This window comes from Sinorhizobium sp. RAC02 (assembly GCF_001713395.1).
Lineage (GTDB): Bacteria > Pseudomonadota > Alphaproteobacteria > Rhizobiales > Rhizobiaceae > Shinella.
This window is the reverse complement of record NZ_CP016450.1, coordinates 2,194,306-2,249,034: the sequence shown is the minus strand read 5'-3', so window position 1 is coordinate 2,249,034 and position 54,729 is coordinate 2,194,306. Positions and strand designations below refer to the sequence as shown.

Annotated in this window: 57 protein-coding genes (2 of these 57 cut by a window edge); 33 read left to right on the top strand and 24 right to left on the bottom strand. The window is 63.6% G+C overall.

The annotated features are described in order from the left end of the window. A protein-coding gene (locus BSY16_RS10830) for a putative bifunctional diguanylate cyclase/phosphodiesterase (RefSeq protein WP_069059668.1) crosses the window boundary here: on the top strand, positions 1 to 1,078 show its 3' portion. It extends 281 nt beyond the left edge of the window; the window shows 1,078 of its 1,359 coding nt (coding positions 282-1,359); its start codon lies off the left edge, out of view; the stop codon is at positions 1,076 to 1,078. 114 nt (positions 1,079 to 1,192) lie between these two features. Continuing rightward, on the top strand, positions 1,193 to 1,528 hold the full coding sequence (locus tag BSY16_RS10825) for a PilZ domain-containing protein (RefSeq protein WP_069059667.1): 336 nt from the start codon (positions 1,193 to 1,195) through the stop codon (positions 1,526 to 1,528). A 3-nt stretch (positions 1,529 to 1,531) separates the two neighbouring features. On the opposite strand, the gene BSY16_RS10820 is transcribed toward BSY16_RS10825, so the two are convergent. After that, positions 1,532 to 2,458, bottom strand: a complete 927-nt coding sequence (locus BSY16_RS10820) for a LysR substrate-binding domain-containing protein (RefSeq protein ID WP_069059666.1) — start codon at positions 2,456 to 2,458, stop codon at positions 1,532 to 1,534. 88 nt (positions 2,459 to 2,546) lie between these two features. Between BSY16_RS10820 and BSY16_RS10815 the strand changes: the two genes are divergently transcribed. After that, positions 2,547 to 4,088, top strand: a complete 1,542-nt coding sequence (locus tag BSY16_RS10815; RefSeq protein ID WP_502695979.1) for a trimethylamine methyltransferase family protein — start codon at positions 2,547 to 2,549, stop codon at positions 4,086 to 4,088. 79 nt (positions 4,089 to 4,167) lie between these two features. On the opposite strand, the gene BSY16_RS10810 is transcribed toward BSY16_RS10815, so the two are convergent. From BSY16_RS10810 to BSY16_RS10790, 5 genes are all read right to left on the bottom strand, one after another. Then, complete coding sequence (locus BSY16_RS10810; protein WP_069059664.1) at positions 4,168 to 4,845, bottom strand: PRC-barrel domain-containing protein; 678 nt, start codon at positions 4,843 to 4,845, stop codon at positions 4,168 to 4,170. A 187-nt stretch (positions 4,846 to 5,032) separates the two neighbouring features. Beyond that, positions 5,033 to 5,917 carry an SMP-30/gluconolactonase/LRE family protein gene (locus tag BSY16_RS10805; RefSeq protein WP_069059663.1) on the bottom strand — a complete coding sequence of 295 codons (885 nt, stop codon included), beginning with the start codon at positions 5,915 to 5,917 and terminating at the stop codon, positions 5,033 to 5,035. Further along, positions 5,914 to 6,552, bottom strand: coding sequence for a 2-dehydro-3-deoxy-6-phosphogalactonate aldolase (locus BSY16_RS10800; protein ID WP_069059662.1), 639 nt, complete (start codon positions 6,550 to 6,552; stop codon positions 5,914 to 5,916). Before BSY16_RS10800 ends, BSY16_RS10805 begins: the two co-directional genes overlap by 4 nt. Positions 6,553 to 6,565: 13 nt before the next feature. Next, positions 6,566 to 7,495 (bottom strand): 2-dehydro-3-deoxygalactonokinase, encoded by a 930-nt coding sequence (locus tag BSY16_RS10795; protein ID WP_069059661.1) that lies wholly within the window; start codon positions 7,493 to 7,495, stop codon positions 6,566 to 6,568. After that, the gene (locus tag BSY16_RS10790; protein WP_069059660.1) at positions 7,495 to 8,256 is read right to left on the bottom strand and encodes an SDR family NAD(P)-dependent oxidoreductase; all 762 of its coding nucleotides are present in this window, start codon (positions 8,254 to 8,256) and stop codon (positions 7,495 to 7,497) included. The genes BSY16_RS10795 and BSY16_RS10790 overlap by 1 nt, the downstream gene beginning before the upstream one ends. Before the next feature lie 104 nt (positions 8,257 to 8,360). On the opposite strand from BSY16_RS10790, the gene BSY16_RS10785 reads away from it, so the two are divergent. The 12 genes from BSY16_RS10785 (at position 8,361) to BSY16_RS10730 (ending at position 19,992) form a co-directional block, all read left to right on the top strand. Then, positions 8,361 to 9,149 carry an IclR family transcriptional regulator gene (locus tag BSY16_RS10785; RefSeq protein ID WP_069059659.1) on the top strand — a complete coding sequence of 263 codons (789 nt, stop codon included), beginning with the start codon at positions 8,361 to 8,363 and terminating at the stop codon, positions 9,147 to 9,149. A gap of 266 nt (positions 9,150 to 9,415) precedes the next feature. Beyond that, positions 9,416 to 10,153: a helix-turn-helix transcriptional regulator gene (locus BSY16_RS10780; protein ID WP_069059658.1), complete on the top strand. Its 738-nt coding sequence runs from the start codon at positions 9,416 to 9,418 to the stop codon at positions 10,151 to 10,153. 84 nt (positions 10,154 to 10,237) lie between these two features. Then, positions 10,238 to 10,981, top strand: a complete 744-nt coding sequence (locus BSY16_RS10775; protein WP_069059657.1) for a helix-turn-helix transcriptional regulator — start codon at positions 10,238 to 10,240, stop codon at positions 10,979 to 10,981. Between the two features lie 152 nt (positions 10,982 to 11,133). Beyond that, on the top strand, positions 11,134 to 12,333 hold the full coding sequence (gene apbC, locus BSY16_RS10770; RefSeq protein WP_069059656.1) for an iron-sulfur cluster carrier protein ApbC: 1,200 nt from the start codon (positions 11,134 to 11,136) through the stop codon (positions 12,331 to 12,333). 139 nt (positions 12,334 to 12,472) lie between these two features. Then, complete coding sequence (locus BSY16_RS10765; RefSeq protein ID WP_069059655.1) at positions 12,473 to 13,456, top strand: magnesium transporter CorA family protein; 984 nt, start codon at positions 12,473 to 12,475, stop codon at positions 13,454 to 13,456. A gap of 12 nt (positions 13,457 to 13,468) precedes the next feature. Further along, positions 13,469 to 15,370 carry a potassium transporter Kup gene (locus BSY16_RS10760; RefSeq protein ID WP_069059654.1) on the top strand — a complete coding sequence of 634 codons (1,902 nt, stop codon included), beginning with the start codon at positions 13,469 to 13,471 and terminating at the stop codon, positions 15,368 to 15,370. 351 nt (positions 15,371 to 15,721) lie between these two features. Next, entirely contained in the window at positions 15,722 to 16,873 is a 1,152-nt protein-coding gene (locus BSY16_RS10755; RefSeq protein WP_069059653.1) for a cell wall hydrolase, read from the top strand. A 280-nt stretch (positions 16,874 to 17,153) separates the two neighbouring features. Continuing rightward, complete coding sequence (locus BSY16_RS10750) at positions 17,154 to 17,549, top strand: AtpZ/AtpI family protein (RefSeq protein ID WP_069059652.1); 396 nt, start codon at positions 17,154 to 17,156, stop codon at positions 17,547 to 17,549. 157 nt (positions 17,550 to 17,706) lie between these two features. Further along, positions 17,707 to 18,459 (top strand): F0F1 ATP synthase subunit A, encoded by a 753-nt coding sequence (locus BSY16_RS10745; protein ID WP_069059651.1) that lies wholly within the window; start codon positions 17,707 to 17,709, stop codon positions 18,457 to 18,459. A 66-nt stretch (positions 18,460 to 18,525) separates the two neighbouring features. Further along, on the top strand, positions 18,526 to 18,753 hold the full coding sequence (locus BSY16_RS10740) for a F0F1 ATP synthase subunit C (RefSeq protein ID WP_069059650.1): 228 nt from the start codon (positions 18,526 to 18,528) through the stop codon (positions 18,751 to 18,753). A gap of 89 nt (positions 18,754 to 18,842) precedes the next feature. Next, positions 18,843 to 19,496 (top strand): F0F1 ATP synthase subunit B, encoded by a 654-nt coding sequence (locus tag BSY16_RS10735; protein WP_069059649.1) that lies wholly within the window; start codon positions 18,843 to 18,845, stop codon positions 19,494 to 19,496. 10 nt (positions 19,497 to 19,506) lie between these two features. After that, a complete protein-coding gene (locus tag BSY16_RS10730) occupies positions 19,507 to 19,992 on the top strand; it encodes a F0F1 ATP synthase subunit B (RefSeq protein WP_069059648.1) in 486 nt (161 codons plus the stop codon). Positions 19,993 to 20,060: 68 nt separating this feature from the next. Here BSY16_RS10730 and BSY16_RS10725 read toward each other — a convergent pair whose 3' ends face one another. Beyond that, positions 20,061 to 20,957: a DMT family transporter gene (locus tag BSY16_RS10725; RefSeq protein WP_069059647.1), complete on the bottom strand. Its 897-nt coding sequence runs from the start codon at positions 20,955 to 20,957 to the stop codon at positions 20,061 to 20,063. Positions 20,958 to 21,038: 81 nt separating this feature from the next. On the opposite strand from BSY16_RS10725, the gene BSY16_RS10720 reads away from it, so the two are divergent. Further along, a complete protein-coding gene (locus BSY16_RS10720; protein ID WP_069059646.1) occupies positions 21,039 to 21,734 on the top strand; it encodes a helix-turn-helix transcriptional regulator in 696 nt (231 codons plus the stop codon). Between the two features lie 19 nt (positions 21,735 to 21,753). Here the strand turns inward: BSY16_RS10720 and rnhB are convergent, their stop codons facing one another. Together rnhB and BSY16_RS10710 are read right to left on the bottom strand one after the other, a co-directional pair. Further along, entirely contained in the window at positions 21,754 to 22,404 is a 651-nt protein-coding gene (rnhB, locus tag BSY16_RS10715; RefSeq protein WP_502695978.1) for a ribonuclease HII, read from the bottom strand. A gap of 271 nt (positions 22,405 to 22,675) precedes the next feature. Then, positions 22,676 to 23,833 (bottom strand): PA0069 family radical SAM protein, encoded by a 1,158-nt coding sequence (locus BSY16_RS10710; RefSeq protein ID WP_069059644.1) that lies wholly within the window; start codon positions 23,831 to 23,833, stop codon positions 22,676 to 22,678. Positions 23,834 to 24,007: 174 nt separating this feature from the next. On the opposite strand from BSY16_RS10710, the gene BSY16_RS10705 reads away from it, so the two are divergent. After that, positions 24,008 to 24,541, top strand: coding sequence for a glycosyltransferase family protein (locus BSY16_RS10705; protein WP_069059643.1), 534 nt, complete (start codon positions 24,008 to 24,010; stop codon positions 24,539 to 24,541). A gap of 30 nt (positions 24,542 to 24,571) precedes the next feature. Here the strand turns inward: BSY16_RS10705 and BSY16_RS10700 are convergent, their stop codons facing one another. The 5 genes from BSY16_RS10700 to BSY16_RS10680 form a co-directional block, all read right to left on the bottom strand. Then, a complete protein-coding gene (locus BSY16_RS10700; protein WP_069059642.1) occupies positions 24,572 to 25,564 on the bottom strand; it encodes a calcium-binding protein in 993 nt (330 codons plus the stop codon). A gap of 78 nt (positions 25,565 to 25,642) precedes the next feature. After that, positions 25,643 to 26,191, bottom strand: a complete 549-nt coding sequence (gene moaB, locus BSY16_RS10695) for a molybdenum cofactor biosynthesis protein B (RefSeq protein WP_069059641.1) — start codon at positions 26,189 to 26,191, stop codon at positions 25,643 to 25,645. Next, entirely contained in the window at positions 26,178 to 27,077 is a 900-nt protein-coding gene (locus tag BSY16_RS10690; RefSeq protein WP_069059640.1) for a 4-(cytidine 5'-diphospho)-2-C-methyl-D-erythritol kinase, read from the bottom strand. The genes moaB and BSY16_RS10690 overlap by 14 nt, the downstream gene beginning before the upstream one ends. Then, on the bottom strand, positions 27,078 to 28,919 hold the full coding sequence (locus tag BSY16_RS10685; protein WP_069059639.1) for a tetratricopeptide repeat protein: 1,842 nt from the start codon (positions 28,917 to 28,919) through the stop codon (positions 27,078 to 27,080). A 163-nt stretch (positions 28,920 to 29,082) separates the two neighbouring features. Continuing rightward, positions 29,083 to 30,099 (bottom strand): polyprenyl synthetase family protein, encoded by a 1,017-nt coding sequence (locus BSY16_RS10680; RefSeq protein WP_069059638.1) that lies wholly within the window; start codon positions 30,097 to 30,099, stop codon positions 29,083 to 29,085. 108 nt (positions 30,100 to 30,207) lie between these two features. On the opposite strand from BSY16_RS10680, the gene BSY16_RS10675 reads away from it, so the two are divergent. From BSY16_RS10675 to BSY16_RS10650, 6 genes are all read left to right on the top strand, one after another. After that, positions 30,208 to 30,429: a putative signal transducing protein gene (locus BSY16_RS10675; protein WP_069059637.1), complete on the top strand. Its 222-nt coding sequence runs from the start codon at positions 30,208 to 30,210 to the stop codon at positions 30,427 to 30,429. Continuing rightward, positions 30,426 to 31,241 carry a tRNA1(Val) (adenine(37)-N6)-methyltransferase gene (locus tag BSY16_RS10670; protein ID WP_069059636.1) on the top strand — a complete coding sequence of 272 codons (816 nt, stop codon included), beginning with the start codon at positions 30,426 to 30,428 and terminating at the stop codon, positions 31,239 to 31,241. The genes BSY16_RS10675 and BSY16_RS10670 overlap by 4 nt, the downstream gene beginning before the upstream one ends. A gap of 72 nt (positions 31,242 to 31,313) precedes the next feature. Continuing rightward, a complete protein-coding gene (locus BSY16_RS10665; protein ID WP_069059635.1) occupies positions 31,314 to 32,189 on the top strand; it encodes a S49 family peptidase in 876 nt (291 codons plus the stop codon). Positions 32,190 to 32,216: 27 nt separating this feature from the next. Further along, positions 32,217 to 32,408, top strand: a complete 192-nt coding sequence (locus BSY16_RS10660; protein ID WP_069059634.1) for a hypothetical protein — start codon at positions 32,217 to 32,219, stop codon at positions 32,406 to 32,408. 212 nt (positions 32,409 to 32,620) lie between these two features. Next, positions 32,621 to 33,691, top strand: a complete 1,071-nt coding sequence (locus BSY16_RS10655; RefSeq protein ID WP_069059633.1) for a dTDP-glucose 4,6-dehydratase — start codon at positions 32,621 to 32,623, stop codon at positions 33,689 to 33,691. 120 nt (positions 33,692 to 33,811) lie between these two features. Continuing rightward, positions 33,812 to 34,747, top strand: coding sequence for a glycine--tRNA ligase subunit alpha (locus BSY16_RS10650; protein WP_069061493.1), 936 nt, complete (start codon positions 33,812 to 33,814; stop codon positions 34,745 to 34,747). Between the two features lie 7 nt (positions 34,748 to 34,754). Here BSY16_RS10650 and BSY16_RS10645 read toward each other — a convergent pair whose 3' ends face one another. Further along, positions 34,755 to 35,645 (bottom strand): alpha/beta fold hydrolase, encoded by an 891-nt coding sequence (locus BSY16_RS10645; RefSeq protein ID WP_069059632.1) that lies wholly within the window; start codon positions 35,643 to 35,645, stop codon positions 34,755 to 34,757. Positions 35,646 to 35,752: 107 nt separating this feature from the next. Further along, positions 35,753 to 35,950 carry a hypothetical protein gene (locus BSY16_RS10640; RefSeq protein WP_069059631.1) on the bottom strand — a complete coding sequence of 66 codons (198 nt, stop codon included), beginning with the start codon at positions 35,948 to 35,950 and terminating at the stop codon, positions 35,753 to 35,755. Between the two features lie 223 nt (positions 35,951 to 36,173). Between BSY16_RS10640 and BSY16_RS10635 the strand changes: the two genes are divergently transcribed. The 6 genes from BSY16_RS10635 (at position 36,174) to BSY16_RS10610 (ending at position 42,244) form a co-directional block, all read left to right on the top strand. Next, positions 36,174 to 36,722, top strand: coding sequence for a LemA family protein (locus tag BSY16_RS10635; protein WP_069059630.1), 549 nt, complete (start codon positions 36,174 to 36,176; stop codon positions 36,720 to 36,722). Positions 36,723 to 36,736: 14 nt separating this feature from the next. Beyond that, a complete protein-coding gene (locus BSY16_RS10630) occupies positions 36,737 to 38,674 on the top strand; it encodes a DUF2207 domain-containing protein (RefSeq protein WP_069059629.1) in 1,938 nt (645 codons plus the stop codon). A gap of 64 nt (positions 38,675 to 38,738) precedes the next feature. Then, positions 38,739 to 39,020, top strand: coding sequence for a type II toxin-antitoxin system RelE/ParE family toxin (locus BSY16_RS10625; RefSeq protein WP_069059628.1), 282 nt, complete (start codon positions 38,739 to 38,741; stop codon positions 39,018 to 39,020). Between the two features lie 15 nt (positions 39,021 to 39,035). Next, complete coding sequence (locus tag BSY16_RS10620) at positions 39,036 to 39,335, top strand: HigA family addiction module antitoxin (protein ID WP_069059627.1); 300 nt, start codon at positions 39,036 to 39,038, stop codon at positions 39,333 to 39,335. 91 nt (positions 39,336 to 39,426) lie between these two features. Then, the gene (gene glyS / locus BSY16_RS10615) at positions 39,427 to 41,736 is read left to right on the top strand and encodes a glycine--tRNA ligase subunit beta (RefSeq protein ID WP_069059626.1); all 2,310 of its coding nucleotides are present in this window, start codon (positions 39,427 to 39,429) and stop codon (positions 41,734 to 41,736) included. A 13-nt stretch (positions 41,737 to 41,749) separates the two neighbouring features. Then, positions 41,750 to 42,244, top strand: a complete 495-nt coding sequence (locus BSY16_RS10610; RefSeq protein WP_069059625.1) for a 2-thiouracil desulfurase family protein — start codon at positions 41,750 to 41,752, stop codon at positions 42,242 to 42,244. A gap of 100 nt (positions 42,245 to 42,344) precedes the next feature. Here BSY16_RS10610 and BSY16_RS10605 read toward each other — a convergent pair whose 3' ends face one another. The 3 genes from BSY16_RS10605 to BSY16_RS10595 all read right to left on the bottom strand — a co-directional run bounded on the left by BSY16_RS10605 (position 42,345) and on the right by BSY16_RS10595 (position 44,513). Next, the gene (locus BSY16_RS10605) at positions 42,345 to 42,821 is read right to left on the bottom strand and encodes a plant virulence effector HPE1-like domain-containing protein (RefSeq protein WP_069059624.1); all 477 of its coding nucleotides are present in this window, start codon (positions 42,819 to 42,821) and stop codon (positions 42,345 to 42,347) included. A gap of 104 nt (positions 42,822 to 42,925) precedes the next feature. Beyond that, positions 42,926 to 44,197 (bottom strand): phosphoribosylamine--glycine ligase, encoded by a 1,272-nt coding sequence (gene purD, locus BSY16_RS10600; protein WP_069059623.1) that lies wholly within the window; start codon positions 44,195 to 44,197, stop codon positions 42,926 to 42,928. A gap of 76 nt (positions 44,198 to 44,273) precedes the next feature. Beyond that, the gene (locus tag BSY16_RS10595) at positions 44,274 to 44,513 is read right to left on the bottom strand and encodes a hypothetical protein (RefSeq protein WP_069059622.1); all 240 of its coding nucleotides are present in this window, start codon (positions 44,511 to 44,513) and stop codon (positions 44,274 to 44,276) included. Positions 44,514 to 44,683: 170 nt separating this feature from the next. Between BSY16_RS10595 and BSY16_RS10590 the strand changes: the two genes are divergently transcribed. Continuing rightward, positions 44,684 to 45,487 (top strand): MipA/OmpV family protein, encoded by an 804-nt coding sequence (locus tag BSY16_RS10590; protein WP_083242884.1) that lies wholly within the window; start codon positions 44,684 to 44,686, stop codon positions 45,485 to 45,487. Positions 45,488 to 45,543: 56 nt separating this feature from the next. Continuing rightward, entirely contained in the window at positions 45,544 to 46,497 is a 954-nt protein-coding gene (gene ubiA, locus BSY16_RS10585) for a 4-hydroxybenzoate octaprenyltransferase (RefSeq protein WP_150129929.1), read from the top strand. A gap of 59 nt (positions 46,498 to 46,556) precedes the next feature. Here ubiA and BSY16_RS10580 read toward each other — a convergent pair whose 3' ends face one another. The 3 genes from BSY16_RS10580 to BSY16_RS10575 form a co-directional block, all read right to left on the bottom strand. Continuing rightward, on the bottom strand, positions 46,557 to 47,930 hold the full coding sequence (locus tag BSY16_RS10580; protein ID WP_069059620.1) for an SAM-dependent methyltransferase: 1,374 nt from the start codon (positions 47,928 to 47,930) through the stop codon (positions 46,557 to 46,559). 113 nt (positions 47,931 to 48,043) lie between these two features. Beyond that, on the bottom strand, positions 48,044 to 48,214 hold the full coding sequence (locus BSY16_RS32400) for a hypothetical protein (RefSeq protein ID WP_160861619.1): 171 nt from the start codon (positions 48,212 to 48,214) through the stop codon (positions 48,044 to 48,046). Positions 48,215 to 48,370: 156 nt separating this feature from the next. Then, the gene (locus tag BSY16_RS10575) at positions 48,371 to 48,934 is read right to left on the bottom strand and encodes a DUF6101 family protein (protein WP_069059619.1); all 564 of its coding nucleotides are present in this window, start codon (positions 48,932 to 48,934) and stop codon (positions 48,371 to 48,373) included. A 283-nt stretch (positions 48,935 to 49,217) separates the two neighbouring features. Here BSY16_RS10575 and BSY16_RS10570 point away from each other — a divergent pair, with 283 nt between their 5' ends. Continuing rightward, positions 49,218 to 51,542: a DUF1217 domain-containing protein gene (locus BSY16_RS10570; RefSeq protein ID WP_069059618.1), complete on the top strand. Its 2,325-nt coding sequence runs from the start codon at positions 49,218 to 49,220 to the stop codon at positions 51,540 to 51,542. A gap of 4 nt (positions 51,543 to 51,546) precedes the next feature. Here BSY16_RS10570 and BSY16_RS10565 read toward each other — a convergent pair whose 3' ends face one another. Both BSY16_RS10565 and BSY16_RS10560 read right to left on the bottom strand, forming a co-directional pair. Further along, positions 51,547 to 52,977 (bottom strand): FAD-binding oxidoreductase, encoded by a 1,431-nt coding sequence (locus tag BSY16_RS10565; RefSeq protein ID WP_069059617.1) that lies wholly within the window; start codon positions 52,975 to 52,977, stop codon positions 51,547 to 51,549. A gap of 13 nt (positions 52,978 to 52,990) precedes the next feature. Next, positions 52,991 to 53,965: an L-threonylcarbamoyladenylate synthase gene (locus BSY16_RS10560; RefSeq protein WP_069059616.1), complete on the bottom strand. Its 975-nt coding sequence runs from the start codon at positions 53,963 to 53,965 to the stop codon at positions 52,991 to 52,993. 161 nt (positions 53,966 to 54,126) lie between these two features. On the opposite strand from BSY16_RS10560, the gene BSY16_RS10555 reads away from it, so the two are divergent. Beyond that, positions 54,127 to 54,729: the 5' portion of a diguanylate cyclase domain-containing protein gene (locus BSY16_RS10555; protein ID WP_069059615.1), read on the top strand. Its footprint extends 456 nt past the window's final position; 603 of the gene's 1,059 nt are visible here — the first part of the coding sequence; the start codon lies at positions 54,127 to 54,129; its stop codon lies off the right edge, out of view.

Here is a 54,729-nt window from a genome sequence, read left to right as displayed (position 1 = left end):
CGTCACCCGCCATGGCGGCGACGAGTTCGCCTTCGTGCTGCCGCTGGTCTTCGAGCGCAAGGGCGCTGAAAAGATCGGCCAGATGCTGCGCGAGGTGCTGTCGGCGCCGTTCGATCTCGGTGATCGCAACGTGCGGCTTTCCGCCTCCTTCGGGTTCGCCATCTACCCTTTCGCCGGTGAAGACTTTACCGAGCTTCTGAAGAGCGCCGATACCGCGCTCTACCGGTCGAAGCGCCGTGGCCGCGGCCAGATCACCGTCTATTCGCAGGAAATCGCCCAGGAGATGAAGCGCGCCACGCAGCTCGAGCAGGCGCTGCGCAATGCCATCATCGCCAACGAGGTGGACGTGCATTTCCAGCCGATCGTCAGCCTGCGCGACGATACGGTCCTCGGCTTCGAGGCGCTCGCGCGCTGGTGCGATGCGGACCTTGGCTATGTCTCGCCCGCCGTCTTCGTGCCGCTTGCAGAAGAGCGCGGGTTTATCGACGCGCTGTCGGACACCTTGCTGCGCAAGGCCGCAGAAACCGCCTTGTCCTGGCCGAAGGAACTTTTCCTCTCGTTCAATCTCTCCTCCGCCCAGCTGATGGACCCGAAGACGGCGTTCAACACGCTGGCCATTCTCAACCGCGTTGGTCTCGATCCGCGCCGGCTGGAGCTTGAAATCACCGAAACGGCGATGATGACGGACGCGGACACCGCGCAGAAGATCGTCGGCGAGTTGCGTGGCGCCGGCGTGCGCATCTCGCTCGATGATTTCGGCACTGGCCAGTCGAGCCTCGGGCGCCTGCGCGATTTCACCTTCGACAAGGTGAAGATCGACCGGGCCTTCGTCTCGCGTATTTCCAACGACAAGGCGTCGGAACATATCATCAAGGCCATCGTCGCCATGTGCGAGGGCCTGGACCTTGCGGTGGTTGCGGAAGGCATCGAGGATTTCTCCGAGGCGCTGAAGCTCAAGGCGCTCGGCTGCGGCATGGGCCAGGGCTATTTCTACGGCAAGCCGGCGGATGCCGTCGCCACCATGCGTTTCCTCGCTGACCGCTATGTCAGCATCGATGGCCGCACCGCGTCCGCCTGACGAATCGTCCCGGAATAAGCCGGTTCGTTAAAATTGTCTGTTTCGGTTTAGCCGGGCGGCAAACACTCTCCACTATGGTCGGTTCCATAGAATAATTCGTGAGTGGAGCCACGGATGACCACCATCAAGGACATGCCCGTCAGGGCGACCGACCGTTCGAACGTGCGTATTTTCGCGACGGTCCACATCATGCATCAATCGACGCGCGGCCGCGTCGTCGACCTGTCGCCAAGCGGCATGGCGCTCGATCTGGAAAAGCCTGTGCAGGCGATGCCCGGCCAGATGGTAACCATCGAGAGTGAGGAACTGGGCCGTCTCAGCGGCACGATCCGCTGGCTCAGCAATGGTCGCCTCGGCATTCAATACAAGTTGTCGACCAATGCGCTGGCGCAGATTACATCCTACTTCCGCTTCTTCCACGAGGAAGTGCGGCCGGTCCTTCGCCGCTAGAAGTCAGGGTTCCTCGGCCCGGCCCACCCGGCCTTCCTCGACGAGCCAGTCGCGCACGCGTCGTGCCGGGCCGTTGAGTTCGCGCGATCGCGGCCAGACGACGTAGAAGGCATCGTCCATGCGCAGCACATGGCCGCCGACGGTGACGAGTGCGCCGGAGCGCACCTGCCGCTCGATCAGGTGCTGCCAGCCGAGTGCCACGCCTTCCCCCGCCAGCACCGCCTGGATCACCAGCACATAGTCATTGATGGAGAGCCGCCGCGCCTGCGCCGGATAGCGAAGGCCGGCGCTGGCAAACCATTCCGGCCAGTCGCAGGCCGAGCGCACCGGTTCCTCCAGATGGATAAGCGGCAGTTTCAACAATTCCGCCGGCGTTGCTGGATGCCCTCGGCTTTCCACGAAGGCGGGGCTGGCAACGGCGGTGATCACCTCCGGCGCCAGGAGAGCGGCATGATAGCGCGGCCATTTCGCCGGATCGCCGCCGCGAATGCCGAGCGGGATCGGTTCCTCGTCGAGATCGAGGTCGCGCACGCTGGTCTGGATGCGAAGGTCGACGTCCGGCAAGTCCGCCCGGAGCTTGGCAAGCCGCGGCAGCATCCACATCGAGGCGAAGGCAGTGGAGGCGGCGAGCGTCACATTCGCCTCGCGCCCCTTGGCGCGAATGTCCTCCGCCGATTTCTGGATGCGCGAGAGGCCGAGCGTCACGTCGACGTGGAAGCGCTCGCCCGCATCGGTCAGTTCCACCGCGCGGTGGACACGGTGGAACAGCGCCACGCCCAGCTGTTCCTCCAGATTGCGCACCGCATAGGAGACGGCGGCCTGCGTCATGCCGAGCTCACTGGCGGCACGGGTAAAATTCTGGTGCCGTCCGGCGGCCTCGAAGATGATGAGGCTGGAGGCGGAGGGAAGCAGGCGGCGGAGCGTTTCCATAAACTCAGCTTATAGTGTCGAATAAATTTTTCCAGCGTTACAACTGGCCTTTTCACGCCTAGCCTCGCTCCAAATTATGGAGGAATGCATGGCCGAGGCAGCGACGATCGAGGCGCCGGTACGGCGCAGCAGAGGCACACGGCGGGACAACGCGGCAAAGCCGCTCGGCGTGCCCTATATCGTGCGCGGCATCCCGACCTATGACGTGCTCTCGGAAGAGAATCTGCAGAAGATCGAGCGGGTGGCGGACCGCATCCTTGCCGAAGTCGGCATCGAGTTTCGCGACGACCCGGCCACGCTCGACCACTGGAAGCGCGCGGGTGCCAAGGTCGATGGCGTGCTGGTCCGCTTCGAGCCGGGCATGCTGCGCGAAATCGTCTCCTCCGCGCCTGCCGAGTTTACCCAGTATGCCCGCAATCCTGCCAACAACGTGCAGATCGGCGGCAACAAGGTTGTCTTCTCGCCCGCCTATGGTTCGCCCTTCGTCATGGACCTCGACAGGGGCCGGCGCTACGGCACGCTGGAGGATTTTCGCAACTTCATCAAGCTCGCCCAGTCGAGCCCCTGGCTGCACCATTCCGGCGGCACGATCTGCGAGCCGGTCGATATCCCGGTGAACAAGCGCCATCTCGACATGGTCTACAGCCATATGAAATATTCCGATCGCCCCTTCATGGGTTCGATCACGGCGGAGGAACGCGCCGAGGATTCCATCGACATGGCGCGCATCCTGTTCGGTGCCGACTTCGTCGACCAAAACTGTGTCATCCTGGGCAATGTCAACGTCAACTCGCCGCTCGTCTGGGACGGCACCATGACAAAGTCGCTGCGCGCCTATGCCCGCGCCAATCAGGCCGCCGTCATCGTGCCCTTCATCCTCGGCGGCGCCATGGGTCCCGTCACCAATGCCGGCGCCATCGCGCAGTCCTTTGCCGAAACGCTCGCCGGCTGCGCGCTGACCCAGCTGGAGCGCAAGGGTGCGCCGGTCATCTTCGGCAACTTCCTGTCTTCCATGTCGCTGCGCTCCGGCTCGCCGACCTTCGGCACGCCGGAGCCGGCCATCGGCTCCATGGTCGTCGGCCAGCTCGCCCGCCGCCTCAAGCTGCCGCTACGCTGCGCCGGCAATTTTTCCAACTCCAAGCTGCCGGATGGGCAGGCGATGCAGGAAGGGATGATGTCGATGCTGTCGGCCGTGCATTGCGGCGCGAATTTCATCCTGCATTCCGCCGGCTTCCTCGATGGCCTGCTCGCCATGTCCTACGAGAAGTTCGTGATGGATGCGGATCTCTGCGGCGCGCTGCATTCCTACCTTGCCGGCGTCGTCGTCGACGACAACACGCTCGCCATGGACGCCTTCCTGCAGGTCGGCCCCGGCAGTCATTTCCTTGGTTGCGACCACACGATGCGCAACTACCAGACGGCTTTCTGGGACTCGACGCTTTCCGACAACGAACCCTTCGAGAAATGGAGCGAAGAAGGCGGCTCGACCGACATGGCGACACGCGCCAATCGGCAGTGGAAGAAGACGCTCGCCGAATACGAGGCACCGCCGCTCGATGCCGCCATCGACGAGGCGCTTTGCGCCTACATGGATCGCAAGAAGGCCGCGATGGCCGACGCCTGGTACTGACGCTTTTCGGATTCCGAACAAAGAAAAACCCGATGGCGCAGGGACGCCATCGGGCTGGAGGTCAGAAGTACCCGCCGGTTTATTCGACCGGCTGGGTCGTGGCCGGAGCCGTGCCCGTATCGGTCGTTGACGAGGTGGTCGAAGTATCGACCGGCGTCGTGGCCTGGCGTTCGGCGACCTGCTGCGACTTGGTCTTGAATTCCGGCGCAGCCTGCAGGCTTTCGGCGGTTTCGGTCGTCGTCAGCTTGACGTCGTCCGAATCCGGGGTCTGCGTGATCGAGACCTTCTCGAACGGAACGGCGACCCACTTTTCACCGATGCCCAGGAAGCCACCGACACCGACGACAGCAGCGGTGATACCGCCGTCCTTTTCCATGATCAGGTCGGAGATCTTGCCGATGCTTTCATCGGCGCTGTTGTAGACCGCCTGACCGATATAGGTGTTGGCGCTGATCTGCTCGTCCGACTGGGCGGTCAGATAGTCACCACCGGCGGCCGGAGCCTGGGCGGTGTCTTCGCTCGGCGTGGTGGCCGGGGTCTGAGCCGTATCTTCGGTCGGCGTCGTGCTCGGGTTTGCGGCGGTGTCGCCGGGCGTCGTGCCCGTTGCGTCATCGCCCGGCATCACTGCCGGCTTGTCCATGGTCTGGGTTTCGCCGGCGGCCGGCTGGGTGGTGTCCTGCGCATAGGCTGCCGGAGCAAGGGCCGCGCCAAGGAAAATTGCACCAGCGGCAACGGAGGTAAGAAGTTTGTTGGTCATTGGAAACCTGCCTTTCGTCTCGTTGGTATCAAGGCGCGGCGGAGGTTTTGAAGTGCCCGTCCACACCGGTTGATGGACAAGGAACGGCGACACCCGGCTTTGGTTCCGATGAAAATTGCCTTCTTTTTCGTTGCCGCCATGCTTTTTTGACGTGGCTCTGCTGGTAAAATGCCCGCTGGACAGGCGTCTAAAGCTGGAATTTCGGCTCGAAACGTCCCTTGACCGTTATGCCCAACTCGAAGGTCTGGCCGGCATGCGGATCGGCAAGGTGCCCTTCCGCCTCCAGGTCCTGCCAGGCGGAGGTCACCAGCAGCCGGTCGGCCTTTTCGCCGATGAAGGCCGGGCAGCTCGCCTGCGAAGCCGGCACCAGGTAGCGCGCGATCTTCGTACCGTCCGGTCTGTAGACGTCGACGGCGTTCGAGCCCCAGCGGGCATTCCAGATGAGGCCATCGGCATCGCAGACCGCACCATCGACGCCACCCGGCGTGACGCTCTCGTCGCTGAGCACCTCCGGCGCGCCGGTGGGGAGGCCTGTCTTCGGGTCGAGTGCGACCCGCATCAGATGGTTGACGTCGGTATCGGTGAAGTAGCCGATGCTGCCATCCGGCGAAAAGCAGATGCCGTTCGGAATGGTGATGTTGGAATAGAGCACCGTCACCCGGTCGCCCGCGACGTGGTAGATCGCGCCGGAATGCTTTTCCGCCTTGCGACCCATCGTGCTCGCCCAGAGCGCGCCGGACGGGTGGACGCGGCCGTCGTTGGAGCGGTTCTGCGTTTTGTCTTCCAGTTTTACGAAGGGCGTCAGCCGGCCGTCGGCGACCTGACGGATGAAGAGCCCCTGGTCGGAGACGATCAACTGGCGCTCCGCATCGATGACGGCGAGCACGCTGCCGAGGAAATGCAGGTCGTGTTGGGTTTTCGTCATGCTCGAAAGGTGCAGCTCATGCAGCTTCTTGCCGCGGATATCGAACCAGAAGGCGTTGCCGGTCGCAGGATCATAGGTCGGACCCTCGCCGAGCTGGCAGGCGATGTCGCTCAGAACGCGACCGGTGAAGGAATGCGTCTGGGTCATCGGCCCGCTCCATAGACGGCATCGTAGGCTTCGAGGGTGGTTTTGGCGCGCGCACGCACTTCATCGGCAGCCATGCCCATCTTGTAGAGGCTGGAGCCCAGGCCGAAGCTGCGCAGGCCGATCGCGGCATAGTCGGCGAAGTTCTTCTCCGACACGCCGCCGACGGCTGCGATCTCCAGTTCCGCCGGCAGCACGGCACGGATCGCCTGGATGCCGGCTGGGCCGAGCACGCTGGCCGGGAAGAATTTGAGGCCCGTCGCGCCGGCGCGGGCGGCGGCCAGCGCCTCGGTCGGGGTGAAGACGCCGGGCATCGTCACCATGCCCTTGGCGGCAGCGGTGGAGATGACGTCCGGCTCGACATTCGGGCTCACCATCAGCCGTCCGCCAACGTCGGCAAGGCGATTGACGTCCTCCACGGTCAGAACGGTGCCGGCACCGATCAGGCAGCCATCCGGCGCCATCTTCACGGCGGTCTCGATGGATTTGAACGGCTCCGGCGAATTCAGCGGGATTTCGATTGCCGTAAAGCCGCTTTCGATCAGCGCGCCGACGACACCTTCGGTTTCGCTCGGCTTCAGGCCGCGCAGGATGGCGATCAGCGGATATTTCATCGGGGGAAAGGGAATGCGGTTCATGGTGTTTGCTTTCTCAGAGGGACCAGAGCGCCTTGGCGCCTGCGGCTAGGCCGTTTCGCACGGCGGTATCGGCGTCGATGAAAGAGGGGGAGAGGTCGGCGGCGGCCAGCGCCTGGCTGTAAAGGTCGCCGAGCCCGCCCGAGACGACCAGCGTCACGGGCGTGCCTTCCGCAACCAGCGACAGCGCTCCGGCGATTTCGAGCCCGATCAGCGTACCCGAGAGCCGCGCCTTGGCATCTTCGGGCGAAAGCCCGGCAATCAGCGATCCGGCCCGTACGGAAAACAGCTGGCTCGTCGCGAGCGCCGGATTGGCGACCATGCGCGCCACGGCCGCGCGGAAGGCGGCGGTCCCGCCGGAAATCGCACCAGCGTCGGCGATGGCATGGCTGAGGATCGTGTTCTTCGCGATGGCCTCGAACAGTTCGCCGGTCATGAAGGTGGAGAAACCCAGAACCTTGCCGCCGGACAGGCGAACCCATTTGCTGTGCGTGCCGGGCATGCAGACGAGGTGGTCGCCATCGCCGAGCGCGCCGGCGGCACCGAGAAGCTGGGTTTCCTCGCCGCGCATGACATCGGGCGCCGCCGCATCGCGCTGGGCAAGGCCGGGCAGGATGCGGATATCCGCCGCGACACCGGGAATGCGCACGGCCGCGGCCGGGATGTCGGCAAGGGCTGCGGGCGTGTCGATATAGCCGGCCTCGATCCAGCCCTGCTTGGCGCCGGCCATGCCGCAGACCAGCACGGGCAGGCCGTCGGGCGCGGAAACTGCAGTAAGGTGACTTGCCAGCACCTCGGCAAAGCCGGTGCGCGCGGCGGTGGTCATGCCTTCGCCGCTGCGGCGTTCGGCGATGACGTTGCCATCCTTGCCGATGAGCCAGAGGCGGAAGCTGGAGGTTCCCCAGTCGACCGCGACATAGGCGGGTTCGGGGGTGGGGTTGGTCATCAGAGCATGCCTCCATCGACGATGAGTGATTGGGCGGTGATGGCGGCGGACGCATCCGACGCCAGGAAGAGGGTAGGGCCGACCATGTCCTCAGCCAGCAGCGAGCGCTTCAGGCATTGGCGGTCGATGCCGCCGGCCTTGGCGTCTTCGTCGATCCACAGGCGCTTCTGTCGCTCCGTCAGCACCATGCCGGGCAGGATGGCGTTGACGCGGATCCTGTCTGGGCCGAGCTTGCCGGCGAGCGACTTGGTGAGGCCGATGATGCCGGCCTTGGCCGTCGCATAGCCGGGCAACTCGCCCATGTTGAGCAGGAAGGCGATGGAGGAGAAATTGACGATCGCGCCACCGCCGCCCTTGCGCATATGCGGCGCGACCGCCTGGGCGGCGAAAAAGTGGTGGCGCAGGTTCACCGCCTGGTTCTCGTCCCAATAGTCGGGTTCGACTGTTTCGAGATCGTGGCGGTCGTCGCGCGCCGCATTGTTGACGAGCACGCGAATGCCGCCGAGTGCGGCCGCGGCTGTCTCGATCGCTATCCGCAACGCCGCGATGTCGCGCAGGTCCGTGCCTATGAAGAGGGGAAGATGTTCGACCTTGCCGTCCAGTTCGGAAACCAGCGTGCGGCTCTCCGCCTCGGCAATGTCGAGGAAGGCGACGCGGGCGCCCTCAGCCGCAAAACCCGCCACCAGCGCCGCACCAATGCCCGAGCCTCCGCCGGTGATGATCACGCCCTGTCCTGCGAGGTCCGGATAGCGACCCGTCATCGCTGTTCTCCCGATATGAATTCCATTATTTGGAACTGAGTTTGATTATTCGGAATTATTCCGCTACTGTGCCGGAGTGTCAAGGGATCAGCGGGGCTGCGACAATGACGACGGCAAACGAAACCGGTGCAGGCACCGGCACGCTCGGCAAGGCGATGGATGTGCTGGAGACGGTTGCGCTCGCCGACAGGCCGATGCGCTTCACTGACGTGCTTGCTGTCAGCGACCAGCCGCGCGGCACGCTGCATCGCCAGCTGTCTCATCTGGTGCAGGAAGGGCTTCTGGAGCTGCGCCCCGACCACGCCTATATGCCGGGCCTGCGCCTTCTCAAGCTCGCCTCAGCCAGCTGGGCGCGCAATGAATTCCGCGCCGTCGCGGCCCCGTTCCTCGATGCGCTGCATCGGGAAACCGGCGAGACCGTGCATCTCGGCGTGCTGCGCGGGCGGGAAATCATCTATCTCGACAAGGTGGAAAGCCGCCAGGCGGTGCGCATGAATTCGCAGGTCGGCAATGCCTCGCCCGCCTATTGCACGGGCGTCGGCAAGGCGGCGCTCTCCGTGCTCGATTCCGAGGCCTTGGAGGCGGTCCTGTCGGTGACCGAATTCCGCCGCTTCACGCCCCAGACGATCACCGGGCGAGCCCAACTTCTCGCCGAACTGGCGGAGATTCGCCAAAGCGGCATCGCATTCGACCGGGAAGAACACGAACCCGGCATACGCTGTGTCGCCGCCCCGGTTTTCGATGCCGGACGGTCGCTTGTCGCGGGCGTTTCCGTGACGGGACCGGCCTATCGTGTTGGACAAACAGAGCTTGTCGACTGGGCGCCGCGTGTCCGCCACGCGGCCGGCGCCATCATGGCGGAGCTTGCCGCACGGCTCGGTCCGCAACGATAAGTCGATAATGAGGTACGTAAGTGATCACGTGGTTGTCTTCTGGCACCATTTTACGGTAAATTAGAAAATCGCGCTGGACGTGGGAAAGGGGCATCAGTAGCTTCCGTCACGACCAGCTCTTGAGTTGCGTCGCTTTCCGCGGTCTTGAGACGTGGTTCATCGAACATACTTGCATTGGGATACGGGGGTTCCTGAGGCAAGCAGTGCATTGTGTCGGCAGGTTATTTTGCCGCACGGTTGCGTGCGTGCTGAAGGAAGATAGGGATATGGCGGATCGATTCCATACGACGTCTGCACAATTCCAGCATCGGTGGGGAACAACCCCGTCGGCCCTGGGGTCGGAGGAAGATGTTGCCGAGATGCTGAGCGGCATCGTCAAGCGTTTCGGCCTCCGCGGTTATCTGCTGATCAACATTCCGTCCGAAACCTCGACCGATTTCTCGTCCAACGTCCTTCTGACGTCCTGGCCGGATGAAATGCTTGAAACCTATGACGATGCTGGCCTGATCTTCGGCAGTCCCGTCATCGGGCGCCTGCGCCAGAGCACAAATCCCTTCACCTATGATGCGGACGGCACGAACCGCCGCCGGGCCGATGGCAAGGCGACGATCGCGGCGAGCCTGTTTGACCGGCACGGCCTGTCGCGCGGGGCCTATTTCCCGGCGCACAATTCAGCGGGCCTGCGCGGTGCGCTCGCCTTCGGCGGTACGCGCGAAGCGCTCAATCCGCGCGAGATGGCCGAACTCAACGCGCTTGCCAACCACATCTTCACCGAGGTGGTGGATCTGCGTGCCGGCCGCCGGCAGAACGTTTCGCTCTCGCGCCGCGAGACCGAATGCCTGTCCTGGGCATCCGCCGGCAAGACGAGCGTTGAAATGTCTGAAATTCTCGGTCTGTCGGAATATACGGTCAATCATTACCTCAATCGGGCGACGCGCAAGCTCGATGCCGTCAACCGGGTCCAGGCGGTCGTCAAGGCGATTCGTGCCGGACTTTTGAACTGATGTATAAAAAAACCTTGCGACTTTCTGGAAAGCGTCCGTTGCCGCTCCAATTGCCCAGGGCGAAAAACAAAATTGCGGGGAAACATGACGGCTGACGAAACGAGCAGCACCGAAAACCAGCTACAGGACGAGGGCGTCGAGATCGCCGCCCTCGAAACGCAGTTCGATATCGTGCGCTATATGCGGCGCAAGTGCGAAGAATACGGGCTCAAATATTTCATCGTTTTCAACCTGCCGGGTTTCGAGGCCGAAAAGCTTTCGGCCTATTCCATCGTCAGCAACTGGCCGCAGGAAGTCCTTGCCAAATACGATGCCTTGCGCATGGTGCGGCAAAGTGCCGGGATCCGTAAGCTGCGGCTGACCACGGTGCCGTTTTCCTACGACATGCGGGAATGGATCGGCGAGTCGTCCGAACAGTCGGATTTCACCGAACTGCTCGACCTGATGAACAACCATGGCATGCTCGTCGGTCATTTCTTCCCGGTACACGATGCGCTCGGCAATCGCGGCGCCGTCGTCTGGGGTGGCGAAAACCCGTCGATCAGTCGCGACGACCGGTTGATGCTGCAGATGATTTCCGTGCACCTCTTCAACCGGCTCGCCGAGATCGGCGCCGCGTGGAAATCGGGGCAGGTGGTCCTTACGGAACGCGAGATCCAGTGCCTGAGCTGGACGGCGGCGGGCAAGACCAGCCTGGAGATCGCCGAAATCCTCGGTCTTTCCGAGCACACGGTGAACCACTACCTCAACCAGGTCACCCGCAAGCTGGAGGCGGTCAACCGCACCCAGGCGGTGGTCAAGGCGATCCGTCGCGGGCTGATCGCCTGAAGCGGTTTGCCGCCAGCCATGCTTGGGCTGAGGCAACCTGCCGCAAAGCCGAGGCCTTCCGTCGCCGGTAAATTCGTTTGGCGACGGCCTTTCCGTGCACTATCTACGGGAGAAGGCGGCGGCTAGACGCCGCGAAGGCTATCGAGGGTTTCATGACGGATGTAAGCAAGGAACAGGTGCTGGAACGGCTGCGCACGGTGCGCGGCCCGGACATGGATGGCAACATCGTCGATCTCGGTCTCGTCTCCGACGTCTTCATTTCCGACGGCAAGGCCTATTTCTCGATCACCGTGCCGGCCGAACGCGCCCGTGAGCTCGATCCGTTGCGGGCGGCCGCCGAGCGCGTCGTCAAGGAAATCCCCGGCATCAAGGCCGCCATGGTGGCGTTGACGGCGGACAAGCGCGCCGCCTCCGGCCCCGCTGCCGCGCGTTCGCCGGCACCACCGGCGCCCGGTCGCGGCGAGCCTGCGCATTCCCACGCCGGCCATTCGCATGCAGGCCACGCCCATGCCGCCCCCGCGCAGCCGCAGCAGCGCACGAAATCCGGCATTCCGGGCGTCGATGCCATCATCGCGGTCGCTTCCGGCAAGGGCGGTGTCGGCAAGTCGACGACATCGGTCAATCTGGCGCTGGCGCTGAAGGCGAATGGCCTGCGCGTAGGCATTCTCGACGCCGATATCTACGGCCCCTCCATGCCGCGGCTGCTGAAAATCACCGGCCGGCCGCAGCAGCTCGAAGGCCGCATGATCAAGCCGATGGAGAACTACGGCATCAAGGTCATGTCCATGGGCTTCCTCGTCGACGAGGAAGTAGCGATGATCTGGCGCGGCCCGATGATCCAGTCGGCGCTGATGCAGATGCTGCGCGAGGTCGCCTGGGGCGATCTCGACGTGCTCGTCGTCGACATGCCGCCGGGCACGGGCGACGCCCAGCTCACCATGGCCCAGCAGGTGCCGCTCGCCGGCGCCGTCATCGTCTCGACCCCGCAGGACCTGGCGCTCATCGACGCGCGCAAGGGCCTCAACATGTTCAGCAAGGTCGAGGTGCCAGTGCTCGGCATCGTCGAGAACATGAGCTACTTCATCGCGCCCGATACCGGCAACCGTTACGACATTTTCGGCCATGGCGGTGCGCGCAAGGAGGCCGAGCGCATCGGTGTGCCGTTCCTCGGCGAAGTGCCGCTCACCATGGATATTCGCGAGACCTCGGATGCCGGCACGCCCGTCGTCGTCTCCAATCCGGAGGGCGCGTCAGCCAAGAGCTACCGTGCGATTGCCACGCGGGTCTGGCAGGAGCTGGAAACCGTGCGGGGCAAGGGCACGCGGGGAGCACCGGCCATCGTCTTCGAATAGACGAACCTTTCGCGTCCCTGGGGCGTTTCGGGCGGGCGCTTGATTTTTATGTTGCACCGCGCAATATGCGCGGCCATCCGCTGAAGGATGGCGTTCAACCAGGAGTGTGAGCGATGGTCCGTTTCGGAGCCATTCGCCGGTGATCACGGTTTTCCGTCCCCATGGCGAGGCATGCGCCCTGCCCACAGCGACCGATTCTGCCGCCGCCGACGCACTCGACGGCGCCGTGTGGGTCGATCTGCTCGAGCCCACGCGAGACGAGGAGGCGCTCATCGAGCGTGTTCTTTCGATCGAAGTGCCGACACGCGACGAACTGAAGGACATCGAGCCGTCGAGCCGTCTCTATACGGAGGGCAATGCGGCCTATCTGACCGCTTCCCTGATGGTGAAGGCGGAAAGCGATCTGCCCCACCTGACGGACGTCGCCTTCATCCTGACGCCGAACAAGCTTCTGACGGTACGCTACGCCGAGCCGCGCTCGTTTTCGCTTTTCAAGAGCGCGATGCACCGTATTCCGGGCGGCTGTTCCTCGCCGACCGTGATGATCACGCGCCTTTTGGAAACCATCGCGGACCGCACGGCCGAAATCCTCGAAACCGCCGTATCGCGTGCCGACAAACTGTCCCTGGAAGTGTTCGGCGACAAGCGGCACCTCTCGCGCCGCCCGCCGCGTTACCTTGAAGATCGCATTGTCCAGATCTCGGCGCTGCACCGCCTGCTTGCCAAGACGCGCGACAGCCTGATGTCGCTGTCCCGTGTGCTGACCTTCCTGCACGGGCTTCCCGCCCTGCAATCCGACCGCGAGAGCCTGGAACGGTGTCGCACGGTGACGCGCGACGTGCAGTCGCTGTCCGAACACGCCAATTTCGTCGCCGGCAACATCACCTTCCTGCTCGATGCCTCGCTCGGCCTCATCAATCTCGAGCAGAACGCCATCATCAAGATCTTCTCGATCGCCTCCGTCGTGCTGCTTCCGCCGACGCTGATCGCCTCGACCTACGGCATGAACTTCGAGTTCATGCCGGAACTGCGCGTGGCCTCCGCCTATCCGCTGACGCTTGTCGCGATGGGGTTGTCGGCAATTCTCCCGTTCTTTTTCTTTCGCTGGAAAGGCTGGCTCTAGAGCCTGATCGCCATGCACTCACACGCCGGTCATGCACCGCAATCCCGCAGCAGGGCGCGCACGCTGTTCGTACTTGCCCTCGGCTCCGTCGGCGTCGTCTATGGCGACATCGGCACGAGCCCGCTCTATGCCTTCCGTGAGGCGCTGCGTCCCGTCGCAGATGACGGCGTTTCCCGCATGGAGGTCGTCGGCCTGATCTCACTGATGATCTGGACCCTGACGATCATCGTCACGCTCAAATACGTGCTCTTCCTGCTGCGCGCCGACAACCACGGCGAAGGCGGCACGCTTTCGCTGCTGGCCTTGTTGGCGAAAACCGCCGGCCGGCGCGCCACCGTGCTGTTCTTCATGGGCGCGGTCGGGGCCGCCCTCTTCATCGGCGATGCGATGATCACGCCGGCGCTTTCCGTTCTGTCCGCTGTCGAAGGCCTCAAGCTGGTGACGCCGACGCTTGCCGATTATGTCGTGCCGATTTCGGTGGTCATCCTTGTCATGCTGTTTGCCGTGCAGTCCTGGGGCACGGCCGCGGTGTCGAAGTTCTTCGGCCCGATCACGGCGGTCTGGTTCATCGTCATGGGCGTTGCCGGTCTCAACCATATCAGCGACGATCTCGGCATCCTTGCCGCCTTCAATCCCTATTACGCCGTGCTCTTCATGATCCATGAAGGCTATGTCGGCCTTGTCGTGCTCGGCGCGGTGTTCCTCACGGTCACCGGTGCGGAAGCACTCTATGCCGATCTCGGCCATTTCGGCCGCCGGCCCATCCAATGGGCCTGGTTCTGTCTGGTCTTTCCGGCGCTGACGCTGAACTATCTGGGGCAGGGCGCGCTGGTGCTGGCGCATCCCGAGACGATCGAAAACCCGTTCTTCCTGATGTTCCCGAAATGGGCGCTGTTGCCCGTCGTCATCCTTGCGACCGCCGCCACCATCATCGCCAGCCAGGCGGTCATTACCGGCGCCTTCTCGCTGACGCGCCAGGCCATCCATCTCGGTTTCCTGCCGCGCATGGAAATCTTCCACACGTCGGAAACCCAGACCGGGCAGATCTACCTGCCGGGCGTCAATTCGGTTCTGCTCTTCGGCGTGATGGCGCTCGTCTTCATCTTCGGCTCGTCCGAGGCGCTTGCCACGGCCTACGGCATCTCGGTCACCGGCGCTATGGTCGTGACGACCGTGCTTGCCTTCGAATTCCTGCGCAAGCGCTGGCGCTGGACGAAGCTCGCCGCCACCGCCGTACTGCTGCCGCTCTTCCTGCTGGAACTCACCTTCCTCGGCGCGAACCTGCTCAAGGTGCATGATGGCGGCTACGTGCCGGTGATGATCGCCGCGGGCGTCGTCATCGTTATGTGGACCTGGACGCGCGGCACGCGCATCCTGCGCGACAAGGCGCGCCGCATCGAGGTGCCGCTGCCGGCCTTCGTGAAGTCGGTGGAGAGGCAGAGCGCCCATGCGCCGGTGCAGGTTCCCGGCACGGCGATCTTCCTGACCAGCGATCCGGATTTTGCGCCCGCCGCCCTGTTGCACAATCTCAAGCACAATCATGTGCTGCACGAGAAGAATTTCATCCTGACGGTCAAGACGAACAACACGCCACGCGTCGCGCGTGCCGAGCGCTTCAAGGTCGAGAAGATTTCCGAACGCTTCTCGCGCATCGAAATGCATTTCGGCTTCATGGAAACGCAGAACGTCTCGCAGGTGCTCGGCCTGATGCGCAAGGCGGGGCACAAGTTCGACATCATGTCGACCTCGTTCTATCTCGGCCGCCGCAAGCTGGTGCCGGATTCTGACTCCGGCATGCCGATGTGGCAGGATCGGTTGTTCATCGGCCTTGCCAATCTTGCGACCGACCCGTCCGACTATTTCCGCCTGCCGACCAACCGCGTGGTCGAACTCGGCTCGCATGTCGTGATCTGAGCAACTCCGGCAAAAGTGTACAGCGGTTTTGCGTTCGAAATTGCGCCGGTCATTGACGAAATCGTGAAGGGGTGGTGATGGCCTCCCCCAAAGCGGTTTATCAGCATTAACCAAGCATCAAGGTTAATGCTTCATTTTACCCTGACAACGAGCCGCTTCGGGCCCGTGCTTCGGCGCGGCGGGGCTCCCATACGAACATTTCCGGGCAGGAAGAGACGTCGATCGTCTATCGGCGGCAGGGCCTGCGCATGCGTGCGGAGTAGACAGTTGCGTAAGCGTAGCATTCGTCATGCAGGGACAGGCGGCTTCCTTGAGTCTTTGAAGCAATTCCAGCGGAAATGTGCAGCGGAATTGCGCAGAAAAACCCGGCGGGAATGGACAATCCCGCTCGCCCTCGGCCTTGGCCTCGTCGCCAGCTTCCCCACCCAGGCGGCTCATACGGACCTCGCCACCTACCTCGCCGGGCTCAACCGCAAGGGTGGCAACCAGACCATGGTGCTGACCCGTTCGCCGGCCGGCTCCGTGCACGAGGTCGAGATCGAGTTTGCCGACGCGATGACCACCGGCGGCGTCGAAAGCGGGGCAGGGGTCGAGCTGCCGGGCGGCGTCTCGGCGGCTTTGCGCAGCGAACACAAGGGCCAGGGCGGCATTCCCGACGAAGACCGCGTCAACCGTCGCGACAAGAAGAACCGAATCGTCACCGTCATGCCGGTGCTGCCGCCGAAGGATTTTACCGCAGGCTCGATTCTGGAGCGCACCAGTTCGCTTCTCTCGCCCGCCTTCGACACCGGTGAGCGTATGGCCTTCGCCAAGTCGCAGATCGCCGGCAAGGAAATCGAGATCGCCACGGCGTTCTACAAGAAGACGCCGGTACGCAAGGACCCCGGCGTCTCGCCGATGATCGCGGACCTCGTTACCAACGACAAGGCCGATGTTCTGGCGACCGCCTATGCCCGCGTCGAGCCGGATTACGCCCGGGAATCACCCTTCGATTCGATCCTGAAGCCGAACAAGGAGCTCGGCCGCTTCATTCCCGATATTTCGGCGGAAGATCATGCCTGGGCCGCGACCCCGCTGCCGGCCGAGGTCTTCACCGCCAAGGAACAGAAATGCCTTGCCGAAGGTATCTATTTCGAGGCGCGCGGCGAGGAGCTGAAGGGCCAGGCCGCCGTCGCCCAGGTCATCCTGAACCGCGTGCGCAACCCCGCCTATCCGAACACGATCTGCGGCGTCGTCTACCAGAACGAAAACTGGCGCAACCGCTGTCAGTTCTCCTTTGCCTGCGACCGCATTCCGGACCTCATTCTCTCGCCCTGGCACTGGAAGACCGCCAAGGAGATCGCCATGGCCGTCACGGCCGGCAAGATCTGGTTCGAGGAGGTCGGATCTTCCACCCACTATCACGCGACCTATGTGAACCCGCCGTGGGGCCGCACGATGAAGCGCGTGGCCAAGATCGGCAAGCACATCTTCTACCGTACCTATGGCGGCGGCTGGAGCTGATGGCTTTCGTCTGACGCCGGCCGGGGCTTGCTGAGTCTGTGCCACGGCGTGCCCGATTCCCGGGGCGATCTGTCGCGGCCACGGTGGGAATCCTCATAATCTATTGATATATCTCAATATATTTGGTGCGGCACAAAGCTCCGCCATGCCTTGACTATGCTGGCACCTAAAACTATGTTGCGGCCGACTTCGAAAGGGGTCGGATATGGCTTGAATCCTAGCCTTCAATATGTCCGCAATGGGGCGAAAGCTTCGCGGGAAAGCGAGCGAGGAGCGTGCCATGACCGATCAGCAAAAGGAAAGTCTGGAAGACCGGCTGAAACGCCTGGACGCGGAACTCGCGGAACGGCGCAAGGACGACGGGGCGGAAGCAGCCGCCGAGGCACGGGCATCCGAAAGCCGCAAGGGCTACGCGGTTGCCATGAAGCTCTCGAGCGAGTTCGTCGCGGCCGTCATTGTCGGGGCGCTTCTGGGCTATCTTTTGGACCATTTTGCGGGTACACGGCCGTGGGGGATGATCATTCTTCTGCTCCTTGGCTTCTGTGCCGGCGTTCTGAACGTCATGCGCGCGGCTGGCATGGTGGCATCGCCCCATCCCGTCGACAGGCTGGCCGGCCGTGAGCCCGGCAAGGCCGCAGGCGGACGGGACGAAACCAAGACGAAGGACGGTGCCTGAGGGGACTGTTCGGCAAGCAAGACCGGGAAAAGCGCGTAGCGGTTATCATCGGAATTGTGCGGAATAATGAGATAGAGCCTTTTCGTTTTTCGAAGAAAAATGGATAGGCTCCAGGGGTGACTTCCGCCGCAAGGCGGGCAAGCGAGAGAGATACGCGGTGTCAAACGATCCGACCCATCAGTTCCTGGTCAACAAGATTGTTCCGATCGAAATCGGTGGCATCGATTTCTCGTTCACCAACGCTTCGCTGTTCATGGTCGCCACCGTGGCCGCCGGCATCGGCTTCCTCTACTTCACGACCGGCCAGCGCGGCCTCGTTCCGAGCCGCATGCAGTCGGTTTCTGAAATGTCCTATGAGTTCATCGCCTCGATGCTCCGGGAAGGGGCGGGCAGCCACGGGATGAAGTTCTTCCCGTTCGTCTTCTCGCTCTTCATGTTCGTGCTGACCGCCAACATGCTCGGCATGGTGCCGTACTTCTTCACCGTCACCAGCCAGATCATCGTCACCTTCGCACTCGCCATGCTCGTCATCGGCACGGTCGTGGTCTACGGTTTCTACAAGCACGGTTTCGGCTTCCTCAAGCTCTTCGTGCCGTCCGGCGTTCCCGGCATGCTTCTTCCGCTGGTCGTCACGATCGAGGTCATCTCGTTTCTCTCGCGTCCGATCAGCCTCTCGATCCGTCTTTTCGCCAATATGCTGGCGGGTCACATCACGCTCAAGGTCTTCGCCGGCTTCGTCACCTCGCTCAGCGCCCTCGGCGCCGTCGGTGTGGTCGGTTCGATCCTGCCCCTCCTCATGACCGTCGCCCTGACCGGTCTCGAATTCCTCGTGTCGTTCCTGCAGGCCTATGTCTTCGCAGTTCTGACATGCATGTACCTCAACGATGCCGTGCATCCGGGTGGTCACTAAGGAAACAGTCGTTGGCGCCCTCGGGCGCCGCTCATAAGCCGCAACATCCCATTCAAGGAGTTCAACATGGAAGCGGAAGCAGCAAAGTTCATCGGCGCAGGTCTTGCCACGTTCGGTCTCGCCGGCACGGCTCTCGGCCTCGGCAACATCTTCGGCAGCTACCTTGCCGGCGCTCTGCGCAATCCGTCTGCTGCTGACAGCCAGTTCGGCCGTCTCGTATTCGGCTTCGCCGTTACGGAAGCTCTGGGCATCTTCTCGCTGCTCATCGCTCTCCTCCTCCTCTTCGCCGTCTAATACCGGCTGAGGACTGGACCATGGCCCGCAAGGGCCGTGGTCCATCGTACGTTTCGTACAAGATTTGAGAATGCCCCCTGGAGGTCAGCATGTCTGTGACCTTGGCGTCGGCCGAGTCCACCCCTTTCGAAATCGCCCAGGCGGAAACTCCTGCGACAACGCATGAGACCCCTGCGGATACGCATGCGGCTCAGCCGGCAGGCGAAGTGCACACCGAAACGGGTGTTGCCCATGGCGAAGAAGCCGGTTCCGGCGTCTTCCCGCCGTTCGACCAGACCACGTTCGCATCGCAGCTCCTGTGGCTCGCGATCACCTTCGGTCTTTTCTATCTTCTCATGTCGAAGGTTGTCATTCCGCGCATCGGCGGCATCCTTGAGACCCGTCATGACCGCATCGCTCAGGATCTCGACGAAGCGTCGCGCCTGAAGGCCGAAGCGGATGCCGCGATTGCGTCCTACGAGCAGGAGCTTGCGAGCGCCCGCACCAAGGGCAACGCGATCGCTTCGACCGCCCGCGACGAAGCCAAGGCCCGCGCCGACGCCGAACGCGCCAAGATCGAAGCCTCCTTGCAGGACAAGATCGCCGGTGCCGAAACCCGCATCGCCGAGATCAAGGCCAAGGCGCTTGCCGATGTCGGCACGATTGCCGAGGAAACCACGGCAGCCGTCGTCGAGCAGCTGATCGGCGCCAAGGCCACCAAGGCCGAAGTCGCTTCGGCCGTCAAATCGGCCGCAGGCAAGTAAGGAGCGCACCATGGCATTCGACGCAACATTCTATGCCTTTGTCGGCCTCATCCTGTTCCTGGCCCTCATCGCCTACCTCAAGGTTCCGGGCATGATGGCCAAGGGCCTCGACGCCCGCGCTGAAAAGATCCAGAACGAGCTGGCGGAAGCCAAGCGTCTTCGTGAGGAAGCCCAGCACCTGCTCGCCGAGTACCAGCGCAAGCGCAAGGATGCCGAGGCGGAAGCCGCCAGCATCGTCGCCGCCGCTGAGCGCGAGGCGAGCCTGCTGACCGCGGAAGCCAAGCAGAAGACCGAGGAATACGTCACCCGCCGCACGGCGCTCTCCGAGCAGAAGATCAAGCAGGCGGAAGCCGACGCGATCAACGCCGTTCGCGCCGCTGCCGTCGACCTCGCAGTCGCAGCCGCCGAGAAGGTCATCGCCGCCAAGGCCGATGCCGCCACCGGCAAGTCGCTGTTCGACAACGCCATCAGCGAAGTAAAGACCCGCCTCAACTGAGGGTCTTGCAGAGCGTGATTTAAAAAGGCCGGCAGCAATGCCGGCCTTTTTGCTGTTTGCGCCTGCCACTACGCCTCCGTCATGCTGGTTGATGCAATGGCGCGCCGCCTATGCCTTGATTTCAAGAGAACGTCGAAGATCACCGCCGCCATCACCAGGCCGCCGCCGATCCAGGTGGCGGTTAGCGGTTGCTCCCCAAAGGCGAGCCACACCCATAGCGGTGCGAGCGGATTTTCCATGCTGCCAATGAGGGCCGAACGGGTGGCCGAGATCAACCGCGTGCCGACCGTCATCAGCAAGAGACCAAGGCCGAACTGCACGGTCCCGAACAGCATCAGGTCGATCATCACCGTCGTCGAGACAGCCATAGGCCGCCCGAACGGCAAAGCCACGAGCGCGCAAAGCAAGGCCGAGAGACAGGCTGCGGGCAGCATCGAGACGTGCCGGTTCTTGCGGATGATCACCATCATGGCCGCATAGGACAGTGCCATCGTCGCGGCGAAGGCGTAGCCCGCCAGGTGCCCGCCCGACGCCTGTGGGTTGACGATGATCATCACGCCGATCAGGGCGGCGACACTCGCTCCCCATGTGCTCCAGCCTTCCCGCTCGCCCGTGAAGACGAGCGCCAGGACGGCCGTCATGAAGGGGATGGCCGCATGGATCGCCATCACATCGGCGACCGGAGCGAGGCGAAGCGCGCTGATGAAGCAGATCGTCGCGACGGTGGACAGGACCGTCACCCAGAGACCTGGCATGCCCACGGCCCGGACCACGCCCCACAGGCCGTGCCGATGGTGCCAGGCAATAAAGACCGCGATGGTGAGGCCGCCGAACAGTCCGCGCCAGAACAGGATCGTCCATACGTCCAACGGGATGAGCCTGGTGAAATAACCCGACAAGCTGTAGGCAACCGCCGAGCCGATGATCAACACGGTGCCCAGTCCTCTGTTTTGGTCGTCCTGCATCCTGTCCCTCCCTTGCTTTGGATGCTCTATAGACCGATGCTACTGACACCGTTTTGTCAGTGGTGTTGAGGAGCTCTGACCATGCGCCGCGCCGACCGCCTGTTCGACATCATCCAGGCACTGCGCGGAACGTCGCAGCCGACGACGGCTGCCGCGCTGGCCGAGCGGCTGGAGGTGACGACGCGCACCATCTATCGCGACATCGCCACCTTGCAGGCGCGGCGTATCCCGATCGAAGGTGCACCCGGTCTCGGCTATCTGCTGCGCAGAGGCTTCGACCTGCCGCCCTTGATGTTCACGGTAGAGGAAGTGGAGGCCATTACGCTCGGCGCTCATCTGGTCCACCGCATTCGCGACCGCAAACTGCAGGACGCCGCCGAAAGCGTGCTGAGCAAACTCCAGCACACGATCCCGGGAGATCTTCGCAGCTATTTGCTCTCGCCCCGGTTTTTCGTGTCTGAAGGTGATACGGTTCGGCCAGAAGGGATTGAGTTGCTCGACGTCCGCAACGCAATCCGTGACTGCCGGAAAATCCGAATCACCTATCGAGATGAGCAAAATCGCCGTACGCAGCGCACGATCTGGCCGGTCGCCACGGTTTACTATGTCGATGTCACGCTGATTGCGGCGTGGTGTGAACTGCGCGGGGACTATCGGCATTTCCGGGCCGATCGCATCGTGAAATCGGCGGTCCTCGATACGCACTTTTCCGCCGGCAGCGGCCAGCTTATGGCGAAATGGATGACGAAGCGGACAACACCCGAAGGTCGATCCTAAAGCTGACGGTTTCTCAACGTCACTCCTGCCGGAGCGGGCGGAAACTCATGCGGTGCAGGCGGCAGGGGCCGATGGATTCGATGGCATCGCGGTGGACCTGGGTAGCGTAGCCGGCGTGGAGGGCGAAGCCGTAGCCGGGGAAGGTGGCTTCGGCGCGGGCCATCATGCGGTCGCGCATCACCTTGGCGACGATGGAAGCGGCGGCGATGGAGAGCGAGCGGGCGTCGCCCTTGACGACGGCGCGGCCCTCGCAAGCGAGGCCGGGCGGCACGTCGCGACCATCGGCGAGCACGAGTTGCGCCTTGACCTCAAGACCCGCGACGGCGCGGCGCATGGCGTCGAGGCTTGCCTTGCGGATATCGATGACGTCGATGCGGCGTGAACAGCTGGAGGCGACCGAAACGAAGGCCGATTGCATGATGAGCGTGAAGAGGAATTCGCGTTTTGCCGCGCTCAACTGTTTCGAATCATTAAGCCCGTCTGGAATGTTCTCCGGATCCAGCACCACCGCTGCGGCCACCACAGGCCCGGCGAGCGGCCCGCGGCCGGCCTCGTCCGTGCCGGCGACCGGCCAGAGGCCGCGCTTGCGGGCAGCAAGCTCCATCGAGAAGTCCGGCCCTTCGGGCAGGTCGAAAAGAAGGCGGGAATCGGAGGATGCGACACGGGACATGCGGCGAGCCTCGCACATCCGTCCGATTCCCTGCAAGCCCTCCGGCAGGAGGCAAGTGCCGGAGGAGCAACCGGTGCGCCCGGGGAAGACGGACCGGAAGAGGATGGCGCCTTTTCCCGAGCCGTCCGGCCCAAGGAAGCTGCGCAGAATTTTCAAACCATGGCCGCGGCTTTGGCGGTATGCAGGCCTTGGCTTTACTTGCCGTGGGACAGGCCGTCTTGTCAGGGTGCCGAACGGGGAAGCTGGTCGAACCCCGCCCTGCGCTCAAGCATCAGAGCAAGGACAGTTGCACCCCGCTGCCTGACGGCGGTACGAACTGGTCGCTGGCGAGGCTGCGGCGGGTGCGGGTCAATCCCAGCCGCTTGCCTGCCATCTCGAAACGCCGGGCGATCTGCCAGGCATAGGGGCCGGCGCCCTTCATGCGCTTGCCGAACTCGGCGTCGTAATCCTTGCCACCGCGCATGGAGCGCACCAGCGACATGACGTGGCGATAGCGATCCGGATAGTTGCGTAGCAGCCAGTCGCGGAAGAGCGGGCTGACCTCCAGCGGCAGGCGCAGCAGCACGTAGCTCGCCTCCACCGCGCCGGCCGCCTTGCCCGAATCCAGCACGCGTTCGATTTCGTGGTCGTTGAGGCCGGGAATGATCGGCGCCATCATGATGGCGGTCGGGATGCCGGCTTCGGAAAGTGCGCGGATCGTCTCCAGCCGGCGCGGCGGGGTCGCAGCACGCGGTTCCATGGTGCGGGCGAGCTTGCGGTCGAGCGTGGTGACAGACATGCCGACCCAGGCGAGGCCGCGCGCCGCCATGCGGGAGAGAATGTCGATGTCGCGCATGACCATGGCCGACTTGGTGACGATCGAAACCGGGTGATTGGCCTTGTCCAGCACCTCGAGGATCTGGCGCATGATGCGCCATTCCTTCTCGATCGGCTGGTAGGGATCGGTGTTGGTGCCGATGGCTATGACGCGCGGCTTGTAACCCGGCTTGGAGAGCTCCCGTTCCAACAGCTTCGGCGCATCCGGCTTGGCGAACAGCTTTGCCTCGAAATCGAGCCCGGCGGAAAGACCCATGAAAGCATGCGACGGCCGGGCAAAGCAGTAGATGCAGCCGTGTTCGCAGCCGCGATAGGGATTGATCGAACGGTCGAAGGGGATGTCGGGTGAATCGTTGCGGGTGATGATGGTGCGCGGTTTCTCGATCTGGACTTCCGTGCGGAAGGGCGGCAATTCCTCCAGCGTCTGCCAGCCGTCGTCGAACCCTTCGCGTGTCACAGGCTCGAACCGGCCGGTGAAATTCAGCCCGGCGCCGCGGCCGCGCCGGCGATCCACTTCGATGCGCATGCCGGTCTGTGTCAACAGCGCTTCGGCAACGTCTTTCGTGTGGCCGGGCGCTAGTGCACCCTGCCTGAGGTCAGCAAGATCGTTCATGGCTGTCTCCGCGAGGCGATCCCGCCCCTGCTTCAGTGACTATATTCCTATCGCGGGAATGAGAACAATGCAAGAACAAATTTCCGCCCGGCGCTAACCATGCCGCCTAACCATGCGGCGAGATGCCGGGCGAGGTGCGGTGGAAATCGATGTTGCATTGCGGTATTGAAGGGGATGCTGACAATCATCATGGAATGCCGGGACAACGAGGCGGAACTGGCGCAGACATTGTCCGCGCTGGTCGCGGGCGCCGTCGAGGGCGTGGTGCGCGACGTGATCGTGCTCGACCACGGCTCGCGCGACGGCTCCGCCATGGTGGCGGATGCGGCGGGCTGCCGCTTCCTGACGAGCTGGGATATCAAGGATGTGATGCGCTCCGCCCGCGGCGACTGGCTGCTGCTGCTGGAGCCTGGTGCCCGGCCAATGACGGGTTGGGTCGATGCGATCGTCGACCATGTCTCGGTCAATGCCGGCCCGGCGCGGTTCCTCGGCTCGCGCAGCCATCGCCGGCCGTTCTTCCAACGTGTTGGCCGAAAAATCCCGCCGCTGGAGCAGGGTTATCTCGTCACCAAGCAACAGGTTTTGGCGTCCATACGCACCGGCATGGCGCTTGCCGATATCGCGGCGGGCAAACGCTCGCGCACGCTCGTTGCGGAAATCGTGCCCGCATGGGCGGTGAAGGCCATGCGGGCGCAAGTCGTGGTTTGACGGGCGTAGGGCGGCCGGACGACCGACGTCTTAGAGCAGGAAATCGCTCGCAACCATAGCGCTGATGCCCTGCACCCCGATCTGGAAATCGGCGCGTCCGTCGCCGGTGATGTCGCCGGAAACGATGCCGTCCTTGAAACGAAGCTGGCCGGCGCTGCTCGAAAAATTGCTGTCCCCGATGAAGGTGAAGGCCTGGTTGCCGGCTTGGGTGGTGTTTGCGTCGATGTCGCGCACGTCGATCCGGTCACCCTGGCTGCGATTGAAGTCGAGCACGACGTCGCGGTTGGCGCCGACGGCCGATTCGGCGCGGAAGTTGAAGTCGAAGCGGTCGGCGCCGCCATCGCCCTGCAGGAGATCGTGGCCGAGGCCGCCGACCAGCACGTCGTTGCCGCCGCGGCCGGCAATCGAATCGTCGCCGGCAAGGCCGCTGAGCACGTTATTGACGTTGGAGCCGAACAGCGCGTCGCCGGCATTGGTGCCTTCCGCATTCTCGATGCTGATCAGAGTCTCGAAGCGGTTGGCGGCTGTCTGGGCGAGCCCTTGCTGTAGGTCGATACCGACGCCGGAGCCACCCAAGACCGTATCGTCGTCGCGGGGCAGGAAGCTGATCGAATCGACGCCGCTGCCGCCATTGAAGATGTTCTGCTGGCCGACGGAGAAGAAGCTGTCATTGCCGGCCTCGCCGAGATAGGTACTCTTGAAAGTGCTGACGACGATCTTGTCGTTGCCGTCGCCAGCCCGCACGAGGTCGGCGCGTTCGCTGGAGAAGGAGCCGAAGCCCGTGCCGACATAGGTGTCGTTGCCGGCGCCGAGAAGGATGACATTGCCATCCTCCTTCATGTTGACAACACTGTCGTTGCCCGCGCCCGCATCGACGCTGTTGCGGCCGCCGAAGTCGTCGGTGCGGTTGAGGATGATGGTGTCGTCGCCGACCAGCGCCCGGATGGTCAGTTCGATATTGTCGCTGCTGCCGCCCTGGACGATGCGGTCTGCGCCATTGGTTCCGGTGATCGTGCGTGCCATGTTCGCTCTCCTCGTCTCTCTGTTGCCGGGAGAGTCATAGGCGCGGCGAAAGCGGCGCGCAGTGCCCTATGGAACAGGTCAGCCCGCGGTGCGCTTCAGGTGCTCGTCGAGGCGCGGCATGATTTCCACGAAGTTGCAGGGCATGTGGCGATAGTCGAGCTGCGCTTTCAATATGCCGTCCCAGGCATCCTTGCAGGCGCCGGGTGAGCCGGGCAGAACGAAGATGAAGGTGGCGTTCAGCACGCCGCCGGTCGCGCGTGACTGGATCGTCGATGTGCCGATCTTGTCGTAGGAAATGCGGTGAAAAACCGCGGAAAACCCGTCCATGCGCTTTTCGAAGATCGGTTCCAGCGCTTCAGGCGTCACGTCGCGGCCGGTAAAGCCCGTGCCGCCGGTGGTGATGACGACGTCCACGGCGGTATCGCGTGTCCAGGCCTCCACCTGCGCGCGGATCGCAGCGATATCGTCCGGCACGATGGCGCGTGCGATAAGGCGGTGGCCGGCTTCCTCGATGCGGGCGACGAGCGTGTCGCCGGAGCGATCCGTTTCGGGCGTGCGGGTGTCCGAGACCGTGAGCACGGCGATGCCGACCGGGAGAAAAGGCCTCGTCTCGTCAATGTGTGCCATCATCGGCTCCAAGCGTGCGGGTGGCGGTGAAGAACCAGGACGGGTGCAGGCGCAAGAGCGCCGTCGCCGCGGCTTCTGCCGCCTGATCGGAAGGGTATAGCGCGAAACAGGTCGCGCCGGAACCGGACATGCGCACCAGGGTCGCGCCGGTGGCGGCGAGGCTTTCGGAGATCGCGGCGATGTCGGGGCAAAGCGCGCGGGCAGGGGGCTCCAGGTCGTTGCGTAACAGGCTGATCGCCGCCGGCCAGTCGACGGGCGCCACGTCGAGAACGAGCGGCGGATTGTTTTTCGAGGCCAGTGCCTTGAAGACAGCGGGCGTCGAGACCCCGACGAGCGGGTTGGCGAGCACCATGGGCAGGGATGGCATCGGCACCGGCGTGATGTCCTCGCCAATGCCGCGGGCGACGAGCGGCCGGCTGGCAAGGCACATCGGCACATCGGCGCCGAGGCCGAGTGCGATGTCATCAAGCTCGGTCTTCGGCACGTCAGCCTGCCACAGCGTGAGAAGACCGCGCAACGTGGCGGCGGCATCCGCCGAACCGCCACCGATACCGGAGGCGATGGGAAGGTTCTTTTCGAGGTGGATGTGGACCGGGGGAGCCACCCGGCCGGCTTCGGCCAGGGCAGCACGCAACCGGTCGCGAGCGCGGGCGACGAGGTTGTCGGCGTCAGCCGCAAGCGCATCGCCAAAACGGCCGGAGAGCGTGAGACGATCTTCCGCCGCCGGCGACAGGCCGATACGGTCGCCGAAGGCGGTGAAGGTCACCAGGCTGTCGAGGAGATGGTAGCCATCCTCGCGCTGGCCGACAACGGCGAGCGCGAGGTTGATCTTGGCCGGGGCCTGCTCGATGACGGCAAAGCCCGGCAGGCTGTCGGCGCGTTGCATTTACGACTTGCGGTCTGTGGCAGCGCCTTCCGGAGAGACATTCTGCACCGGCTTTTCATCCTTCGCTTCGGCGGAGGCGGGCTCGGTCTTCTTCAGTTCCGGCAGGCCGTTCTCGACCTTCAGCTTAATCTTCGGGATTTCCGCTTCTTCCGGCTTCAGGCCAAGCGCGCGGTTCCACTGGAAGGTCGCCTCCAGCTTGCGGCCGACGCGCCAGTAGGCGTCACCCAGGTGGTCGTTGATCGTCGGGTCGCCGGCCTTCAGCTCCGCCGCACGCTCCAGTTCCGCCACAGCATCCGAGAAGCGGTTCAGGCGGAAGTAGGCCCAGCCGAGCGAATCGACGATGTAGCCGTCATCGGGCTTGAGGGTGACGGCACGACGGATCATGTCCAGGCCCTCGTCGAGGTTCTTGTTCATGTCCACCCAGGAGTAACCCAGATAGTTCAGCACCTGCGGCTGCTCGGGGTTCAGCTCCAGCGCTTTGCGGAAGTTCGGCTCGGCCTTCTCCCACTCCTTCAGCCGCTCATAGGCGATGCCGCGCTGGAAGAAGACACTCCAGTGGTTGCGTGTCGGAACCGAACCGATCGCCTCGACAGCGCGGTCGTAAAGCACCGCCATGTCCTTGTAGTCCTTGGCGTCCGAAAGCACGCTGCCAAGTGCCAGATAGCTGCGCAGATCCGCGGGATCGGCATCGATCAGTTCCTGAAGATGCTTCTTGGCCTCCGGGACCTTGCCGGTATCGGCGAGGTTGAGGCCGAGTTGCAGCTCGGAAATACGCCGCATCGGCGACTTTTCCGGCACGGCACGATAATAGTCGATCGCCTTTTGCGGCTTCTTCTGGTTTTCGGCGAGGCCGCCGAGCAGCACCAGCATGTCGTCGCTGTCCGGGTCCAGCGCGCGCGCGACCTGGAGATAGAGCGAGACGATGTCTTCCGCGCCATCGCGGTTGAGCGCCCCACCGATCGAGAACAGCACGGCGGCGGCACCTTGCGCGGCCGTGCGCACCTGCTGTTCCTGCTTTTCGCCGGCGTCGATGCTCTGGCGCAGCGCCTTCAGCGGTGCGTAGCTGGTGATGAAGTTGTCACCGACCGAAATCGCATCGAGCGCCTTCTGCTTGTTGCCTTCGCGCGCTTCGAGGCGGGCGAGCGCCATGACGGCACGAATGAACGTGTCGGGTGCCGCACCGGCACCGTTGCGGTCGAGGATCGCCTCGTTGAGGCGTGCGCGCGCGGTCGCCTTGTCACCGGCCGCGGCAGCGAGCGCGCCGGCATGGTAGTTCTTGAAGATGGCAAGCCATTCAGGCCCTTCCATCCCGTTGATCAGCTTGAGCGCCTCCTTCGACTTGCCGTCGCCGAACTTGGCCCAGGCGAGCAGCAGGTCGTTCATCATCTTGTCGAGGTCGTTCGGCCCCTTGTAGACGAGGATCTTTTCCGCGCTCTTGTATTCCCGTTTGCGGATCGCCTCCATGCCGCGCACGACGGAGGTGATGCGCTCGACGGACGAATCGTTCTTCAGCGTGTCGGCGAGCTTCACGCCTTCCTCGAAATCGCCGTTCATCAGCTGGGTGATCATCAGCCGCTGCTTGACATCCGGGTTGGTCGGGTCGAACTGCAGCGCGATCTTGTACAGCGTGACGGCGGTCTCGTAGTCCTTGTCGAAATCCGCCGTGCGGGCGGCGAGGAACGCGCCGGAGAAGGTGTTGACACCCAAGGGGTCGAACGGCGTTTCCTCGGCGGCAACCGCTGCGGGCTTTTCCTCCGCGAAGGCCGCGAGCGGGCCGGTCAGCACGAGGCTGGCCGCAATCGCCACGCCGGAAAGAAGCCGAAGGAGAAGGGAATGCCGCATCAAAATGCCTTTCCAGCAGGAATGAAATAAGCCCCGGAAGCCGTGCATGACAAATCCTGCCACGATGGCGCCCAAATCAGTCACGGACTCATGACGGTAGAGAATGGCTTTTTTGGCGCGGTGCGGCAAGAAAATCCTGCCGGACCGTTTTGGGCTGTCCCGATCAGCTGACGCGGGCGATGGAGAAGTCGATGACTTCGAGCAGCGCGTTCTTCCAGGGGCTGGCCGGCAGGGGGGCGAGCGCATCGCGGGCGATCATGCCGTAGTGCTGGGCGCGAGCGATCGTGTCCGTCAGGCCACCATAGCGGGTGATCAGGCCGAACGCACGTTCCAGATTGGCGTCGTCGCTCTGGCCGCCTTCGATGGCGTCCCGCCAGAAGGCGCGGTCTTCCGCCGTGCCGCGGCGCCAGGCGAGAATGACCGGCAGCGTGATCTTGCCTTCGCGGAAATCGTCGCCAGTGTTCTTGCCGAGGTCGGCGGCCTTGCCGCCGTAATCCAGCGCGTCGTCGACGAGCTGGAAGGCGAGGCCGAGATTCATGCCGTAGGATTTCAGCGCATTGCGCTCCGCCTTGGTCGTGCTGGCGATGATCGGGCCGACTTCGGCGGCCGCGGCAAAGAGTGCGGCTGTCTTGGCGCGAATGACCTGCAGATAGTCGTCCTCGGTCGTCTCCATGTTCTTGGCGACGGAGAGCTGCAGCACCTCGCCTTCGGCGATCACGGTCGCAGCCGTCGACAGCACGTCGAGCGCCTCCAGCGAGCCGACCTCGACCATCATCTTGAAGGCCTGGCCGAGCAGGAAGTCGCCGACGAGCACGCTCGCCTGGTTGCCCCAGATCATGCGCGCGGTCGATTTGCCGCGGCGCAGGTCGCTTTCGTCCACCACGTCGTCATGCAAAAGCGTTGCCGTGTGCATGAACTCGACGCTGGTCGCGAGCTTGATGTGATGGTCGCCGTCGTAGCCGAACATCGCGGCCGAGGCGAGCGTCAGCATGGGGCGCAAGCGCTTGCCACCGGACGAGATCAGGTGGTTGGCAACCTCCGGAATCATCTGCACGTCGGAACCGGCCTTCGACAGGATGAGCTGGTTCACCCGCTCCATGTCGGCCTTCGTGAGGTCGACGAGCGGCTTGACCGACGCCTGTTTGTTTTTGCCTTCTTCAAGCGGTATCACGACGCCCAAATGCCCGGACTCCTGTTCATTTTTGTTGAAAGACAATAGAAAGCGAGGCTTGCTGCGGCAAGAGGCGAATTGTCCCGCCTCGGCAATAATGGCTGGAAAAAGACCGGAATGATCGAACTGATCCGTACCAACGACGCCGTGCTGCTTTCCTTTGCGGAAAGCCTGATGAAGGAAGCCGGCATCCATTGCCTGATCGCCGACGAGGCGATGAGTATCCTCGAAGGCTCTCTCGGCATGCTGCCGCGCCGCTTCCTGGTCGAGATCGACCGGGAGGATGAGGCACGGCAGATTTTCCAGGATGCGGGGTTGGCGGCGGAGCTGCGCCCGTGAGCGATGCCGGCCCGACGTTCGCGCAGACGGCTGTCACCGAAACCGTCGATGCCTTCCACTACGGCCGGTTCCACGTCGTCCAGCCGAAGGGCATAGGGCACCGCTCCGGCATGGATGCGATGCTGCTTGCTGCCCTCGTCGCCGGCGACGGGCCGATGCGGGTGGCGGATCTTGGCGCGGGCGCCGGGGCCGCCGGCCTTGCCGTTGCCGCGCGCATCGAAAAAGCCGAGGTGCTGCTCGTTGAGCGTTCGCCCCTGATGGCCGAGTTCGCCCGCAAGTCGGTCGCCTTGGCTTCGAATGCGGCCTTCGCCGGGCGTGTTTCCGTTCTGGAGGCGGATGTGTCGCTGTCCGGCAGGGCACGCGTGGCCGCCGGCTTGTCCGACGACGTGCACGACCACGTCATCATGAACCCGCCCTTCAACGATGGCGCCGACCGGCGGACGCCGGACGCGTTGAGGGCGGAGGCGCATGCGATGGACGATGACCTCTTCGAGCGCTGGATCAGGACGGCAAGCGCCATCCTCAAGCCCGGAGGCCAACTCTCGCTGATCGCCCGGCCGGAATCGATCGCCGACATCATTGCCGCCTGCGGCCACCGCGTCGGCGGCATCGAGATCACGCCCATCCACCCCCGCACGGGCGAAAGCGCCCATCGTATCCTCGTGACCGCCATAAAGGGTTCGCGCGCGCGCCTTGCCTTGCGCATGCCGCTCGTGATGCATGACGGCCCGCAGCATGCCTTCGCGCCCTTCGTGAACGATCTCAACAATGGCCGTGCCAGCTATCCACGCCTGTCAAAAACCCGAATTTGAGGGCGCGCCATTGTGTTTTCGCCCGTCGTGCATACATCAGCCGGGCAGATAAACAGGAGACAGGATCGCGTGATGGCCGGATTTTTGAAGACGCTGGTGCCGAAGAGATTTCGCAAGGAAGGTGTCGCAATCCCGGTCGTCAGGCTGAGCGGAGCGATCATGGCGACGGGCAGCCAGTTTCGGCCGCCGCTCAATCTCGCCACGGCGGCACCCGCACTGGAAAAGGCTTTTGCCTACAAGCAGGCACCGGCGGTGGCGATCTCCATCAACTCGCCCGGTGGCTCGCCGGTCCAGTCGCGCCTGATCTTCCAGCGTATTCGTGAGCTCGCAGCCGAGAACAACAAGCGCGTGCTCGTCTTCGTCGAGGATGTCGCGGCGTCCGGCGGTTACATGATCGCGCTTGCCGGCGACGAGATCTTTGCCGACCCCACCTCGATCGTCGGCTCCATCGGCGTCGTCTCCGGCGGCTTCGGCTTTCCGGAAATGCTGAAGAAGATCGGTGTCGAGCGCCGCGTCTATACGGCCGGCAGCAACAAGGCGATCCTCGATCCATTCCAGCCAGAGCGCGAGAGCGATATCGAGTATCTGAAGTCGCTCCAGCTCGAAATCCACCAGGTCTTCATCGACATGGTGAAGGAGCGTCGCGGCGCAAAACTCGCCGACGACCCGGACCTGTTTTCCGGCCTGTTCTGGACCGGCGGCCGGGGGAAGACGCTCGGCCTCGTCGACGGGCTCTCGGACATGCGTTCGGAGTTGAAGCGGCGCTACGGGCCGAAGACGCGGCTTGAGCTGGTTTCGGCGCCCAAGGGTCTGTTCGGCCGCAAGGCGCCGGGCATCGGGGGGCTTTCCGAGGACATGGCGGGCCGTATAGGTTCGGCTGGCGTCGCGGCGGTCGCCGGGCTCGCGGAAGAAAAGGCGCTGTGGGGCCGCTTCGGGCTTTCCGGATAAGGCGCAATAGTTTTTGGGGGAGGGGCTATGGCCCAGTTCATCTTTCTGCTTCTGGTCGTCGGCGTTGCCTGGTTCGGCTACCGCAAGTTCATTGCGGATGCCGAGCGGCTGAGCAAGATCAACAAGCGCGCCCAGGAAGAGCGCCGCACCGGCGCAACCGGCACGCTCGTCAAGGATCCGGAAACGGGAGAGTACCGCGTGCGCCGGGACGACGAGTAGCGTTGCGGCACAGCCGCGTGTCGTCGTGGGACCGGCAAAACGAGCCGTTCGTGCCGGCCTGGTACATTAACCATTCTACGTAAGGTTAATATCGGATTTACGCACATGCAGCCTGGGGTTTTACTTGCCCTCGCGCGCAGGAAGACCGATCTAGCGGTCAGGGTCGCCATGAGGGCGCCCCTCTGATGCGCCTGCAATGAACGGAGTACACCATGGCCTCGCTCGACCTCGACCGGATTCGCACCATCGTCGTGACGGGTGGTGCTGGCTTCGTCGGTTCGCACATCGTCGATGACCTCCTCGCCCATTGCCCGAATGCGCGCATTCGCGTGCTCGATTCCGTCACCTATGCTGCCGACATGTCGCATCTCGATGCGGCCTTCCGCACGGGCCGCGTGACGTTGCAGGAAGGCGACGTCGGCAATCTCGACCTTGTGACCGAGGTTTTGAAGGATGCCGATCTCGTGGTCCATACGGCGGGCGAAAGCCATGTCGAGCGGGCCTTTTCCGTGCCGGAACGCTTCACGCTCGCCAATGCGCTCGGCACCCAGGTTCTGGTGGAGGCGATGGGCCGCCGCCGCGTGCCGCTGATGATCCATATCAGTTCCGCCGAAGTCTACGGCGCCGGCAACGGCCAGCCGATCGGTGAGCTCGCGCCGCTGCTGCCCGACAATCCGCACGGCGCCTCCAAGGCCGCCGCGGAGATGCTGATCGCCGGCCTGCGCCGGTCCTTCGATCTCGATATCCGCGTACTGCGCCCGGTCAACATCGTCGGCACGCGCCAGAACGCGGAAAAGCTGCTGCCGCGCTTCATGGAGTTCGCGACCGTCGGCCGGCCGCTTCCGGTGCATGGCGACGGCGCGCAGAAGCGGGCCTTCGTCACCGTCGCGGATGTCTGCTCGGCCTTGCGCGCCGTCGTTTCCAGCGGCGCGGAAAACGCCACCTACAACGTCGCCGGCGACGAGCTGTACGATGTCCTTTCCATCGCCCGCATGGTGCTCGATACGGTTCAGGGCTCCGTCGCAGGCGTCAGCTTCACCGGCGGCCGGCCCGGCAATGTCACCCGCTCGCCGCTCGATACGCAGGCGCTGCGCGCACTTGGCTGGCGGGCGTCAGGTTCGTTGCGCCGTGAACTGCCGGTGCTTGCGGCCTGGTACGGTTCACGCGTGCCGGGCGGCCTTCGTCGGCAGATGAGCCAGGTGCCGGATTTGGCACCCCAGCGGGTCCAGGCCGTCACGCAGGTTGCCGGCTCGGGCCTCTTCCGTTCGCTCGAACGGCATTGAGCGCATTGCAGGCAGCCGCCCGAAACCCTTGACCCCTTGGGCGCATCGTGGCACCAGTCCGCCAGCTTTTCCAAAGAATGCTGGACGAAACCGATGACCTCTGCCGCCCTGCCTGACCACATGAACCCGACCCGCTCCTTCCAGGGGCTGATCCTGACGTTGCACGCCTATTGGGCGGACAAGGGCTGTGCGGTGCTTCAGCCCTATGACATGGAAGTGGGTGCGGGCACGTTCCACCCGGCAACGACGCTGCGGGCGTTGGGTCCGCGCCCATGGCGCGCCGCCTATGTGCAGCCGTCGCGCCGCCCGTCCGACGGCCGCTACGGCGAAAACCCCAACCGTCTCCAGCACTACTACCAGTACCAGGTCATCCTGAAGCCGAACCCGTCGAACCTTCAGGAACTCTATCTCGGCTCGCTCGCTGCCATCGGCCTCGATCCGCTGCTGCACGACGTGCGCTTCGTCGAGGACGACTGGGAAAGCCCGACGCTCGGCGCCTGGGGTCTCGGCTGGGAATGCTGGTGCGACGGCATGGAAGTCTCGCAGTTCACCTATTTCCAGCAGGTCTGCGGCATCGAATGCTCGCCGGTCGCAGGCGAACTGACCTATGGCCTCGAGCGCCTCGCCATGTATGTGCAGGGCGTCGACAATGTCTACGACCTCAACTTCAACGGCCGCGAGGGCGATGAAAAGATCACCTATGGTGACGTCTTCCTGCAGGCCGAGCAGGAATATTCCCGCCACAACTTCGAATTCGCCGACACGGCCATGCTGCACCGCCATTTCATCGATGCGGAGAAGGAGTGCCAGGCGCTGCTCGCCGCCGGTGCGCCGGGCGATGCGGATAACCAGCGCCTGCACAAATGCGTGCTGCCGGCCTATGACCAATGCATCAAGGCCAGCCACGTCTTCAACTTGCTGGATGCGCGTGGCGTGATCTCCGTCACCGAGCGCCAGAGCTACATTCTGCGCGTGCGCGCGCTTGCAAAGGCCTGCGGCGAAGCCTTCCTGCTGACGGATGCCGGCGGCGTGAACTGGACCAAGAGCGCGGCTTGATCTGTGCCTAGCGTCGTCGGCTAAGGTCGAGGACGGCTTGAGCGAAGGCGTCCGGCTTTTCCTGCGGCAGGTTGTGCCCGGCACCGGGAACGATGCGACGCTCATAAGATGCCGTGAAGTGCCGCCTGTCGTGATCGACGGGCGAGGGGGGGTCGACGCCATCGTCGGCCCCCATCAACACGATCGTCGGAACGGTGATATCCGGCTGCCGTGCCAGCCGGGCCTCTATGCCCGCCAGCGCCGGATCACCCGGAATGCCGCCGAAGCGATGCCGGTAGGAATGGATGACGATCTCGACGAAATCCGGATTGTCGAAGGCGGCCGCCGAGCGGTCGAACGTCGCCGCGTCGAAACCCCATGTCGGTGACCAGAGTTTCCAGATGAAAGTGCAGAGACCCTGGCGGTTTTCCTGCAAGGCTCTGCGACCGCGCTCCGAATGAAAATAATACTGGTACCAGTATCGCGCCTCTTCCTCCGGCGCGGCCGGCGTGCCCGCCTGCGCGATGTTCTGGATGTTATACCCCTGGCCGCAGCTAACGAGTCCCAGCACTCGCTCCGGCCAGAGCGCCGAGACGATGCAGGCGGCGCGCCCGCCCCAGTCGTATCCGCCAAGATAGGCCTTTTCGATGGACAGCGCGTCGAGCAGGGCGAGGAGGTCCGCGCCGAGCGCCGATTGCTCGCCGGAGCGGGGCGTTTCTGCGGAAAGAAAGCGCGTGGCGCCGAAGCCGCGTAGGAACGGCACGATGCAGCAATGGTCGGCTGAGGCAAGCGTTTCGCAGACCGCGTCATAGGCGTGTCCATCATAGGGAAAGCCGTGCAGCAACACGGTGGCAGGCCCATCGGCAGGCCCGGCCTCGATATAGGCGATCTCGAGAGACCCGGCGGCGACAGTTTTCATCCCATGGTCCTCCGTCACGGACAGGCAGGCCGCAACGGCGGCACCGCCGTTTCAATATGACCGGCGGGATCGTTTCGGCAAGGGTGGCGGGCGGAGGCAGCGGCGCCTCAAGCGATCGTGGTGACCTTCACGCCGAGTTCCCAGACGGGCTTCAGCGTGGGGAAGGTACCGGTGGGGAGTTGGCCGGCATAGGTCTGGAGCGCCCGGCGTACACCCTTCGGACGGTCGACCGTAGCGCCCATCGTGTAGGCGAGGAACAGGGCGGTGAAACCGAGAACGTTGATGGTGAGGACGAGGGCTTTCATGACGGTCGCTTCGGGGTTCGTGTTGTTGATGAGCGACTATCGGGCAAAGCACGCCGCCGCGCGGTTCCCGCGGTGACAGGGGCGTAGTGGCCCCTCATCCGGCCCTTTCGGGCCACCTTCTCCCCAGCGGGGAGAAGGTGCCGGCAGGCGGGTGAGGGGGGCTTTCCTGCGCCAGCGCGAATGCTAAGTTCACACGCAACACACAGAAGGAGCGGAGAACGTCATGATCGGTCTGGCAATCGCGGCGGTGGTCGTCATCTACGCCATCATCATCTACAACGGCCTGGTGCGTGCCCGGCAGGTGAAGGAAGAGTCCTGGTCCGGCATCGACGTGCAGCTGAAGCGCCGCGCCGATCTCATTCCCAACCTCATCGAGACCGTGAAGGGCTACGCGAGCCACGAGAAGGAGACGCTGGAAAAGGTCGTCGAGCTGCGCAACCAGGCGCAGGCCGTGCCAGCAGGCGATGTCGCCGGCCGCGCCCAGGCGGAAGGCCTGCTCAGCCAGGCGCTCGGCCGCATCTTCGCCCTTGCCGAGGCCTATCCGGACCTAAAGGCCAACGAGAACTTCGCCGAGTTGCAGCAGTCGCTGGAAACGCTGGAGGACGAGATCCAGATGTCGCGCCGCTACTACAACGGTGCCGCCCGCGATCTCAACGTCAAGGTCGAAAGCTTCCCGTCGAACCTTGTTGCCAGCCTCTTCAAATTCATCAAGGCGCCCTATTTCGAGATCGAAAACCCGGCCGACCGGGCCGTGCCGACCGTAAAGTTCTAGATTTGGGGTCCCCTATGATGCGGATTGCCGCTCTCCTGACGCTGTGGCTTTGCCTTCTGGTCGGGGGTGCCGCCCGGGCGGAAGAGTATTTCGACCGCTACCATTCCGATATCGCGCTTGCCAAGAACGGCACGCTGACGGTGACGGAAACGATCCGCGTCTATGCCGAGGGCAACCAGATCCGCCGCGGCATCTACCGCGATTTCCCACTGACCTTCGTCGATGCCGAAGGGCGGGAGCGCGAGGTCGGCTTCAAGATCCTCAGCGTCGAGCGCGACGGCCGACCGGAACCCTACCGCACGGAAAGCATCCGCCGCGGCATCCGCATCTATTTCGGCTCGGCGGACGTGCTGCTCGATCCCGGTTTCCACCAGTACCGGCTGACCTACGAGACGACCCGGCAGATCCGCTTCTTCGACACGCATGATGAACTGTTCTGGAATGTCACCGGCACCGAATGGGCCTTTCCCATCCATCGCGCGAGTGCAACGGTGACCCTGCCGGAGGGTGTGCGCGCCGAGGAACTGACCGTCTTTACCGGCCCGCTTGGTGCAACGGGCAAGGATGCGCGCGCGGAAAACCGCGGCAATCAGGCAAGCTTCGTAACGACGCGCGAACTGGCGGCCCAGGAGGGCCTGACGATCGGCGTGAAAATGCCGGCCGGCAGCATCAGCCGCCCGACGCCGGAGGAGGAGCGGGCACTCTTTTTCCAGGACAACCGCAATCTTTTCCTCGCCTTCGGCGGCCTCGTCCTCGTCGTCGGCTATTATCTGTGGGCCTGGCTTTCCGTTGGGCGCGATCCGCCGCGCGGCGTCGTCGTGCCGCGCTGGGATGCGCCGGAGGGCATGTCGCCCGCACTCGTCAACTATATCGACGAGAAGGGGTTTGGCGGGCAGGGCTGGACGGCGATTTCGGCCTCCTTCCTCAACCTTGCGGTCAAGGGGTTGGTCGAGCTTCAGGACCTGAAAAAATCGATTGTCGTCACCCGCGCGGACAAGACAGCCGGTGACCTGCCGACGGGTGAAAAGGTGCTGCTCGGCGCGCTGGGTGCTGCCGGCACGAGCCTTGCCATTGACAAGTCGAACGGCAAGCGGGTGCAGACACTCGGCGGCGATTTCCGCGATGCCATGGAAAAGGAGCACCGGCGCAAATATTACCTCGCCAACTGGCCGCAGGCGATCGGCGGCATCCTGCTGTCGCTTGCCTGCCTGGCCGGCCTGCTGGTCTTCGGCTCGCTGCCGGAGGAGGGCATCGTGCTCGTCATCCTGCCGGTCTTTGCCTCGGTGTTCGTGTCGATCTTCGCGGTCGCGCTCGGCCAGAATTTCAGGCGCTCGAAGTCGCTCGGCGCGCGCATTTTTGCGGTCGCCATCATCGCCTTCATCAGCTTCGTCTTCCTCACGGTCTTCGGCGGCATCGTGCTCGCACTGTTTGCCACTGGTGCTGCAACCGGCCAGTTGCCGCTGTTTGCCGCCATCGGCGGCATCGTCGTCACCAATCTCGTCTTTTTCTTCCTGATGGGCGCGCCCACACCGCTCGGCCGCAAGATGATGGACGGCATTGCGGGCCTGCGCCAATACCTGACGCTCGCCGAAAAAGACCGCATGAACATGGCCGGCGCGCCAGAAATGTCGCCCCGCCATTTCGAGACGCTGCTGCCCTATGCCGTGGCGCTCGGCGTGGAAAAACCCTGGTCGGAGACATTCGACCATTGGCTCCTCGCCGCGGCCGCCGCCGGTGCCGCCGCCACCTACCAGCCCGTCTGGTACCACGGCGACAGCCTCTCCTCCGGCAATTTCACCGACCGCATGGGCGGCTTCGCCGGCTCCATGGCCGGCACCATGACCTCCTCATTGCCCGACCCGCCGAAAAGCTCGTCCTCCGGCTTCTCGTCGGGCGGCGGTGGCGGCTCCTCCGGTGGTGGAGGCGGTGGAGGCGGTGGCGGCGGATGGTAGGTCTGCCGTAATCCATGCAGTGGACGGATGTATCATTCAGTGATACAAGTGTGGAGGCGCTGAAATGATCAGGGCATTCCGGGGCAAGCTTGTCGAAATGGTCGCCGATAGTTCGGTGAAGAAGGGATTTCCTCCTGAACTCGTTCGACGCGCCCAGCAATTGCTCACTGTGCTGCACGCCGCGGTACCGATTGAAGATCTTCGGTCACCACCCGGTAACCGGCTGGAAAAACTGGCGGGCGATCGGGAAGGGCAACATTCGATCCGCATCAACAGGCAATGGCATATCTGTTTTCGCTGGACGGCGGCCGGGCCTGAGGATGTTGAGATTGTCGATTATCATTGAAGATAGGAATGTGTGATGGTCTCGCCAAAGCTGCCGCCGATCCACCCGGGGGAAATCCTGAACGATCTCTATCTTGCCCCGCTGGAGATGAGCGCGGGCGCGCTTGCAGGTAAATTGAACGTGCCGCGGACGCGAGTCGAGCGCATCGTTTCCGGCCGTGTCGGCATCACCTCCGATACGGCGCTTCGCCTCGCCAAGTTTTTCGGCACGACGCCCGAATTCTGGATGAATTTACAGACGGCTTATGAGTTGAAGATCGAAGCGGAGCGCAAGAAGGCCGATATTGCACGCATTCCCGTTCATGACGCGGCCTGAAAGAGGCGTTTTCAGGCAATCACCGGATGACAATTCGCATGGGGCTTGCTAAGTCCCGGCCAGTTGAAAAATCAAGTGTTTGTTGAACCCCATGCCCGATCTCCTGCTTGAACTCCGCTCCGAGGAAATTCCCGCCCGCATGCAGCGCAAGGCGGCGGGTGACCTGAAGAAGCTTGTCACCGACGCGCTGGTGGAAGCGGGCCTGACCTATGAGGGTGTCCGCGAATACTGGACGCCGCGGCGTCTGACGCTCGATATCCGTGGCCTCAATGCCCGCTCCAGCGACGTGCGCGAGGATATCAAGGGGCCGGCAACGTCAGCACCCGAGCAGGCGATCCAGGGCTTTCTGCGCAAGGCGGGGCTCGCCTCGGTCTCCGAAGCCCATGTGCACAGCGATCCGAAGAAGGGCGATTTCTATGTTGCCCATCTCGTGAAGCCCGGCCGTCCGGCCGACGAGATCATCGCGGACGTCATGCCCGGCATCATCCGCAATTTCCCCTGGCCGAAGTCGATGCGCTCCGGTGTCGCCTCGGCGAAACCCGGTGCGCTGCGCTGGGTGCGCCCGCTGCAATCGATCGTCTGCACCTTCGGCTCGGAAACGGAAGAAACTCGCGTCGTGCCCTTCGAGGTCGATGGGCTCGTTGCCGGCAATGTTACCTACGGCCACCGCTTCCATGCGCCCGAGCCGATCACCGTGCGCCGCTTCGAGGATTACGCCGCCAATCTGGAGAAGGCGAAGGTCGTGCTCGATGCCGAGCGCCGCAAGCAGATCATCGCCACCGACGCCAACAATATCGCCTTCGCCAACGGCCTCGAACTGGTCGAGGACGAGGGCCTGCTGGAAGAAGTTTCGGGCCTCGTCGAATGGCCGCAGGTGCTGATGGGCACCTTCGAGGAAGAGTTTTTGGCGATCCCGTCGGAAATTATCCGCCTGACGATCAAGACGAACCAGAAGTGTTTCGTCACCCGCAAGCCGGGCGCCGACACGCTCTCCAACCACTTCATCCTCATCGCCAATATCGAGGCGAAGGACGGCGGCAAGGAGATCGTGCACGGCAACGGCAAGGTCGTGCGCGCGCGTCTTTCGGACGCCAAGCATTTCTGGCTGCGCGACCAAGGCGACCTGCCGGACCTCGACACCCTCAAGGCCTCGGCGGAAAAGTTCGACCTCGACCTGAAAAAGCCGCTCGACCAGCGCATGGCCAAGCTCGATGCGCTGAACGTGACGTTCCACGCCAAGCTCGGCACGCAGGGCGAGCGCGTCGCGCGCATCCGCAGGCTTGCCGCTGAACTCGCGAAGGTCACCGGTGCCGATGCTGCGCTCGTCGACCGCGCCGTGGTGCTCGCAAAGGCGGACCTGCGCACGGAAGCCGTCGGCGAATTCCCGGAACTCCAGGGCATCATGGGCCGCAAATACGCGGCGCTGCAGGGCGAGGACGCGGCTGTCGCCGAAGCGATTGAAGATCATTACAAACCGCAGGGCCCGTCCGACCGCGTACCCGCTGGCAAGATCGGCCTCACCGTGGCGCTTGCCGACAAGCTCGACACGCTGATCGGCTTCTGGGCGATCGATGAGAAGCCCACCGGCTCCAAGGACCCCTATGCCCTTCGCCGTGCCGCGCTGGGTACAGTTCGGATTTTCTTGGAACGAGGATTGCGCCTCAATCTCCTTGATCAATCTTTCGCAAGGTTCATTTTTGAGAACTTTGAACAGCAGCTGAGAGTTTTGGCCGGCGCTGATGCCGCGTTGGCGTTCCGTCGCCGTCAGGAAGAAAAAATCGAGACTGACGGGCTCGACCCGCCGGCAGACGCTTGGGATGACGCTTCCAGCACGATCGATGATATCGAGCACGGATTGTTCGGTACCGCACTGGATGTGCAGCACGATCTCCTGGCCTTCTTCCAGGATCGCCTCAAGGTGTACCTCCGCGACATGGGCGCGCGCCATGACCTGATCGACGCCGTGCTGACGCCGGAGGCCGATGATCTGTTGATGGTCGCCCGCCGTGTCGAGGCGCTGACGGCGTTCATCACCTCGGAAGAGGGGCAGAACCTGCTCGCCGGCACCAAGCGCGCCACGCAGCTTCTGGCAGCGGAAGAGAAGAAGGGCACTGTCGTCGAAGGCGCGGTCTCGGCCGATCTGCTGAAGCTCGATGCGGAAAAGGCGCTCTACGCTGCTGTCGAAATTGCCTCGCGTGACGCGGCTGCCGCCGTTGCACAGGAGGATTTCCGCTCCGCGATGGAAGCACTGTCCACGCTGCGTGCGCCGGTCGATCAGTTCTTCAACGACGTGCTCGTCAATGACGAGGACCCGGCTATCCGCGCCAACCGCCTCGCTCTCCTCGCCGCCATCCGCGCGGCGACCGGCACGGTTGCGGATTTCTCGAAGATCGCGGGGTGAGGGACGGGCGCTGATGGCCGGAAAGATCCTCATCAGTGCCTGCCTTGCCGGCCTGCCGGTGCGCTACAACGGCTCGGCGAAACCGCTGGTGCATGACGCTGTCGATCGCTGGAAGGCGGAGGGGCGGCTGGTCACGCTCTGTCCGGAGCTGGCGGGCGGCTTCCAGGTGCCGCGGCCGCCGGCGGAAATCGAAAACGGTTTGGACGGCGACGACGTGCTCGACGGACGGGCGCGGGTGCTGGAATTATCCGGCGGCGACGTCTCCGCGGCCTATATCGCCGGTGCGCAGACCGCGCTCGATGTGGCGCGGGAGAACGGCTGCCGGCATGCGCTGCTCATCGATGGCAGCCCGTCCTGCGGGTCCGGCTTCGTCTATGATGGCAGCTTTTCCGGTGTGCGGCATGCGGGGCAGGGCGTGACGGCGGCGCTGCTGCGCCGGAACGGCATTGCCGTCTATTCCGACCGGGAGGTCGAGCAACTCGCGTGTAATCTCGGAGAGGGCGGCTAACACGCCTGCGCCCCCGCTTGAGGTCAGGGGCGCAAAACGTCCGTTTTCACGGATCCAACAGCCTGGAGGGACTGAAGGGCAGGGTCCCTCCAATATGGGGTCAATTGAGCCGAAGTGCAAACTTCGATGGATCAAACTCGCGTGAGGAGGCCATCGTCGCCGTCGCTGCCTTGTGCGCAGCGGTCTCGTCCACGGCGCTCGTCTTGGCGCTGGCATCGACGGTTTCCGTCGCCGTGGCGTTCTCCTCCACCGGCTTTTCAACCTCTGCCGCCTGCACTGTCTCGGCCGGCGCCTTGCTGACGAAGAGCACGGGCGAACCGCCCATCCAGGCCTCGGTGCGGAAGATCTTGCGCTCGCCGTCCGCTTCGCGGATCTCGACCTTCTGCGTGCCGGGCTCGATTGAGTCGACATGGTAGGTGTCGAGCGAGCGTTTCGGCTTCAAGGGCGGGCAGTCGTTGCAGGTGATCGTCTCGATGCTGGTGCCTGCGGATGCGGCCTTGGCAACAGGTTCGAAGGACCCGGCAAAAGCGGGGGCGGCAAGAAGCACGAAGGCAAGGGTCGGCAGCAGGGTACGCATCAACGGTTCTCCCTAATCATGGGAGGAGAATAGCGCCCGCCGGTTACGGTCCCGTCAGGGGATATGGTAAAATTTGAACGACCGGGCGATTTTTACCGCCCGCTTCAGGCCTGTTCGCGGGCGACGGCGCGCCAGCCGATATCGCGGCGGCAGAAGCCGTTGTCCCATTTTACCCGGTCGAGCGCCTGATAGGCGGCCTTTTGAGCGTCTGCAACGGTACCTGCAACCGCCGTGACATTGAGCACGCGCCCGCCGGTCGCGACCAATGTGCCGTCCTTCAGGGCTGTGCCGGCATGAAACACCTTGGTGCCTTCGTCGTCCGCCGGGAGCGACAGAATCGGCGTGTTCTTCTCATAGCTGCCCGGATAGCCCTTCGAAGCCATGACGACGGTCAGCGCCGGCGCATCGCGCCATTCGGCGGAAACCTTGTCGAGCCGGCCGATCGCCGCCGCATGCAGGATCGGCAGCAGATCGCTTTCAAGCCGCATCATCAGCACCTGGCATTCCGGATCGCCGAACCGTGCATTGTATTCGATGAGTTCAGGACCTTTGGCGGTGATCATCAGCCCGGCGAAGAGCACGCCCTGGAATGGATGGCCATCCGCCGCCATGCCGCGGATCGTCGGTTCGATGATCTCCTTCATCGTGCGCTCGACCATGTCTGATGTCATCACCGGGGCCGGCGAATAGGCGCCCATGCCGCCGGTGTTCGGGCCGCTATCGCCGTCGCCGACGCGCTTGTGATCCTGGGCGGAGGCAAGCGGCAGAGTATTCACGCCGTCGCAGAGGCAGAAGAAGCTTGCCTCTTCGCCATCGAGAAAGGCTTCCACGACGACTTCAGCGCCTGCAGCGCCGAACGCGCCGTCAAAACAGTCGTCGACGGCGGCAAGCGCCTCGTCGAGCGTCATGGCGACGGTTACGCCCTTGCCGGCGGCAAGCCCGTCGGCCTTGATGACGATCGGCGCACCTTGTGCGTTGACATAGTCTTTAGCCGAAGCGGCATCGGTAAAGCGCTGGTAGGCGCCGGTCGGGATGTCGTATTTGGCGCAGAGGTCCTTGGTGAAACCCTTGGAGCCCTCAAGCTGGGCCGCGGCCGCGGAGGGGCCGAAAACATCGATGCCATCGGCGCGCAACACATCGGCAATGCCGGCGACCAGCGGGGCTTCAGGCCCGACCACGACAAAACTCACGCCATTGTCCTTGCAGAAGGCCGAGACGGCGGCATGGTCGTCGATATCAAGGGAAACGAGCGTCGCGCATTCGGCGATACCAGGATTGCCAGGCGCCGCATAGAGCGTCTCAAGAAGGGGCGATTGCGCCAGCTTCCAGGCAAGGGCGTGCTCGCGTCCGCCCGATCCGATCAACAGAACCTTCATGCCCGCACCCTCGATCCGTCCTTGGTTGTGAGGCGGGTTAAGCGGGCGAGGCCGAAAGGTCAAGGGCTGCGGGGCGTCAGAGCGTCGCCGCGCCCTTTTCCTCCACGCTACGGCCGAGGTTTTCCAGCTCGGTGTCGATCAGGTGCACGTCCTCGTACCAGCCGTCGTCCTCGACCATGGCGCTTTCGGTGGCGGCGCGCTGGAGGGCGCGGGCTTCGGTACGCAGCTTTTCCAGTTTTTCGATCTTTTCCTTGCGGGAGAGGCCGGTATCTGTGCGGATCGCGTTCAGCTTCAGCTCCATCGTGCTGATGGTCATGGGAAAACTCCTTGTTTCGTCTCTTAAAAAACGCAGACTGGAGCGAATCGTTCCGGCTTCGTGGTCTGAACGATGGTTAGCGAAACGGTAATGAAACGCGGCTAATGTTCACCAAATCAAAGGTTTCGGCAGCCCGCGGCGGGTCTGCCGGTGAAGCGAGGATTTTAGTTTTGCGTATCCGTGTTTCGACCGCAATGACTGCGGCCGCCCTGTTGTTTGCGCCTGCAAGCGCCTTTGCCGGCGATTATTTCTGGTCCGGTGACTGGTATCTGAAGGTCGGCGCTGCCGGCTTTGCCGCCCCGGACTACGAAGGCGCCAAGAAGTACCTGTTCCAGGTCACTCCGATGATCTCGCTCGGCAAGGCCGGCAGCACCGTGCGTTTCTCCTCGCGCAACGACAACCCGTCCTTCGCGCTCATCGACAATGGCGGTTTTCGCGCCGGCGCGACCGGCAAGCTGGTCATGTCGCGTGACGACGGCGATTCCGACGACCTCAAGGGCCTGACCCCGGTAAAGTTCGGCGGCGAACTCGGCGCGTTCGCTGAAGCCTACCCGACCGACTGGCTGCGCGTGCGCGGCGAAGTGCGTCACGGCATCCGCAGCCATGACGGCATTGTCGCGGACATTTCGGCCGACGCCTTCGTCGACGTGCGGCCGGACGTGCGCCTCTCGGCGGGCCCGCGTGTCACGATCGCCTCGAACGACTATATGGACACCTACTACGGCGTGAAGCCAAGCCAGGTCGCAGAATCCGGCCTTGACGCTTTCGATCCGGATGGCGGTATCCATTCGGTTGGTGCCGGTGCCGCCATCACCTGGCAGGTCAACGAGAAGATCGAGACCAGCGCCTTTGCCGAATACAAGCGCCTCGTCGGTGATGCCGCGAAGTCGAGCCTCGTCAAGGAGCGCGGCGACAAGAACCAGTTCCTGATCGGCCTCTCCGCCACCTACCGCTTCGATTTCACGTTGCCGTAACCGGCTGCGGCTTCGTGCCGGCTTGACCGTGGCGAGGCCGCTTGCGATCTAGGGGGATGATCACCTCTCCGTCCGATTCCGGCCGCGTCGCCGATGCGCCGTCCAACAACTGGGTCTACCGCGCGCTGCCGCGCGCCGCCTGGCCCTATGCACAGCTTGCGCGCTGGGACCGGCCGATCGGCTGGCAACTCCTGCTCTTGCCCTGCCTCTGGTCGACGGCGCTGGCGGCCAACCTTTCGGCGGCGGTCGGCACGTTCGATCTGACGCGTTTCGTCACGCATCTCCTGCTGTTCTTCATCGGCGCCGTCGCCATGCGCGGCGCCGGCTGCACCTATAACGATCTCGTCGACCACGATATCGATCAGGCGGTCGCCCGCACCCGCTCGCGCCCGCTGCCGTCGGGCCGCGTCACGCGCCGGCAGGCGAAGATCTTCATGGCGCTGCAGGCGCTTGTCGGCCTTGTCGTGTTGCTGCAGTTCAATCTTTTCGCCATCGTGCTCGGCGTCGCGTCGCTGGCGATCGTCGCGATCTATCCCTTTGCCAAGCGCTTCACCGACTGGCCGCAATTCTTCCTCGGCATGGCCTTTTCCTGGGGCGCGCTGATGGGTTGGGCGGCGGAGTTTTCGGAGATTTCGAGCGCCTCTATCGCGCTCTACATAGCCGCCATCGCCTGGACGATCGGCTATGACACGATCTATGCCCATCAGGACAAGGAAGACGACGCGCTGATCGGCGTGCGCTCCACCGCGCGGCTGTTCGGCGAGAATACGGCGCAGTGGCTGATGGGGCTCTATGGCCTGACGGTGGCGCTGATCGCGCTGTCGTTCTGGCTCACCGGTGTCGGTCTTGTCGCCTGGCTCGGCCTTGTCGCCGCCGGCATCATGCTCGCCTGGCAGATTGCCACGCTCGACATCGATGATCCCGAACAGTGCCTGGCACTGTTCAAGTTCAACGGTGTCGTCGGGCTGATTCTGTTCCTGGGCCTCGTTGCCGCGCTGCCCTTCGCTTAGAGCAATTCCGGCAAAACTGCGCAGCGGTTTTACGTTCCCAACTGCGCAAGACCATTAATTCAGGCGGTCTTCAGCGCACTTTCGGACGTGGCTTCGGTCCCGACGCGGCGGGCGCCGCCATATTCCGTCGTACGGTCGAAGCCGACACCGGATGCACCGGAATGGCGGCTGGTGGCAACGACCTGGAACGCGTTCAACGCGCCACGGTGGAAGGACAGCGCGCAAAGCGACAGATACAGCAGCCAGATACGCGTCTGCGGCATGCCGACCAGAGCCGCACCCTCTTCCTTGCGGTCATAGAGACGACGGACCCAATGTTCCGTCGTGTAGCCGAAATGCTCGCGCACGGCCTCGACCTCGTGGACCTCGAAGCCTGCCCGTTCCAGGGCGCCGGTGGTCATGCCGACATGGTCAAGCTCGCCGCCGGGGAAAATGTATTTGACGATGAACTGCATGTAGGGCGTGAGTTTTGGAAAGTCCTCCGGCCGCTCGGTGTTCCGCCGGAAGCTTGCCTGGCCGAAATAAACGCCACGCGGGCGCATGTGCTTGCGCAGGTATCGATAGAAATCGTGGTGGTTGGCGATGCCGACATGCTCGATCATCTCCACCTGCGCGATCTTGTCGAAGATCTTGTCGTCGGAGATGCTGCGGCAATCGCGCAGCTCGATCTTGACCTTGTCGCCCAGGCCCATCTTGGCGATCTTGGCGTTGACGAAGTCAAACTGTTCGGTGGACAGCGTCGTGCCATAGGCGTCGACGCCGTAATGCTTTGCCGCGTAGCACAGGAGGCCGCCCCAGCCGCAGCCCGGGTCGAACAGACGATCGCCCGGCGCCAGGCGCAGCTTGCGGCAGATAAGGTCCAGCTTGTTGAGCTGTGCTTCGTCGAGCGTGGCATCGGGCGTCGGGAAATAGGCCGACGAATAGACCATCTCCTCGTCGAGGAAGAGGCTGTAGAACTCGTTGGAAAGATCGTAGTGGAAGCCGATCATCTCCTTGTCGTCTCGCCCGCTGGTCGGGGTGGCGCCCGCCTTCTTGGTGAAGCGCTTGACGAAGGACGAAGCCGAATAGCTCTTGAGCAGGATGGGCAGGGCCATTTTCAGGAGCCGCGCCTTGTTGACCTTCTTGGGAAGCCGCAGGAACTGGAGATGATCCACGCCGCGCATCGCATCGACCGGGTTGGCGCCGACGATATCGAGATCGCCCGTGGCGTAGAGTTCGGCGACGCTGATCAGCGAGGGTTCGCGCAGCAGGCGGCGAAGCACGTTGGCGGAAGCGACGACGAAACGAATTTCGTCCTGGGCGTCCTTGCCGAGCGGGATGACCGTGCCATCCCAGAGCTCAAGGCAGATATTGACGTTGAGATGCTTGGCCAGCTCTCCGATAACTGCTTTGGTTGCTTCCAGCTCACGCTGCGTACCGAGTTCCCGAGACATACAAGACTTTCCGACGTTTCAAACCGGAGTGCAATTGCGCTGTTTCACTGCCGGATGTCAACCGCTGCGGGCAGGCGTCGGACAAATGGCGACCGCATTGGCCGGCGCGCGGCCTAGCGGTAACGGGGCGAGCGCGCGCCCACATGCGGCCGCTCTTCCGAGCGGCGCAAAGTCGCCGGATGCATCGCGATCTCGAAACCCCGGCGCGGTGGGCGGCCGCGCTCGATGAGAGCTGCGTCGGCCTTGCGGATCTGGACGAGGAGGGTGGTGAAGAGCTTTGCCATGATGATCGGTCCCTTGCGTTCGTGCGGGCTTTGCCGCTGTGTTGAACGCTGTTTCCCACGCCGGGCGCGTGAAAAGTGTTCCGGAGGGAACAGGGCACGAAAAAGCCGGCCGCAGGGAACGGCCGGCTCTTCTGGAGGTCATGTCTTCGTCAGGCATCAACGCCGGGCGATGATTTCCCGACCGTCGATCTTCATCTGGACGCCAAGCTTGCCCGTCGTGCGGCGCACGAGGAAGCGCGGGCGGCGATCCGCGAAATAGGAGTGGCGGCGGCGCGGCTTGGCGGGGCGGCTGCCGACGGTCAGGTTGTCGTCGAGCGGCCGGGCGATGCCATCGGCTTCGACCATCAGCATCGGAATGCGATAGGCTTCCGCCCAGCTGCGCCAGTCGGCGGCGATATCGCAGAGATCATGCGCCACGAGCAGCGGAATGCAGAGGTCCGGGTCGGGGTGATGCAATTCGAGGGTAACGGTCACGTCGCCGTTGCCGTGGTCGATGGCGCGGGCGGCAACACCCTTGAAGGCGCGGGCCGGCAGTGCGATCGAAAGCGGCAGGCCGCTCGACGGCAGAACCTTGCGCAGCACGGCGCCACGCTCGTCGAGGGTGATGGTGGCATCGGTTCCTTCGCCACGCAGCTCGAATGTCACCTGCTGCGGGAAGCGCTTGGGATCGAGCCGGAGCGTGTTGCCGGCCCATGCCGGCTTGGAAACGGTATTCAGCATGTCTTTCGCCCTTGTTTTCCTTGAGAGCCCTATCCGGTCTTCTCATTGGGACTTTGCGTCCTCTGAGGGGGAGAATAGGCGGGGCCCCTTCCTCGCCGCTTAAAAATTGCGGTTAAGAAAACTTTGCGCTTCCCGATGGTTAGCAAAACCGCACGGCGTAGGGTTTAGGGAAGGTGAACGCTGCGGCCCGCAGGTGTCCCACGCTCCCGAAAGGCCGGGACAAGCCTCGCGCGCGAAAATAGCCTTCGATTGGCCTGCCGTTGCCACGAAGGAAGAGTTGCCGATGCTGTCCACCTATACGAGCTACAACCTCATCGCGCGCGATATGTTGACGTCGCTGGACCGCACGGCGAGCGAGACGACGACGGCGCGCGAGGCGGCGTATTACAAGGAGAACATCGGCAAGGTGTCGACCGTCGATGAGTTCCTCGACGACTACCGGCTCTATTCCTACGCCATGAAAGCCCACGGCCTGGAAGAGATGACCTACGCCAAGGCCTTCATGCGCAAGGTGCTGGATAGCGATATCTCGGACGCCAACAGCTTCGTGAACATGCTGACCGATACGCGCTACCGCGACTTTGCCACCGCCTTCAGCTTCACCGGCGCCACCGCCGTGGCGCAGACCGAGGTGCAGCTCGATGAGATCATCGGCCTCTATTCCGCGACTGCCGCCAATGCGGGAGACGTGATCAAGGAAGAAACCCGCTACTACAACATCGTCATCGATACGGTGACGAGCGTCGACAAACTGCTCAACAACGAACGCCTGCGCAACTACGTGTTCACCTCCTTCGGCATCGACCCGGCGAACTATTCGCGCGCGGCGATCAAGGGCGTTCTGTCCAGCGATCGCAACGATCCGGCGAGCTATTTCAATACGGAATTCGAGGCCAAGGCGACGGCGGCTGCCGCGGCGCGACAGGCGGCGAGTGACGAACTGGCAGGGCTGGAATCGACCCCCGCCAACCAGCCGCGCATCACCCAGCTCAAGGCGGAGATCAACCGCCAGATCGCCATCATCAGCAATGTCGACAAATACCGTGCGCTGGCGGATGCGTTCAACTTCAACACGGACGGCACGGCGACGGCCGGCACCGTGCAGGACGCCGACCAGAAGAAGGGCACGAACGAACTCTACACGCTCTCCAATCCGCGCGTGACGACGGCGGCTGCGCTGATGAACAAGGAGTATTTCGAAAGCCAGATCGGCAGCATCACGACGGCAAACGAACTCATCGCCGATCCGCGCATAGTCGCCTACCTCAAGGTCGCCTTCGATCTCGACAAGGTGTCCGTCGGCAGCCTGACGCTGCGCAACATCATCACCAGCGACGCTGACCCGAACAATGCGACGAGCTACATCAACATGTTCGGCGGTGCCGACAAGGAAAAGTACGTTGCGCTGCGCGCCGCCTTCAATTTCCAGGAAGACGGAACGCTGGCGGCCGGCGACACGCCGCAGACCGCCGCCCAGACCGCGACGACCGCGCGCGGCTACATGGTTCGTTACAACGACAAGGACGACGAGGCGGACGAAACCGCCATCAAGCGTTTCAAAGGCCAGATCGGCGCTGTGAAGTCCGTGAAGGACTTTATCGGCGAGGCGACGGTCTACGACTTCGCGTTGAAAGCCTTCGGCATCGATCCGACGAAGGTCTCGGCGCTGACGATCAAGAATGTGCTGAAGAGCGACCTCAACGATCCGAAAAGCTATGTGTACCAGCTCGACGACGAGCGTTACGTGGAGCTCGCCAAGGCGTTCAATTTCGGGTCGGACGGTAATATCACCCAGCCGAAACTGGCGCAGTCCGAATCCGAAATCCTCGTCATGTCTCGCGGCTATGTGGTGGAGAAATCCCGTTTCGGAACGGAGGATGACCGCAAGCTGGCCGAGGAAGAGGCCAAATATTACTCCGTCCAGATGCAGAAGATCGATTCCGTCAAGGAATTCCTGTCCGATCCGCGCCTCGTCGCTTTCGTTCTGGAAGCCAACAATATCGATCCAGCCAGCGTCGATGCCGAGTTCATGGCGAAGATTTTCACTTCAGATCTCGACGATCCGAAGAGCTTCGTGAACCAGCAGGCCGACCGCTCCTATCGCAAGATCGTCGCCTCGTTCAACTTCAACGCCGAAGGGCTTGTCGAGCGGCCGGACGATGCGCAGATCCAGTCGCGCCGCGGCATTTACGAGACGCTCGACAGTTATGTGCGCCAGATGCTGGAGGAGGAGGCCGGCAACGACAATGCCGGCGTGCGCCTCGCGCTTTATTTCGAGCGCAAGGCAGATACGATCTCGAGCGCCTACGATCTTCTTGCCGACGATGCGCTCTTCGAGGTCTTCAAGGTGCTCTATCAGCTGCCCGACGAAATCGGCAGCGCGGATATCGACGCCCAGGCCGACATGATCAACCGTTATCTCGAGCTGGAGGACCTGCAGGATCCGGAGAAGGTCTCCAAGATGATCGTGAAGTTCTCCGTGCTCTACGACTTGGACAATCAGAGCACGACCGATCCCGCCCTTTCGGTGCTGACCGGCTCCGGCAATGCTGGCATCAGCGCCGACCTGATGATGTCGCTGGCGCAGCTGCGCACCGGCGGCAGCTGATCCCTCAGGCGTTGACGACCTTGCCGGGGTTCATGATGCCGGCAGGGTCGAAGGATCGCTTCACCCTTCGCATCAGGTCCATCTCGATCGGTGCGCGGACCTCCGCCAGCTCGTCGCGCTTCAACTGGCCGATGCCATGCTCGGCGGAAATCGAGCCGTTGTAGTTCAGCACGATGCCGTGCACGAGGTGGTTGATCTCGCGCCAGCGGTCAAGGAAGGCCTGTTTGTCAGCGCCGACGGGCTGCGAGATGTTGTAGTGGATATTGCCGTCGCCCATGTGGCCGAACGAGCAGATGCGCGCTCCCGGAATGGCCGCCATCACCGCAGCGTCCGCCTCCGCCATGAACGCCGGAATAGCCGAGACCGGCACGGAGACGTCGTGCTTGATCGAGCCGCCCTCCGGCTTCTGTGCCGGCGACATGCTTTCGCGCATGTGCCAGAGCGCCCGGCGCTGCTCTTCGCTGGAGGCGACCACCGCATTTTCGACAAGCCCCGCCTCGATGCCTTCGGACAGCAGCGCCTCCATCATGCGCGTCGCCGCCTCTGCGTCGTCGGAGGTGGAGATGTCGATGAGGACATACCAGTCATGCCGGGTGGCGAGCGGATCGCGCACGCCCGGAATATGGCGTGTGGTGAAATCGACACCGAGGCGCGGCATCAGTTCGAAGCCGGTGAGGGCAGGGCCGCAACGGCTTGAGGCGCGCTCGAAGAGGGTGAGGGCATCCGCTACCGATTTCAAACCGGCAAAGGCGACCTCGTGACCAAGGGGCCGCGGGAAAAGCTTGAGCACCGCCCCGGTAATGATGCCGAGCGTGCCTTCCGCGCCGATGAAGAGATCGCGCAGGTCGTAGCCCGTATTGTCCTTCTTGAGGCGGCGCAGGCCGTTCCAAACCTCGCCGGTCGGTAGCACGACTTCGAGGCCGAGGCACAGCTGGCGCATATTGCCATAGGCGAGCACGGCAGTGCCCCCGGCATTGGTGGAAAGGTTGCCGCCGATCTGGCACGAGCCTTCCGAGCCGAGCGACAGCGGAAACAGCCGGTCGACTGCTTCCGCCGCCTTCTGGATGTCTGCCAGCACCGCGCCGCCATCCGCAACGATGACATTGCCGACCGGATCGACATCGCGGATGCGGTTGAGGCGGGATAGCGACAGCACGACATCTGCTGCGCCCTCGCGTGGTGCGGCTCCGCCGACATGGCCGGTGTTACCGCCCTGCGGCACGATGGCCGTGCGGGTTTCGGTGGCGAGCGCCAGGATGGCCGAGACCTCTTCAACGGAACCGGGCCGCAGCACCAGCGGCGCCGTACCATGATAGAGCCCGCGGCTCTCGATGAGATAGGGGGCGATGTCCCGGTCTTCGGTGAGCGCATAGGTCTCGCCGGTAATGGCGGCGAAACGGGCGATCAGGTCGGGAGAAAGCGTTGCCTGGGCCATCACGTCTTCCTTTTTAGCCGCGCGGGGCGGCCGCGCGCTGCAAACGGTCGTTGATCGCCTCGCCGAGGCCATCCGAAGGGATCGGCGAAAATGCAATCGAGCCTGCGCCCGTGGCATCCGCCTGTTTCATATAGCCGAATAGATTGGCGGCGGCTTCCGCGAGATCACCGCTGGGGCTCAAGTCCAGCACGAGCGCCGCATCGGCCTCGCCGGGAAGCGCCCTGCCGCCGAAGCGGATCAGCACTTCGCCCGGCCGCACGTCACGGGCATCGAGCCGCACAGGCGCGTCGGGCGCATAATGCGAGGCGAGCATGCCTGGCGCCTCGATCGTGGCGCCCGCCGTGTCGTTGCGCAGCACCGGGCGGCCGGTGACGCGTTCAACCTCGGCCGCATCCAGCCCGCCGGGCCTGAGCAGCCGGATCGTCTCGCCCTCGACCTTGAGGATGGTGGATTCAAGCCCAACCACGGCCGGCCCGGCATCGAGCACCAGCTCCAGCCGCGCGCCAAAATCCTCGGCGACATGCCGGGCGGTCGTCGGGCTGATACGGCCGGAGGTGTTGGCGCTGGGGGCCGCCAGCGGCCGGCCGAAGGCGGCAAGCAGCCGGCTGGAAAAACCCGTCGGCACGCGGATGCCGACCGTATCGAGCCCCGCGCGCGCCAGCGGGTGGATGGCGCTCTCCGGCCGGATCGGCAGAATGAGGGTCAGCGGGCCGGGCCAGAAGGCCTCTGCAATCTGGCGCGACAGCGGATCAAAGAAGGCATGTTGCTCTGCCATGGCAAGATCGGCCATGTGGCAGATCAGCGGATTGAAGCGCGGTCGCCCCTTCATCTCATAGATGCGGGTGATCGCCAGCGGATTGGTGGCGTCGGCGGCAAGGCCGTAGACCGTTTCCGTAGGGATCGCGACCGGCACGCCGCGGCTCAGCACCTCCGAGGCTCGCGCCAGCGCCACCTCCGGTTCCGTCCGCGTATCCACGATGTAAGCCATGTCGCCCTTCCGTCGTTTCCGGCCTCCTTTACAGGGCTTTGGCGGCAAATGCCAAGGGCACAGGCGGATTGCTTAAAATTCGAATGATCGGGTTAGAGGGGTCGAAAGAGCGGCCTGCTATGGGTGAGGTGAACACTCCCGCACGCAGGTCCCCGCACCAGATGACTCACAAGAAATCCTCGACGACCGACATCGCCCTGCGCGTCGCAACGGCCATGAAGCAGATGGGCATCGATGGCCTGCCGCGTAATTATGAACTGGTCTACGAGGCCTATGCCGGCGCCAATCCGGATCTGGTGCGCGATTTCGTGGCGCTCGGCAAGTACAAGACCCAGGCCATGCTCGATGAACTCGGCCGGAAGTACCTGCCCCACCAGCATGAGGCCGGCGTGCTGCAACGCTCCGCCGGTGCGATCAGCGGCGAGATGAGCAATTTCATGGACCTGCTCAGCCAGGAGCGGACGTCGCTTTCCGACTATGGCCGGCTGATCGGCGAGGCCTCGCAGGTCATTCAAAAAGCGGGCGGGGTGGATATGCTCGGCGGCTCGCTCGAGGCCCTGCAACGCGCGACCGAACAGCGCGTCAGCCACACGGCGGAAATGGCCGCAAAGGTCGCCGCGCAATCGGCCGTCATGGAAGGCATCCAGAAGGAGATGGCGGATTTCGAGGCGATGAAATTCATCGATCCGCCGACGAAACTCGGCAACCGCCGCGCCTTCAACAAGGCGCTCGCCCGGGTCTATGCCAATCCGGACCTGCCGATG

What these genes read in the sequence shown, in the direction of transcription:
- BSY16_RS10825 (WP_069059667.1), top strand. Translation starts at nt 1,193, where the DNA reads ATGACCACCATCAAGGACATGCCCGTCAGGGCGACCGACCGTTCGAAC.
- BSY16_RS10820 (WP_069059666.1), bottom strand. Translation starts at nt 2,458, where the DNA reads ATGGAAACGCTCCGCCGCCTGCTTCCCTCCGCCTCCAGCCTCATCATC.
- BSY16_RS10815 (WP_502695979.1), top strand. Translation starts at nt 2,547, where the DNA reads ATGGCCGAGGCAGCGACGATCGAGGCGCCGGTACGGCGCAGCAGAGGC.
- BSY16_RS10810 (WP_069059664.1), bottom strand. Translation starts at nt 4,845, where the DNA reads ATGACCAACAAACTTCTTACCTCCGTTGCCGCTGGTGCAATTTTCCTT.
- BSY16_RS10805 (WP_069059663.1), bottom strand. Translation starts at nt 5,917, where the DNA reads ATGACCCAGACGCATTCCTTCACCGGTCGCGTTCTGAGCGACATCGCC.
- BSY16_RS10800 (WP_069059662.1), bottom strand. Translation starts at nt 6,552, where the DNA reads ATGAACCGCATTCCCTTTCCCCCGATGAAATATCCGCTGATCGCCATC.
- BSY16_RS10795 (WP_069059661.1), bottom strand. Translation starts at nt 7,495, where the DNA reads ATGACCAACCCCACCCCCGAACCCGCCTATGTCGCGGTCGACTGGGGA.
- BSY16_RS10790 (WP_069059660.1), bottom strand. Translation starts at nt 8,256, where the DNA reads ATGACGGGTCGCTATCCGGACCTCGCAGGACAGGGCGTGATCATCACC.
- BSY16_RS10785 (WP_069059659.1), top strand. Translation starts at nt 8,361, where the DNA reads ATGACGACGGCAAACGAAACCGGTGCAGGCACCGGCACGCTCGGCAAG.
- BSY16_RS10780 (WP_069059658.1), top strand. Translation starts at nt 9,416, where the DNA reads ATGGCGGATCGATTCCATACGACGTCTGCACAATTCCAGCATCGGTGG.
- BSY16_RS10775 (WP_069059657.1), top strand. Translation starts at nt 10,238, where the DNA reads ATGACGGCTGACGAAACGAGCAGCACCGAAAACCAGCTACAGGACGAG.
- apbC (WP_069059656.1), top strand. Translation starts at nt 11,134, where the DNA reads ATGACGGATGTAAGCAAGGAACAGGTGCTGGAACGGCTGCGCACGGTG.
- BSY16_RS10760 (WP_069059654.1), top strand. Translation starts at nt 13,469, where the DNA reads ATGCACTCACACGCCGGTCATGCACCGCAATCCCGCAGCAGGGCGCGC.
- BSY16_RS10750 (WP_069059652.1), top strand. Translation starts at nt 17,154, where the DNA reads ATGACCGATCAGCAAAAGGAAAGTCTGGAAGACCGGCTGAAACGCCTG.
- BSY16_RS10740 (WP_069059650.1), top strand. Translation starts at nt 18,526, where the DNA reads ATGGAAGCGGAAGCAGCAAAGTTCATCGGCGCAGGTCTTGCCACGTTC.
- BSY16_RS10735 (WP_069059649.1), top strand. Translation starts at nt 18,843, where the DNA reads ATGTCTGTGACCTTGGCGTCGGCCGAGTCCACCCCTTTCGAAATCGCC.
- BSY16_RS10730 (WP_069059648.1), top strand. Translation starts at nt 19,507, where the DNA reads ATGGCATTCGACGCAACATTCTATGCCTTTGTCGGCCTCATCCTGTTC.
- BSY16_RS10725 (WP_069059647.1), bottom strand. Translation starts at nt 20,957, where the DNA reads ATGCAGGACGACCAAAACAGAGGACTGGGCACCGTGTTGATCATCGGC.
- BSY16_RS10720 (WP_069059646.1), top strand. Translation starts at nt 21,039, where the DNA reads ATGCGCCGCGCCGACCGCCTGTTCGACATCATCCAGGCACTGCGCGGA.
- rnhB (WP_502695978.1), bottom strand. Translation starts at nt 22,404, where the DNA reads ATGTCCCGTGTCGCATCCTCCGATTCCCGCCTTCTTTTCGACCTGCCC.
- BSY16_RS10710 (WP_069059644.1), bottom strand. Translation starts at nt 23,833, where the DNA reads ATGAACGATCTTGCTGACCTCAGGCAGGGTGCACTAGCGCCCGGCCAC.
- BSY16_RS10705 (WP_069059643.1), top strand. Translation starts at nt 24,008, where the DNA reads ATGCTGACAATCATCATGGAATGCCGGGACAACGAGGCGGAACTGGCG.
- BSY16_RS10700 (WP_069059642.1), bottom strand. Translation starts at nt 25,564, where the DNA reads ATGGCACGCACGATCACCGGAACCAATGGCGCAGACCGCATCGTCCAG.
- moaB (WP_069059641.1), bottom strand. Translation starts at nt 26,191, where the DNA reads ATGGCACACATTGACGAGACGAGGCCTTTTCTCCCGGTCGGCATCGCC.
- BSY16_RS10690 (WP_069059640.1), bottom strand. Translation starts at nt 27,077, where the DNA reads ATGCAACGCGCCGACAGCCTGCCGGGCTTTGCCGTCATCGAGCAGGCC.
- BSY16_RS10685 (WP_069059639.1), bottom strand. Translation starts at nt 28,919, where the DNA reads ATGCGGCATTCCCTTCTCCTTCGGCTTCTTTCCGGCGTGGCGATTGCG.
- BSY16_RS10675 (WP_069059637.1), top strand. Translation starts at nt 30,208, where the DNA reads ATGATCGAACTGATCCGTACCAACGACGCCGTGCTGCTTTCCTTTGCG.
- BSY16_RS10665 (WP_069059635.1), top strand. Translation starts at nt 31,314, where the DNA reads ATGGCCGGATTTTTGAAGACGCTGGTGCCGAAGAGATTTCGCAAGGAA.
- BSY16_RS10660 (WP_069059634.1), top strand. Translation starts at nt 32,217, where the DNA reads ATGGCCCAGTTCATCTTTCTGCTTCTGGTCGTCGGCGTTGCCTGGTTC.
- BSY16_RS10655 (WP_069059633.1), top strand. Translation starts at nt 32,621, where the DNA reads ATGGCCTCGCTCGACCTCGACCGGATTCGCACCATCGTCGTGACGGGT.
- BSY16_RS10650 (WP_069061493.1), top strand. Translation starts at nt 33,812, where the DNA reads ATGAACCCGACCCGCTCCTTCCAGGGGCTGATCCTGACGTTGCACGCC.
- BSY16_RS10645 (WP_069059632.1), bottom strand. Translation starts at nt 35,645, where the DNA reads ATGAAAACTGTCGCCGCCGGGTCTCTCGAGATCGCCTATATCGAGGCC.
- BSY16_RS10640 (WP_069059631.1), bottom strand. Translation starts at nt 35,950, where the DNA reads ATGAAAGCCCTCGTCCTCACCATCAACGTTCTCGGTTTCACCGCCCTG.
- BSY16_RS10635 (WP_069059630.1), top strand. Translation starts at nt 36,174, where the DNA reads ATGATCGGTCTGGCAATCGCGGCGGTGGTCGTCATCTACGCCATCATC.
- BSY16_RS10630 (WP_069059629.1), top strand. Translation starts at nt 36,737, where the DNA reads ATGATGCGGATTGCCGCTCTCCTGACGCTGTGGCTTTGCCTTCTGGTC.
- BSY16_RS10625 (WP_069059628.1), top strand. Translation starts at nt 38,739, where the DNA reads ATGATCAGGGCATTCCGGGGCAAGCTTGTCGAAATGGTCGCCGATAGT.
- BSY16_RS10620 (WP_069059627.1), top strand. Translation starts at nt 39,036, where the DNA reads ATGGTCTCGCCAAAGCTGCCGCCGATCCACCCGGGGGAAATCCTGAAC.
- glyS (WP_069059626.1), top strand. Translation starts at nt 39,427, where the DNA reads ATGCCCGATCTCCTGCTTGAACTCCGCTCCGAGGAAATTCCCGCCCGC.
- BSY16_RS10610 (WP_069059625.1), top strand. Translation starts at nt 41,750, where the DNA reads ATGGCCGGAAAGATCCTCATCAGTGCCTGCCTTGCCGGCCTGCCGGTG.
- BSY16_RS10605 (WP_069059624.1), bottom strand. Translation starts at nt 42,821, where the DNA reads ATGCGTACCCTGCTGCCGACCCTTGCCTTCGTGCTTCTTGCCGCCCCC.
- purD (WP_069059623.1), bottom strand. Translation starts at nt 44,197, where the DNA reads ATGAAGGTTCTGTTGATCGGATCGGGCGGACGCGAGCACGCCCTTGCC.
- BSY16_RS10595 (WP_069059622.1), bottom strand. Translation starts at nt 44,513, where the DNA reads ATGACCATCAGCACGATGGAGCTGAAGCTGAACGCGATCCGCACAGAT.
- ubiA (WP_150129929.1), top strand. Translation starts at nt 45,544, where the DNA reads ATGATCACCTCTCCGTCCGATTCCGGCCGCGTCGCCGATGCGCCGTCC.
- BSY16_RS10580 (WP_069059620.1), bottom strand. Translation starts at nt 47,930, where the DNA reads ATGTCTCGGGAACTCGGTACGCAGCGTGAGCTGGAAGCAACCAAAGCA.
- BSY16_RS32400 (WP_160861619.1), bottom strand. Translation starts at nt 48,214, where the DNA reads ATGGCAAAGCTCTTCACCACCCTCCTCGTCCAGATCCGCAAGGCCGAC.
- BSY16_RS10575 (WP_069059619.1), bottom strand. Translation starts at nt 48,934, where the DNA reads ATGCTGAATACCGTTTCCAAGCCGGCATGGGCCGGCAACACGCTCCGG.
- BSY16_RS10570 (WP_069059618.1), top strand. Translation starts at nt 49,218, where the DNA reads ATGCTGTCCACCTATACGAGCTACAACCTCATCGCGCGCGATATGTTG.
- BSY16_RS10565 (WP_069059617.1), bottom strand. Translation starts at nt 52,977, where the DNA reads ATGGCCCAGGCAACGCTTTCTCCCGACCTGATCGCCCGTTTCGCCGCC.
- BSY16_RS10560 (WP_069059616.1), bottom strand. Translation starts at nt 53,965, where the DNA reads ATGGCTTACATCGTGGATACGCGGACGGAACCGGAGGTGGCGCTGGCG.